General features: G+C 66.8%; 55 protein-coding genes (2 of these 55 running past the window's edge). 28 read left to right on the top strand and 27 right to left on the bottom strand.

Annotated features, from left to right (window positions below):
• The 3 genes from D579_RS0109650 to D579_RS0109640 all read left to right on the top strand — a co-directional run.
• Positions 1-61 carry the end of a pyruvate, water dikinase regulatory protein gene (locus tag D579_RS0109650; RefSeq protein WP_018951869.1) on the top strand. Its footprint begins 770 nt before the window's first position, so the window shows 61 of its 831 coding nt (coding positions 771-831); the start codon falls outside the window, past its left edge; the stop codon is at positions 59-61.
• Between the two features lie 231 nt (positions 62-292).
• Positions 293-853: a YggT family protein gene (locus tag D579_RS0109645; RefSeq protein WP_018951868.1), complete on the top strand. Its 561-nt coding sequence runs from the start codon at positions 293-295 to the stop codon at positions 851-853.
• A 137-nt stretch (positions 854-990) separates the two neighbouring features.
• Entirely contained in the window at positions 991-1443 is a 453-nt protein-coding gene (locus tag D579_RS0109640) for a DUF4426 domain-containing protein (protein ID WP_018951867.1), read from the top strand.
• Positions 1444-1492: 49 nt separating this feature from the next.
• Here D579_RS0109640 and D579_RS0109635 read toward each other — a convergent pair whose 3' ends face one another.
• Positions 1493-2155: a sulfite exporter TauE/SafE family protein gene (locus D579_RS0109635; RefSeq protein ID WP_018951866.1), complete on the bottom strand. Its 663-nt coding sequence runs from the start codon at positions 2153-2155 to the stop codon at positions 1493-1495.
• Positions 2156-2466: 311 nt separating this feature from the next.
• Positions 2467-2928 (bottom strand): TerB family tellurite resistance protein, encoded by a 462-nt coding sequence (locus D579_RS0109630; protein WP_018951865.1) that lies wholly within the window; start codon positions 2926-2928, stop codon positions 2467-2469.
• 43 nt (positions 2929-2971) lie between these two features.
• On the opposite strand from D579_RS0109630, the gene D579_RS0109625 reads away from it, so the two are divergent.
• Complete coding sequence (locus D579_RS0109625; RefSeq protein WP_018176310.1) at positions 2972-3613, top strand: 7-cyano-7-deazaguanine synthase; 642 nt, start codon at positions 2972-2974, stop codon at positions 3611-3613.
• On the top strand, positions 3610-3849 hold the full coding sequence (locus D579_RS0109620) for a hypothetical protein (RefSeq protein WP_018169223.1): 240 nt from the start codon (positions 3610-3612) through the stop codon (positions 3847-3849). The genes D579_RS0109625 and D579_RS0109620 overlap by 4 nt, the downstream gene beginning before the upstream one ends.
• On the opposite strand, the gene D579_RS0109615 is transcribed toward D579_RS0109620, so the two are convergent.
• Positions 3842-4579, bottom strand: coding sequence for an HAD family hydrolase (locus tag D579_RS0109615; RefSeq protein WP_018169222.1), 738 nt, complete (start codon positions 4577-4579; stop codon positions 3842-3844). The two genes, D579_RS0109620 and D579_RS0109615, sit on opposite strands and share 8 nt — an antisense overlap.
• 41 nt (positions 4580-4620) lie before the next feature.
• On the opposite strand from D579_RS0109615, the gene D579_RS0109610 reads away from it, so the two are divergent.
• The 3 genes from D579_RS0109610 (at position 4621) to cysQ (ending at position 6947) form a co-directional block, all read left to right on the top strand.
• Positions 4621-5325 carry a hypothetical protein gene (locus tag D579_RS0109610; RefSeq protein WP_026289496.1) on the top strand — a complete coding sequence of 235 codons (705 nt, stop codon included), beginning with the start codon at positions 4621-4623 and terminating at the stop codon, positions 5323-5325.
• Between the two features lie 191 nt (positions 5326-5516).
• Positions 5517-6062 (top strand): ADP compounds hydrolase NudE, encoded by a 546-nt coding sequence (nudE, locus tag D579_RS0109605; protein WP_018144738.1) that lies wholly within the window; start codon positions 5517-5519, stop codon positions 6060-6062.
• Between the two features lie 51 nt (positions 6063-6113).
• Positions 6114-6947 carry a 3'(2'),5'-bisphosphate nucleotidase CysQ gene (gene cysQ / locus D579_RS0109600; protein WP_026289495.1) on the top strand — a complete coding sequence of 278 codons (834 nt, stop codon included), beginning with the start codon at positions 6114-6116 and terminating at the stop codon, positions 6945-6947.
• A 15-nt stretch (positions 6948-6962) separates the two neighbouring features.
• On the opposite strand, the gene D579_RS0109595 is transcribed toward cysQ, so the two are convergent.
• The 3 genes from D579_RS0109595 to purH all read right to left on the bottom strand — a co-directional run bounded on the left by D579_RS0109595 (position 6963) and on the right by purH (position 12634).
• Positions 6963-9449 (bottom strand): glycogen/starch/alpha-glucan phosphorylase, encoded by a 2487-nt coding sequence (locus D579_RS0109595; RefSeq protein ID WP_018951862.1) that lies wholly within the window; start codon positions 9447-9449, stop codon positions 6963-6965.
• A 43-nt stretch (positions 9450-9492) separates the two neighbouring features.
• Complete coding sequence (gene purD / locus D579_RS0109590; protein WP_018951861.1) at positions 9493-10782, bottom strand: phosphoribosylamine--glycine ligase; 1290 nt, start codon at positions 10780-10782, stop codon at positions 9493-9495.
• A 286-nt stretch (positions 10783-11068) separates the two neighbouring features.
• Positions 11069-12634, bottom strand: coding sequence for a bifunctional phosphoribosylaminoimidazolecarboxamide formyltransferase/IMP cyclohydrolase (gene purH / locus D579_RS0109585; RefSeq protein ID WP_018951860.1), 1566 nt, complete (start codon positions 12632-12634; stop codon positions 11069-11071).
• Between the two features lie 492 nt (positions 12635-13126).
• Between purH and D579_RS0109580 the strand changes: the two genes are divergently transcribed.
• Together D579_RS0109580 and D579_RS0109575 are read left to right on the top strand one after the other, a co-directional pair.
• Positions 13127-13945 carry a class I SAM-dependent methyltransferase gene (locus D579_RS0109580; RefSeq protein ID WP_018144733.1) on the top strand — a complete coding sequence of 273 codons (819 nt, stop codon included), beginning with the start codon at positions 13127-13129 and terminating at the stop codon, positions 13943-13945.
• Positions 13942-14790: a methyltransferase domain-containing protein gene (locus D579_RS0109575; protein WP_018938307.1), complete on the top strand. Its 849-nt coding sequence runs from the start codon at positions 13942-13944 to the stop codon at positions 14788-14790. The genes D579_RS0109580 and D579_RS0109575 overlap by 4 nt, the downstream gene beginning before the upstream one ends.
• A 28-nt stretch (positions 14791-14818) precedes the next feature.
• Here D579_RS0109575 and D579_RS0109570 read toward each other — a convergent pair whose 3' ends face one another.
• Positions 14819-15553: an arginyltransferase gene (locus tag D579_RS0109570; RefSeq protein WP_018938306.1), complete on the bottom strand. Its 735-nt coding sequence runs from the start codon at positions 15551-15553 to the stop codon at positions 14819-14821.
• Positions 15554-15708: 155 nt separating this feature from the next.
• Between D579_RS0109570 and metH the strand changes: the two genes are divergently transcribed.
• From metH to D579_RS0109545, 5 genes are all read left to right on the top strand, one after another.
• Positions 15709-19500, top strand: a complete 3792-nt coding sequence (metH, locus tag D579_RS0109565; protein WP_018951859.1) for a methionine synthase — start codon at positions 15709-15711, stop codon at positions 19498-19500.
• 138 nt (positions 19501-19638) lie between these two features.
• On the top strand, positions 19639-20031 hold the full coding sequence (locus D579_RS0109560; RefSeq protein ID WP_018938304.1) for a PH domain-containing protein: 393 nt from the start codon (positions 19639-19641) through the stop codon (positions 20029-20031).
• The gene (locus D579_RS0109555; RefSeq protein ID WP_018938303.1) at positions 20028-20351 is read left to right on the top strand and encodes a hypothetical protein; all 324 of its coding nucleotides are present in this window, start codon (positions 20028-20030) and stop codon (positions 20349-20351) included. Before D579_RS0109560 ends, D579_RS0109555 begins: the two co-directional genes overlap by 4 nt.
• A gap of 57 nt (positions 20352-20408) precedes the next feature.
• Positions 20409-21962 carry a bifunctional GNAT family N-acetyltransferase/carbon-nitrogen hydrolase family protein gene (locus D579_RS0109550; RefSeq protein ID WP_018938302.1) on the top strand — a complete coding sequence of 518 codons (1554 nt, stop codon included), beginning with the start codon at positions 20409-20411 and terminating at the stop codon, positions 21960-21962.
• Between the two features lie 213 nt (positions 21963-22175).
• A complete protein-coding gene (locus tag D579_RS0109545; RefSeq protein WP_018951858.1) occupies positions 22176-23549 on the top strand; it encodes a response regulator in 1374 nt (457 codons plus the stop codon).
• Positions 23550-23600: 51 nt separating this feature from the next.
• Here the strand turns inward: D579_RS0109545 and D579_RS0109540 are convergent, their stop codons facing one another.
• The gene (locus tag D579_RS0109540) at positions 23601-24395 is read right to left on the bottom strand and encodes a dienelactone hydrolase family protein (RefSeq protein WP_018951857.1); all 795 of its coding nucleotides are present in this window, start codon (positions 24393-24395) and stop codon (positions 23601-23603) included.
• A 194-nt stretch (positions 24396-24589) separates the two neighbouring features.
• On the opposite strand from D579_RS0109540, the gene D579_RS0109535 reads away from it, so the two are divergent.
• Genes D579_RS0109535 through D579_RS0109520 form a run of 4 tightly spaced genes read left to right on the top strand, consistent with a single transcriptional unit; the run spans position 24590 to position 27666 of the window.
• Positions 24590-25486, top strand: a complete 897-nt coding sequence (locus D579_RS0109535; protein WP_018938299.1) for an HDOD domain-containing protein — start codon at positions 24590-24592, stop codon at positions 25484-25486.
• Positions 25487-25530: 44 nt separating this feature from the next.
• A complete protein-coding gene (locus D579_RS0109530) occupies positions 25531-26115 on the top strand; it encodes a Slp family lipoprotein (RefSeq protein ID WP_018951856.1) in 585 nt (194 codons plus the stop codon).
• 2 nt (positions 26116-26117) lie between these two features.
• Positions 26118-26609 (top strand): Slp family lipoprotein, encoded by a 492-nt coding sequence (locus tag D579_RS0109525; protein ID WP_018144722.1) that lies wholly within the window; start codon positions 26118-26120, stop codon positions 26607-26609.
• 58 nt (positions 26610-26667) lie between these two features.
• Positions 26668-27666, top strand: coding sequence for a zinc-binding dehydrogenase (locus D579_RS0109520; protein ID WP_018951855.1), 999 nt, complete (start codon positions 26668-26670; stop codon positions 27664-27666).
• A gap of 340 nt (positions 27667-28006) precedes the next feature.
• Here D579_RS0109520 and D579_RS0109515 read toward each other — a convergent pair whose 3' ends face one another.
• From D579_RS0109515 to D579_RS0109500, 4 genes are all read right to left on the bottom strand, one after another.
• Positions 28007-29221: a TraB/GumN family protein gene (locus D579_RS0109515; RefSeq protein ID WP_018951854.1), complete on the bottom strand. Its 1215-nt coding sequence runs from the start codon at positions 29219-29221 to the stop codon at positions 28007-28009.
• A gap of 84 nt (positions 29222-29305) precedes the next feature.
• The gene (locus tag D579_RS0109510) at positions 29306-30427 is read right to left on the bottom strand and encodes a tetratricopeptide repeat protein (protein ID WP_018951853.1); all 1122 of its coding nucleotides are present in this window, start codon (positions 30425-30427) and stop codon (positions 29306-29308) included.
• Positions 30424-31827: an adenylate/guanylate cyclase domain-containing protein gene (locus D579_RS0109505; RefSeq protein ID WP_018951852.1), complete on the bottom strand. Its 1404-nt coding sequence runs from the start codon at positions 31825-31827 to the stop codon at positions 30424-30426. The genes D579_RS0109510 and D579_RS0109505 overlap by 4 nt, the downstream gene beginning before the upstream one ends.
• Positions 31824-32654, bottom strand: a complete 831-nt coding sequence (locus D579_RS0109500) for an inositol monophosphatase family protein (protein ID WP_018951851.1) — start codon at positions 32652-32654, stop codon at positions 31824-31826. The genes D579_RS0109505 and D579_RS0109500 overlap by 4 nt, the downstream gene beginning before the upstream one ends.
• A 96-nt stretch (positions 32655-32750) precedes the next feature.
• Here D579_RS0109500 and D579_RS0109495 point away from each other — a divergent pair, with 96 nt between their 5' ends.
• Together D579_RS0109495 and D579_RS0109490 are read left to right on the top strand one after the other, a co-directional pair.
• Positions 32751-33107: a DUF3301 domain-containing protein gene (locus tag D579_RS0109495; RefSeq protein WP_026289493.1), complete on the top strand. Its 357-nt coding sequence runs from the start codon at positions 32751-32753 to the stop codon at positions 33105-33107.
• The gene (locus tag D579_RS0109490) at positions 33104-34042 is read left to right on the top strand and encodes a hydrogen peroxide-inducible genes activator (protein ID WP_018169200.1); all 939 of its coding nucleotides are present in this window, start codon (positions 33104-33106) and stop codon (positions 34040-34042) included. Before D579_RS0109495 ends, D579_RS0109490 begins: the two co-directional genes overlap by 4 nt.
• A 46-nt stretch (positions 34043-34088) precedes the next feature.
• Here D579_RS0109490 and D579_RS0109485 read toward each other — a convergent pair whose 3' ends face one another.
• Positions 34089-35012 carry a GGDEF domain-containing protein gene (locus D579_RS0109485; RefSeq protein ID WP_018951850.1) on the bottom strand — a complete coding sequence of 308 codons (924 nt, stop codon included), beginning with the start codon at positions 35010-35012 and terminating at the stop codon, positions 34089-34091.
• A gap of 265 nt (positions 35013-35277) precedes the next feature.
• On the opposite strand from D579_RS0109485, the gene D579_RS0109480 reads away from it, so the two are divergent.
• Together D579_RS0109480 and D579_RS0109475 are read left to right on the top strand one after the other, a co-directional pair.
• Positions 35278-37191 (top strand): ABC-F family ATP-binding cassette domain-containing protein, encoded by a 1914-nt coding sequence (locus tag D579_RS0109480; protein WP_018938290.1) that lies wholly within the window; start codon positions 35278-35280, stop codon positions 37189-37191.
• 86 nt (positions 37192-37277) lie between these two features.
• A complete protein-coding gene (locus D579_RS0109475) occupies positions 37278-37574 on the top strand; it encodes a hypothetical protein (protein WP_018144712.1) in 297 nt (98 codons plus the stop codon).
• Positions 37575-37722: 148 nt separating this feature from the next.
• On the opposite strand, the gene fliL is transcribed toward D579_RS0109475, so the two are convergent.
• Together fliL and D579_RS0109465 are read right to left on the bottom strand one after the other, a co-directional pair.
• Positions 37723-38130 carry a flagellar basal body-associated protein FliL gene (gene fliL / locus D579_RS0109470; protein WP_018938289.1) on the bottom strand — a complete coding sequence of 136 codons (408 nt, stop codon included), beginning with the start codon at positions 38128-38130 and terminating at the stop codon, positions 37723-37725.
• Entirely contained in the window at positions 38127-38963 is an 837-nt protein-coding gene (locus D579_RS0109465) for a zinc-dependent peptidase (RefSeq protein WP_018951849.1), read from the bottom strand. Before D579_RS0109465 ends, fliL begins: the two co-directional genes overlap by 4 nt.
• Positions 38964-39087: 124 nt before the next feature.
• Between D579_RS0109465 and D579_RS0109460 the strand changes: the two genes are divergently transcribed.
• From D579_RS0109460 to D579_RS0109450, 3 genes are all read left to right on the top strand, one after another.
• Positions 39088-40143 carry a hypothetical protein gene (locus D579_RS0109460; RefSeq protein ID WP_018938287.1) on the top strand — a complete coding sequence of 352 codons (1056 nt, stop codon included), beginning with the start codon at positions 39088-39090 and terminating at the stop codon, positions 40141-40143.
• Positions 40144-40303: 160 nt separating this feature from the next.
• Positions 40304-41359 carry an efflux RND transporter periplasmic adaptor subunit gene (locus D579_RS0109455; protein WP_018951848.1) on the top strand — a complete coding sequence of 352 codons (1056 nt, stop codon included), beginning with the start codon at positions 40304-40306 and terminating at the stop codon, positions 41357-41359.
• A gap of 3 nt (positions 41360-41362) precedes the next feature.
• Positions 41363-44542, top strand: a complete 3180-nt coding sequence (locus tag D579_RS0109450; RefSeq protein WP_018951847.1) for an efflux RND transporter permease subunit — start codon at positions 41363-41365, stop codon at positions 44540-44542.
• A gap of 43 nt (positions 44543-44585) precedes the next feature.
• On the opposite strand, the gene D579_RS0109445 is transcribed toward D579_RS0109450, so the two are convergent.
• Positions 44586-45233 (bottom strand): outer membrane protein, encoded by a 648-nt coding sequence (locus D579_RS0109445; protein ID WP_018951846.1) that lies wholly within the window; start codon positions 45231-45233, stop codon positions 44586-44588.
• A 250-nt stretch (positions 45234-45483) separates the two neighbouring features.
• On the opposite strand from D579_RS0109445, the gene D579_RS0109440 reads away from it, so the two are divergent.
• Both D579_RS0109440 and D579_RS0109435 read left to right on the top strand, forming a co-directional pair.
• A complete protein-coding gene (locus D579_RS0109440; protein WP_018951845.1) occupies positions 45484-45846 on the top strand; it encodes a hypothetical protein in 363 nt (120 codons plus the stop codon).
• 94 nt (positions 45847-45940) lie between these two features.
• Positions 45941-46357, top strand: coding sequence for an ABZJ_00895 family protein (locus tag D579_RS0109435; protein ID WP_018951844.1), 417 nt, complete (start codon positions 45941-45943; stop codon positions 46355-46357).
• Positions 46358-46369: 12 nt separating this feature from the next.
• Here D579_RS0109435 and D579_RS0109430 read toward each other — a convergent pair whose 3' ends face one another.
• The 11 genes from D579_RS0109430 to D579_RS0109380 all read right to left on the bottom strand — a co-directional run.
• Positions 46370-48055, bottom strand: a complete 1686-nt coding sequence (locus D579_RS0109430; RefSeq protein WP_018951843.1) for an alpha/beta-hydrolase family protein — start codon at positions 48053-48055, stop codon at positions 46370-46372.
• A gap of 217 nt (positions 48056-48272) precedes the next feature.
• Positions 48273-48674 carry a hypothetical protein gene (locus D579_RS0109425; protein WP_018938280.1) on the bottom strand — a complete coding sequence of 134 codons (402 nt, stop codon included), beginning with the start codon at positions 48672-48674 and terminating at the stop codon, positions 48273-48275.
• A gap of 49 nt (positions 48675-48723) precedes the next feature.
• Positions 48724-49542 carry a UDP-2,3-diacylglucosamine diphosphatase gene (locus tag D579_RS0109420; protein WP_018951842.1) on the bottom strand — a complete coding sequence of 273 codons (819 nt, stop codon included), beginning with the start codon at positions 49540-49542 and terminating at the stop codon, positions 48724-48726.
• A gap of 94 nt (positions 49543-49636) precedes the next feature.
• On the bottom strand, positions 49637-49999 hold the full coding sequence (locus D579_RS0109415; protein WP_018951841.1) for a diacylglycerol kinase: 363 nt from the start codon (positions 49997-49999) through the stop codon (positions 49637-49639).
• A gap of 33 nt (positions 50000-50032) precedes the next feature.
• Positions 50033-51235: a glycosyltransferase gene (locus D579_RS0109410; RefSeq protein WP_018951840.1), complete on the bottom strand. Its 1203-nt coding sequence runs from the start codon at positions 51233-51235 to the stop codon at positions 50033-50035.
• 355 nt (positions 51236-51590) lie between these two features.
• Positions 51591-51989 (bottom strand): hypothetical protein, encoded by a 399-nt coding sequence (locus D579_RS0109405; protein ID WP_026289492.1) that lies wholly within the window; start codon positions 51987-51989, stop codon positions 51591-51593.
• 126 nt (positions 51990-52115) lie between these two features.
• Positions 52116-52637 (bottom strand): TlpA disulfide reductase family protein, encoded by a 522-nt coding sequence (locus D579_RS0109400; protein WP_018951838.1) that lies wholly within the window; start codon positions 52635-52637, stop codon positions 52116-52118.
• Positions 52637-53251, bottom strand: coding sequence for a hypothetical protein (locus tag D579_RS0109395; RefSeq protein WP_018951837.1), 615 nt, complete (start codon positions 53249-53251; stop codon positions 52637-52639). The genes D579_RS0109400 and D579_RS0109395 overlap by 1 nt, the downstream gene beginning before the upstream one ends.
• Before the next feature lie 45 nt (positions 53252-53296).
• Complete coding sequence (locus D579_RS0109390; RefSeq protein WP_018144698.1) at positions 53297-53749, bottom strand: DUF302 domain-containing protein; 453 nt, start codon at positions 53747-53749, stop codon at positions 53297-53299.
• A 34-nt stretch (positions 53750-53783) separates the two neighbouring features.
• Positions 53784-53924 (bottom strand): hypothetical protein, encoded by a 141-nt coding sequence (locus D579_RS15235; protein WP_018951836.1) that lies wholly within the window; start codon positions 53922-53924, stop codon positions 53784-53786.
• 152 nt (positions 53925-54076) lie between these two features.
• Positions 54077-55024 carry the 3' portion of a class I SAM-dependent methyltransferase gene (locus D579_RS0109380; protein ID WP_018951835.1) on the bottom strand. Its footprint extends 141 nt past the window's final position, so the window shows 948 of its 1089 coding nt (coding positions 142-1089); its start codon lies beyond the right edge, outside the window; it ends in the stop codon at positions 54077-54079.

The raw sequence follows: 55024 nt of genomic DNA, 5'->3' as shown, positions 1-55024 counted from the left end.
GTCGATCGAGGAAATCGCGACTCGCGTACGCGACTGCATGGATACCCGCCGCGGCGTTTGAGCAGTGTCTCCCTGGGAGACACTGCTCAAACGCTCGTCCGCGTTGGCGCCCACGGAGCGCGTTGCGGCTCGTTTATGTAGCTTGCCTACACTTCACTTGCCGCGCCTTGTCACCGAACAAAATCGAGTCGAGCGCGTACGGGCGACTGGATCCGCGTCTCCCTCGCTTGGCATCCCGCCGGGCTTGCCGGAGAATGGGCGCGGTTAACTCGCTGCATCGCAAGGAGTCTGCATGCCCGCCACCGGAACCGGACAAGAGATCGCCATCTTCCTCGTTGGCGTTGTCTTCGGGATTTATATCATCCTGTTGATTTTGAGGACGATCTTCGGCCTGGTGCGGGCCGATTACTACAACCCGATCTCGCAGACCATCGTGATGCTGACCGACCCGCCGCTGCGGGTGTTGCGTCCTGTGATCCCCTCGATCGGGCGGGTGGATCTGGCCGCGATCGTGCTGATGATCGTGCTCAAGTTCATCGAAATCTGGCTACGCGTGCTGATTGTGGGTGTGGATGCCGGGGTCGGGATTATCCTGGCCGTGGCAATCCGGGAATTGCTGACCACGGTGATCTGGGTCTTCATCATCGCGCTTATTGCCGAGGTGGTGATGAGCTGGCTTCAGGCGGGGGGTGGTTCCGCCAATAACCCCATCATGCGGCTGGCGGGAGCGGTGAACCGCCCCATCCTCGGCCCTCTGCGCCGGGCCTTGCCGAATACCGGCGCGATCGATTTTTCGCCAATGATCGCCCTGGTCGGGCTTTATATCTTGCTGATTATCGTGCGCTCTTTTTGAGGTGGATCGACGCCCGGGCGAAATGCGCGGGGCGGCCTTGCCAGTTCGGGTGCAAAACGGGCTAGACTCGGGACGAGGGGCCCCTGCGGCAATGCCGCCGCCAGGTCCCCGTTTCTCAAACGGAACAGGAGTCAGTCATGGCAAGAGTGCATCGGGTCATCACCGGCTTTCTCGTCGCATTGGCGGCGGTTGCTCTCGGAAGCTCGATCGCATCCGCCAACGAGGCGGAATTCGACAATTACGTCGTCTACTACAACGTGATCAACACCACCTTCCTGTCCCCGGAGGTCGCGCGGGCCTATGACGTGCGGCGCAGTTCCAACCGGGCCATGGTCAACATCAGCGTGATGGAGCGGGGCGACAACGGCTTGCAGGCGGTCTCCGCGGAAGTCAGTGGTTCGGCCACCAACATGAATGACCAGATGCGCAGTCTGCGCTTCCGCGAGATTCAGGACGGTGATGCCATCTATCACCTCTCCGAGGTGACGGTGCGTGGCGGGGAAACGCTCGAGTTCCAGATCGACATTGCCCCGGCGGACGGCGACCGCACGCTGCCGATCCGTTTCACCCGCGACTTTTACGCCGACTGAGCCCCGCCGCGGGGCCTGCGAACGATGCCCCGCTCGTTCGGGCGGGGCATCACAGCACCAGGCCTAGCAGCATCCATGCGCCGTACAGTGCGACCCCGCCGCCGGCGATCCGGCGGACCCAGGGGCGGCGCACGAAGGCCGCCAGGCGCGCGGCGAACACCCCCATCAGCAGCAGATTCGGCAGCGTCCCCAGGGCGAAGGCCCCCATCAGGGCGGCCCCTTCCAGCGCGCCGCCGGCACTGAGCGACCAGGCCAGCACGCTGTACACCAGGCCGCAGGGCAGCCAGCCCCACAGCCCGCCAACCATCAGCGCCTGACCGGCATGGCGCACTGGCAGGAAACGCCGGCCCAGCGGCTCGATGCGGCGCCACAGTACGCCACCGGCCTGTTCCAGGCGGGCCAGGACCGGCCACCAGCCCCCGAGATAGAGCCCGAGCAGGATCAGGAAGACGGCGGCGATGCCCTGGAGGATTGCCTGCCCGGCGGGCATGCCGCCGAGCAGGCTGGCCCCCAGCCATCCCGCCAGCGCGCCGGCGACCACGTAACTCGCCATGCGCCCGAGATTGTAGGCCAGCAGGAGGTCGAGCCCGGGTCCGCGGCGGCCGTGGCCCATGGAGATCGCGCCTACGATGCCGCCGCACATCCCCAGGCAGTGCACGCCACCGAGGATGCCCACGGCCAGGGCCGCCAGCAGGGTACCCGGATCACTCATCAGAAAGCGCCTCGGTCAGCGAGGGTCGGCCGCATCGCCCAGGGAAACACTGCTTCATGTATACGCTCGCGCTCGAGTCGCTTTTGCGTGCGAACAAGGCGCGGTGACCGCCGTGCAGTCATTCTGCACAAGGGAACCGCAACGCTGTGCGCGCGCAAAAGCGGCCGAGCCCCTGCATTGAATGGTTTGTGGGGTTGGCACCCCAGGTTCCCCGATACGGCGTTGCGCCGCTTGCGGGTAGAACGACTACCCGCCGCACGACGCGCCTTGTCTCGAAGAACCTGGGGTGCCAACGCGAGCGTGTACATGAATCAGTGTTTCCCTAGGACCTCGTGCTTGGTACGGATGAAGGTCGCGTGCGGGATGTAGAGCAGGTCTGCCAGGTGCCGGATTACCGCTTCCTGGCGCTTGTTGAGGTCGCGGTTGGCCCAGGCGGCACGCCACAGGGCGCGCATGATGTCGGTCTTTTGCTCGGCATCAAAGGATGCGTTCACTTCGCGCACCATGGGGTGGATGGAGATCAGTTCGTCGCTGTCCTCCTGGGCGATCTCCAGCATCGCATCGGCGGTATCACTGTCCAGCCGGAACAGTTCGATCAGGCTGGCGCGCACGGATTCCAGTTCCTCGGCGTGCAGATCAAAGTCGGCCCGGCAGACCTCCATGATCAGCGCCGCCGCGGCGCGTTGCAGGCGCTCCTCGGGGGCGCCCTCGGGGCGGTCGCTGCGTTCGGCGCCCAGCAGGCGCTGCCAGTGGCTGCGTAGTTGTTCGATCAAGTCAGGATCTCCGTGGTCTTGCGCTGTGCGGTATGGTGCCCGAATGGAATCCGCCCGGCCCGAATCCCCCGATCTTCTCCTGCTCTCCGGCGGCATCGAGAGCAGCGCCTTGTTGGCGCAGGAGCATGCCGCCGGCCGCTTGTTGCGTGCCGTGTGGGTCGACTACGGCCAGCGCAATGCCGCGCGCGAATGGACCGCGGTGGAGCATCTGTCGGCGGTCTACGGTTGTGCCCCCATCGCGCTGGATCTCCAGTCCCTGCGCACGGCCTTCACCCGCCGCAACGACTGGGTCGGGCATGTGCCGCTGCCCCAGCGTAATCTGCTGGTGTTGGCCCTGGCGGTGAACCTTGCCGAGCATCACGGCGCGGCACGCATCCTGCTGGCGCTGAACCGCGAGGATCAGGGGCATGGTCCGGGTTCGCAACCGGGGTTTGTGCAGCAGGTCTCGGAGCTGGCCGCAGGTCTGGTGCCCGGCCTGCAGGTCGAGGCCCCGCTGATCGACCGGAGCAAAGCCGAGATCATTGCCGCCACCGACCCGCTGGGGATCGATTGGCGCCACACCTGGAGCTGCCTTCTGGCACAATCGCGCCAGTGCGGGCGTTGCCCGCAGTGTCAGGCCCGGCGTGCCGCGTTCGCCGCGGCCGGCATCCCCGACCCGACCGACTACCGCGAAGCCCCCCGATGACCGATCCCGCCATTCCCCGTCATGTCTCCGAGCGTCTGGAGATCGCCATCCTTACCGGCGAGACCCTGCAACTGAACTGGGTCGAGCCCAATTCCAGCCAGGCCTGGTGGGGCAAGGTGACCCCGCGCGAGGTGCGCGAGGTGGACGGGTGCCACTGGCTCGACGGGGAGTGCGAGGGACGTACGGTGCAGATCCGACTGGACTTGATCCGCAACCTGCCGACACCGGTCAAGTAGCAGCCGCCACGCCTCCCGGGTCGCTCAGGCCGGGCAACAGGTCCGCGAGCGATTCCAGCAGCTCGAAGTCCTCCGAGTGCATGGGTTCGCCGCGCTCGTCCGGGTAGCGCATCCCCCGCAGTTGGGCGATCCCTGCTCCGGCGGCGCTGGCCAGCGCCAGCAGGTTGTCGTCCACCAGCAGCGTACGTTCCGGAGCGTACGGTGCGACCCGCTGCAGGCGTTCCCAGAAGCTGCCGTCTTCCTTGGCGCAATCGAGGTCGTGGGCGGAGACAATGGTATCCAGGCGGTCGCCAATGCGGGTGAGGCGGTGCTTGAAGGCGTAGACCTGCGGGTGGGCGTTGGTGACCAGCACCCGCCGCCGCCCGGCCCTTTGCAGGGCACCCAGGACTTGATCGGCATGCGGTTTCAGGGCGATGTGGTGGGCCAGCTCGCGTTTCAGGCCGAGGATGTCCAGACCGGTAAAGCGGGTCCAGTGATCCACGCAGTACCACTCCAGCTTGCCGCGCACCCGCTGCATCTCGTCCTCCAGGCGGCGGCGCGCGCATTCCGGGTCGTCCGGTTGGCAGCGGATGTATTCCTGCGGGATCAGTTCACGCCAGAAGCGATTGTCGAAGTGCAGATCCAGCAGCGTCCCGTCCATGTCGAACAGCACAGTGTCGATGCGATCCCAGGCGATCGCGGCGCGGGCCGCGGGCGGGCGCGGATTTTTTTCGGGGTTTTGCAGGTCCACAGCTAACGGCTACACGAAAGAGGGTGACGACGATGGCCCCCATGGTACCCCAATCGCGGTTCCTTCCCGCGCCCCTGCTCCTTGCGCTGATGGCGCTGCCGCTGGCCGTGCAGGGAATGGACCCCGGCGACCCGGACTACGACCCGCTGGAGGACGACAGCCTGTGGGGCGAGACGGTCTCCCCGGACCAGACCCAGACCACCAGTCCGGAGCTGACCTTCCTGCTGGAGGAGCCGGACCGGACTCCGCATCACCACCAGAACCAGATCCGCATCACGCAGTCCTCGCTGGAGGATGGCTGGGCCGATCTGCGCCAGTGTCACAATGATGTGGCGGCCATTCGGCGCATGGTCATTGTGTACAATGAAGCCAGAATCGACGAGCTCCAGGTCGAGTCCACCCGCAACATCGAATCCGCGCGTGCCGAGGGCGATCGCGTGGACCTGCGCGGGGTGCAGCGGGATGCTGAGGTCTGCGTGACCGCGCGCATGAAGATCGTCGAGGACGAGGGGGACGGCGTCTATCGCCTGGAGAACGGCCCGTTCGTGCGCCGCTTCCTGGATGGCTACTTCCCGATGCGCGTCACCATGGCCGTGAGCTGGGGCGATCTTGACCTGCGTCTGGCGGAGACCGATCCGGCCGACCAGGAGGGGTTCGAGGTGGTCACCTCCGATCATGGCTTCATGTTCGACACCCTGTTCGAGGGCGAACTGCGTACTCTGGTGCGGCTACGCAACAGCCATTAGGGAAACGCTGACGCATTTACCCGCTCGCGCTGGACGTGTTTGCGTGCAACCAAGGTGCGGCGCTGCCGTGCAGTCCCTGTGCGGCAGGGGAGCCGCGGCGCCGTGCGCGCGAAAAGGCGGCGGACCCCTTAAGGTGCCAACGCGAGCGTGTACATTAAGCAGCGTTTTTCTACATGTCCCCCGGAGGGCGCATGAGCCGAGACAAGCCGGATGTCCAGGGGCGCCGTACGGTCGCCAGCAGCCGCCTGTTCGAGGTGGAGGAGCTGGATCTCGAATTCAGCAATGGTGCGCGCACCTGCTTCGAGCGTCTGGTCAGTCGCGGCCACGGGGCGGTGATCATCGCCCCGGTGCAGACCGACCGGACCGTCCTGTTGATCCGCGAGTATGCCGCCGGCACCCACCGCTACGAGCTGGGTCTGCCCAAGGGGCGGATGGAGGCGGGCGAGGACATCCTGACTGCCGCCAATCGCGAGATCATGGAGGAGGTCGGCCACGCCGGGCATCGCCTGACCCACCTGGGCGCGCTGACCGTGGCACCCGGCTACATGGCCCACCAGACCCATCTGGTGCTGGCCGAGGACCTGTATCCGCAGGCCGCGGAAGGCGACGAGCCGGAGGCGCTCGAGGTGGTCCCCTGGTCGCTGGACCGGCTGACCGAGCTGGTCGCCCGGGAAGATCTGACCGAGGCGCGCTCTATCGCCGCGCTGTACATGGTGCGCGATTACCTCGACGCCTGAGCGCAACCCTGCCAAGCTAGGCGGAACGTTCCGGGAAAACGGGAGTTACCCATGCATGCTCCGCCGAAGGATTCGGCTCTTACTGCCCTGATGCACGAGGTGGCTGCGCTGGCCGACCTGGCCGGCCATGCGATCCTCGAGCTCTACGAGACGCGCTTTGCGGTCACCGAAAAGGCCGATCACTCGCCGCTCACCGAGGCCGATCTGGCTGCCCACCGAATCCTTGCCAATGGGCTGGCCGACATCGACCCCGACTGGCCCGTGTTGTCGGAGGAGGGGCAGGACGTGCCTTTCGAGCGCCGTCGCCAGTGGCAGACCTACTGGTTGATCGATCCCCTCGACGGCACCCGCGAGTTCGTCAAGCGCAGCGGCGAATTTACCGTGAACGTTGCCCTGATCCACGACCACGAGCCGGTGCTGGGCGTCGTCTGGTGCCCGGTGCTCAAGCGCCTGTACGCCGGTCATCGCGATGGCGTGGCCATTCGCCGTGACGAGGATCAGCCCCCGCGGGAAATCGCAGTGGCGCGCGACCGTATTGGCACCGATCACCCATTGGTGGCGGGCAGCCGTTCGCACGGGGCGGAGCGACTCAAGGTCGCGCTGGACCGTCTGGGGCCCCACGACCTGGTCAGCATGGGCAGCTCGATGAAGCTGTGCCTGGTGGCCGAGGGAGCTGCCGACATCTATCCGCGTCTGGGGCCCACCAGCGAGTGGGATACCGGCGCGGCGCACGCCGTGGTCCGGGCCGCAGGCGGACGGGTGACGGATCTCCACGGGCAGGAGCTGCGTTACAACACGCGCGAAAGCCTGCTGAACCCCGAATTCCTGGTGTGCGCGGGCAACCCCGACGGCTGGTTGCGCCGCCTGGGGCTTCCCGACGCCTGAGTCCCCCGCTCCGTGTCAGGCGGCGCCGTTGGTCCGCGACGGGGCCACCGGCTCCGGCGTGATATCCCAGATCTGGTCGGCGTAGTCGCGCACCGTGCGGTCGATGGAGAAGTACCCCATGCGCGCGACATTCAGGATGGCTGCCTCGGCCCATGCGGTACGGTCGGCGTACAGGGCATCCGCCCGGTCGCAGGCCGCGGCGTAGGCTGGATAGTCGGCGATCACGAAGAACGGGTCCTCGTGGCGCAGGTAGCGCCCAAGGTCGCCATGGGTCCCCGGGTCGTCGCAGGTAAAGAACCCCGATTCGATCATCTCCACCGCGGCGGCCAGGTTGGGCTGCTGCGCCAGGATGGCCTCGGGGCTCGGGCCGTTGCGGCGATGCTCGACCACCTCGTCGGCAGTCATGCCGAAGATGAAGATGGACTCCTCGCCCACCGCGTCGCGGATCTCGATGTTGGCGCCGTCCAGCGTGCCGATGGTCAGGGCGCCGTTCAGTGCCAGTTTCATGTTGCCGGTGCCGGAGGCCTCGAAGCCGGCGGTGGAAATCTGTTCGGAGACATCGGCCGCCGGGATGATGATGCTGGCGGAACTGACCTCGTAGTTGGGGAAGAACACGCACTTCAGGCGGTCACCCACGGCCGGATCGTGGTTCACGATGTCGGCCACCTCGTTGATCACCTGGATGATGCCCTTGGCGCGGGCATAGCCGGGCGCCGCCTTGCCGCCGAACAGGACCACGCGCGGCGGGACGTCCTCGCCGGCGCGAATGCGCTGGTAGAGATCCACCACGTGCAGGAGCTTCAGCAATTGGCGCTTGTATTCGTGGATGCGCTTGATCTGCACGTCGAACATCACGTCCGGGTTCAACTCCACGCCGGTGCGCTCACGGACCAGGTCGGTCAGGCGCTGCTTGTTGGCGCGCTTCACGTCCATGAACGCCTTTTGCAGTTCGGGATCCTGGGCGTAGGGCTCCAGCGCGCGCAGACGGTCCAGGTTGTACTGCCAGTCGTTGCCGATGCGCTGGCCCAGCAGTTCGGTGAGCGCGGGGTTGGACTGGATCATCCACAGGCGCGGGGTCACGCCGTTGGTGACATTGACGAAGCGTTCCGGCCACAGGGCGTAGAAGTCCTCGAACAGGGTCTCCTGCAACAGCTGGGTATGCAGCGCGGCCACGCCGTTGACGTGGTGCGAGCCGACCACGGCCAGGTGGGCCATGCGCACGCGGCGGCCATGGTCCTCGTCGATGATGGACAGCCGGGTCAGGCGGTCGTTGTCCCCGGGATAGCGGTGACGGACCTCTTCCAGGAAATCCTGGTTGATACGGTAGATGATCCCCATGTGCCGTGGCAGAACGCGCTCCATCAACTCCACCTGCCAGGTCTCGAGGGCCTCGGGCATCAGGGTGTGGTTGGTGTAGGCGAAGGTGCGCCGGCTCAGGTCCCAGGCGTGGTCCCAGGGCTGTTCATGGTGATCCACCAGCAGGCGCATCAGTTCCGCCACGGCGATCGCCGGGTGGGTGTCGTTGAGCTGGATCGCAATCTTGTCGGGCACTTCATCGAGGCTGTAGCCGAGTGCCAGATGGCGCTCCAGGATGTCCTGCAGCGAAGCGGAGACGAAGAAATACTCCTGTTTCAGCCGCAGTTCCTTGCCGACCGCAGTGGTGTCGTTGGGGTACAGAACCATCGAGATGGTCTCCGACTCGGCCTTGTCCGAGACGGCGCGGATGTAATCGCCCTCGTTGAAGTAGCGCAGGTCGAAGTCGCGGGTGGCCTTGGCCGCCCACAGCCGCAGATTGTTCACGTTGCGCCGGCCGTAGCCCGCCGTCGGGTAGTCGTAGGCCATGGCCAGGACTTCCTCGCCGTCCTCCCAGGTGTAACGGGTGGAGCCGTCGGGGTCATGATGCTCGACCACGTAGCCGTAGAAGTGGATCGGGAATTTGCGATCCGAGCGCGGGAATTCCCAGGGGTTGCCGTAGCGCAGCCAGTTGTCCGGGTGCTCGACCTGTTGGTAGGGCTCGAACTCCTGCCGGAACATCCCGAATTCATAGCGGATGCCGTAGCCGTAGCCGGGGTAGCCCTGGGTCGCCAGCGACTCGAGGATGCAGGCGGCCAGGCGCCCGAGGCCGCCATTGCCGAGGGCGGCGTCGTCTTCCAGGTCGAGGATGGTATCCAGGTCCACGCCGAGGTCCGCCATCGCCTGGCGTGCCGGCTCGAGGATGCCCATGTTGCGCAGGTTGGCCTCGAGCATGCGCCCGATCAGGTATTCCAGCGACAGGTAGTAGACGCGCTTGACGTCCTCGTCGGCGAATTGCCGGCGGGTCAACAGGCGCCGCTCCACCATGCGTTCACGGATGGCGAAGGCGAGTGCTTCCATCCAGTCGCGTTCGGTGGCTTCGCGCGGGTCTTCCCCCACCACGCGGACCACGGCATCGCGGATCGATTGCCGCAGGCCCTCCGCGTCGTTGGGGAGGTTGGGCAGGTGCGTGACTTCGGGGGCGGCCATCGGGTGGTTCTCCAGGAGGGGGTAGACGCGCCGTTGCCCGGGGTTATCCCTCCCGGGCGACGGCGCGATAGCCGATATCTGTTCGGCAGTATATATCGTCGAAATGAATCTGTTGTACGGCTGCGTAGGCCTTTTTCTGCGCGGCCTTCACGTCCTCGCCGAGGCCGACCACGCACAGCACACGGCCCCCGGCGGTGACGATCGTTCCGTCTTCGCCCTGTGCGGTCCCGGCGTGGAACACGTGGGCATCGGGATCGCGTTCCACGGCCTCCAGGCCGGTGATGGCGTCGCCCTTGCGGTAGGTTCCGGGGTAACCGCCAGCGGCTAGGACCACGCCCAGCGCCACGCGCGCATCCCACTCGGCCCGGACCTGGTCCAGGCGGCCTTCCAGCGCGGCCTCGACCAGTTCGCCGAGGTCGGAGTCCAGGCGGCTCAGGATCGGCTGGGTCTCGGGGTCGCCGAAGCGGCAGTTGAACTCCAGCACCTTCGGGTTGCCTGTGGCGTCGACCATCACGCCGGCATAGAGAAAGCCGGTGTAGCGTTCGCCATCGGCGGCCATGCCCTGCACGGTCGGCTCGATAACCTCGCGCAGGATGCGCTCGTGCAGGGCATTTGTCACCACCGGGGCGGGCGAGTAGGCCCCCATCCCGCCGGTGTTGGGGCCCCGGTCGCCGTTGTCGCGCGCCTTGTGGTCCTGCGAGGAGGCCAGCGGCAGGACATGCTCGCCATCCACCATGCAGATAAAGCTGGCCTCCTCGCCGCGCAGGAATTCCTCGATGACCACCCGGTTCCCGGCCTCGCCAAAGGCATTGCCGGCCAGCATGTCGTGTACTGCGGCGCGCGCCTCGTCTTCGGTCTGCGCCAGGATGACGCCCTTGCCAGCGGCCAGGCCGTCGGCCTTGACCACGATGGGTGCGCCGTGGGTAGCGATGAACTCAAGCGCCGCGGTCTCGTCCTCGAAGCTGCCGTAGGCGGCGGTCGGGATGCCGTGGCGTTGCATGAAGTCCTTGGCGAAGCTCTTCGAGCCCTCTAACTGCGCCGCCTTCGCGGTGGGGCCGAAGCAGCGTCGTCCGGCGGCGCGGAAGGCATCCACTACACCGGCGACCAGCGGGGCCTCCGGGCCGACGACCGTAAAGGCCACTGCCTCGCGCTCGGCCAGGGCCAGCAGCGCGTCGATGTCGGTGACGCCGATGTCGACGTTCTCGCACTTTGCCTCGCGCGCGGTCCCGGCGTTCCCGGGGGCCACCAGGACGCGCTCGATGCGCGGGGACTGCGCCAGCTTCCACGCCAGGGCGTGTTCGCGTCCGCCGTTGCCGATTACCAGTACGTTCATGAGAGGCCCCGGGTCAGGGAGACACTGGTCAATGCACGCGTTCGCGCTCGAGTCGCTTTTGCGTGCGAACAAGGCGCGGTGACCGCGGTGCAGTCATTCTGCACAAGGGAGCCGCAACGCCGTGCGCGCACAAAAGCGGCCGAGCCCCTCCGGGGTTGGCACCCCAGGTTCCCCGATCCTGCGTTGCGTCGTTTGTGGGTAGACCCGCTACCCACTGCACGAGGCGCCTGGTCCCCCCAAACCTGGGGTGTCAACGCGAACGTGTGCATTGATCAGTGTCTCCCTGTTAGTGACGGAAGTGGCGCATGCCGGTGAACAGCATGGCGATGTCGTGCTCGTTGGCCGCGTCGATCACCTCCTGGTCGCGCATCGAGCCGCCCGGCTGGATCACCGCAGTGATGCCGGCCTCGGCGGCGGCATCGATGCCGTCGCGGAACGGGAAGAAGGCGTCCGAGGCCATCACCGAGCCGGCCACCTGCAGGCCCTCGTCGGCGGCCTTGATGCCGGCGATACGGGCGGAGTACACGCGGCTCATCTGCCCGGCACCGACCCCGATGGTCTGTTCGTCGCGGGCATAGACGATCGCGTTGGACTTCACGTACTTGCCCACCTGCCAGGCGAAGCAGAGGTCCTTCATTTCCTGTTCCGAGGGCGCGCGCGCGGTCACGGTCTTCAGCTCCACATCGGCCAGGCTGCCGCGATCGGCATCCTGTACCAGCAGCCCGCCGCCGATGCGCTTGTAGTCGAGGCCGGGACCGACACCCGCCGGCGGGATCTCCAGCACGCGAACATTCTTTTTGGTGGCCAGGGCGCGCAGTGCGCCCGGGGTGATCTCGGGGGCGATGACCACCTCGACGAACTGGCGGCTGACGATCGCGTGGGCGGTGTCGCCGTCCAGCGGCCGGTTGAAGGCGATGATGCCGCCGAAGGCCGAGGTCGGGTCGGTCTGGAAGGCGCGTTCGTAGCCCATCAGCTGGGTCGGGGCGACGGCCACGCCGCAGGGGTTGGCGTGCTTGACGATCACGCAGGCCCCGGCCTCGAACTGGCGCACGCATTCCCAGGCGGCATCGGCGTCGGCCAGGTTGTTGTAAGAGAGTGCCTTGCCCTGGTGCTGGCGGTAGCTGGCCAGGGTGCCGGGTGCAGGCTGTGGATCACGATAGAACGCGGCGCGCTGGTGCGGATTCTCGCCGTAGCGCAGGGTCTCGACGCGTTCGAAGGTGGCGTTCAGCTGTCCCGGGAACGGAGCCGCTTCGCCATCCTCGTCGAGGGCCGAGAGGTAGTTGCTGATTGCGGCATCGTAGCGCGCTACGTGATCGAAGGCCGCGACCGCCAGGCGGAAGCGCAGCGATTGCGGCACCTCGCCATGGTCGCCGATGGCCGCGGCGATCTCGCTGTACTGGTCGGGGCTGGTGGCCACGGCCACGTCGCGGTAGTTCTTGGCCGCGGCGCGCAGCATCGCCGGGCCGCCAATGTCGATGTTCTCGATGGCGTCTTCCAGGCTGCAGCCGGGACGGGCCACCGTCGCCTCGAAGGGATAGAGGTTCACCACCAGCACGTCGATCGGCGGGATGTCCTGCTCGGCCATCACCGCGGAGTCGATGTCGCGCCGGCCGAGCAGCCCGCCGTGGATGCGCGGGTGCAAGGTCTTGACTCGGCCATCCATGATCTCGGGGAAGCCCGTGTGCGCGGAAACCTCGATGACCGGAAGGTTGTTTTCGGCCAGCAGGCGGGCGGTCCCGCCGGTGGACAGAAGCTCGACGCCGCGTTCATGCAGGGCGCGGGCGAGCTCCACGACGCCGGTCTTCTCGGAGACCGACAAAAGGGCGCGCTGGATAGGGCGGCTGGGGGTCATGCGGGACCTCGGGATCGCTGCAAAACGACCATTATATCGAACGCGCGGCCCGGATGGATCGGCATTCGGCGTCGCGAAGCCGAGGTCGCCAGACGGGCCCTCAGCTTGTAATTTTTGCGCAAAACCTTCAGGGTAAAAAAACGATTTCGGACACAACGCCCGCGTTCAGACGCATCGCGCGGCGCCGTAAACGATCCCCGAGCCAGGCGGGATGGGCCCGCCAGACCACGGCTCGGCATCCGGGTACCGATTGCCCTCCGGATGTGCAGGAAGAACCGGCCAGGCCGGTGTCGGGTGCTGCGAACAACGCACCCGGCGCATTGATACCCGAACACCGGGCGGCACCCGCCTGGCTCGATCGGGCTGCTGGCGAGACCGCCGTGTGATGCGGAGGTCGCGGTTTACTGCGTTTGCGGGGTGTTGTGCCGACGGATCGGCCCAGAGGCCGGTCCGGTCACGCTTACAACAGCAGCAAAGCCAAGAGGAACCAGCATGGCAGCGAATATCAAGAATGATCAGGACTTCGGCGAAAAGCCGACCGAACGTCGCGATACCGAGAATTATCTCAACGAGTACACCACCGGCTTCGTCGATAAGTGGGATGACCTGATCGACTGGGACAACCGCGCCAAGAGCGAAGGCACCTTCTTCATCGAAGAACTGAAGAAGCGCGGTGCCAAGCGCGTGCTCGACGTCGCCGCCGGCACCGGCTTCCATTCCGTACAGTTGCGCGAAGCGGGCTTTGACGTGGTGACCGCCGACGGCGCCCCCGAGATGCTCGTCAAGGCCTTCGAGAACGGTCGCAAGCGGGGTCACATCCTGCGCACCGTGCAGGCCGACTGGCGCATGCTGAATCGCGATATCTACGGCCGCTACGACGCCGTCGTCTGCCTGGGCAACTCGTTTACCCACCTGTTCAATGAACACGACCGCCGCAAGGCCCTGGCCGAGTTCTACTCCGCCCTGAACCACGATGGCGTGCTGATCCTCGACCAGCGCAACTACGACACCATCATGGACCACGGTTACTCGTCCAAGCACACCTACTACTACTGCGGCGACAACGTCCAGGTGCAGCCGGCCCACGTTGACGAAGGCCTGGCGCGCTTCCAGTACAAGTTCCCGGATGGCTCCGAGTACTTCCTGAACATGTTCCCACTGCGCAAGGCCTATGTCCGCCGCTTGATGCGCGAGGTCGGTTTCCAGCATATCGAGACCTACGGGGACTTCCAGGAGACCTATCGCGAGAGTGATCCGGACTTCTTCATCCACGTGGCCGACAAGCGTTATATCGAGGGCGAGGAACGATGAGCGAGAACTACTCCGACGTAGTCGAAACCGCTCGCGACTACTACAACAGCGAGGACGCCGACACCTTCTACAAGATGGTGTGGGGCGGTGAAGACCTCCATATCGGGCTGTACGAGTACAAGGACGAGCCGATCGGCGACGCCAGCCGTCGCACGGTCGCGCACATGTCCGACCTCCTGGGCGAGCCGCAGCCGGAATGGCGCGTGCTCGACATGGGCGCCGGCTACGGCGGTGTCGCCCGCTACCTGGTGGAAAACTACGGTTGCGACGTCACCGCGCTGAACCTGTCCGAGAAGGAAAACGAGCGCGATCGCGAGATCAACAAGGCGCGCCACCTCGACGACAAGATCACCGTGGTCGATGGCTCCTTCGAGAAGGTCGACGAGCCGGACGCGTCCTATGACGTTGTCTGGTCCGAGGACTCCTTCCTGCACAGCCAGAACGAGGCAAAGAAAAAGGTGATCCAGGAGGCCGCGCGCGTCCTGAAGCCGGGTGGCTGGCTGATCTTCACCGATCCGATGCAGACCGACGATTGCCCGGATGGCGTGCTGGACCCGATTCTGGCCCGTATCCACCTGGATTCGCTGGCGAGCCCGGCGCTGTACCGCGAGGCGGCCAAGGCGGCCGGCCTGGAAGAGGTCAGCTTCGAGGAACACTCCAGCCAGATCTCGACCCATTACGGTCGCGTGAAGCAGGAGCTCGAGTCCCGCGAGGACGAGTTGAAGAACTACATCTCGCAGGACTACATCGACCGCATGAAGCAGGGCCTGCAGCACTGGGTCGATGGCGGCAACTCGGGCTACCTGACCTGGGGCATCTTCCGCTTCCGCAAGCCGGCCCGCTAGGCCGCGCGCGAGGGGTGGCTGGCCGCCGTCAGGCGGGCAGCCGCCTCCAGACCCCGTCCATGCGGCCTTCGAGCGGCTGGAACCGGGTCTTGTATTCCATCTTCGGCGCCTGGTCGATCCAGTAGCCGAGGTAGACATGGGGCAGACCCAGGCGGTGCGCATGCGCCACTTGGGTCAGGATTGCGAGGGTGCCCAGGCCGCGGCGCGGCTGATCCGGATCGAAGAAGCTGTACATCGCCGACAACCCCTGGGGGGTGCGATCGGTGACGGCTACCGCGAGCAGCGTGTCGGCCTGGCGGAATTCGATCAGATCCACTGGGCCGTTGCGGTGGGCGAGCATTCCCGCGTATTCCTCGCGTCCCATCTGTTCCATGCCACCGCCCGTGTGACGGGCGGTCTGGTAGCGCGAGAACAGCGGCATGTGCTCGTCGAGATCGGCGGCGGGCGATGTCCCGGGCTGTTCCGGCGGCCGGCGGATCGTCACCGCGAGATCGCGGTTGCGATCCAGGCAGCGGCGCTGGCTCCGGTTCGGGCGGAAGGCTGCAACCGGGATGCGTACGGGCACGCAGGCCGCGCACTCGGGGCAGTGATGCCGATAAACAAACTGACCGCTGCGGCGAAAGCCCTCGGCAAGTAGCTGGCCGAAGCGCGCGCCGCCCAGGCTGACCGCGGGGTCGACCAGCAAACTCTGCATCTCGCGGTCGTCCAGATAGGGGCAGGCCTGCGGGGCAGTAATGAACCAGCGGATCGGATGTTCCTGCATGGCGCTATCGTGACAGCTCTGTTCACGGGCGCAACCAGGCCGCATCCGGGGCTGCGACGCAATTTGAAAGAGCCTGCCACCAGGGTGGGCTCCACGCACGGGATGGAACCCCGGCGTGTACACTTATCCCATTCGAAACCAATGGTGTACGGCACATGACGGCAACACGCAAAGACATCGAGAACGCGCTGAAAGAGCGCATCCTGATCCTGGACGGCGGTATGGGTACCACCATCCAGCTGTACAAGCTGGACGAGGCCGATTACCGCGGCGAGCGGTTCAAGGACTGGGAATCCGACCTGAAGGGCAACAACGACCTGCTGTCGCTGACCCGCCCGGATATCATCGAGCAGATCCACAACGACTATCTCGAGGCCGGTGCCGATATCATCGAGGCCAACACCTTCAACGGTACCCGCATCGCGATGGCGGACTACCACATGGAGGACCTGGTCCCCGAGCTGAACCGCGAATCCGCGAAGCTCGCGCGCAAGGCGGCCGACGCCTGGACCGAAAAGACCCCGGACAAGCCGCGCTACGTCGCCGGCATCCTTGGCCCGACCAACCGCACCGCGTCGATCTCCCCGGACGTGAATGACCCCGGCGCGCGTAACGTCGATTTCGACACCCTGGTCGAGTCCTACAAGGAAGCGGCCGAGGCCCTGGTCGAGGGTGGCGTCGATCTGCTGCTGATCGAGACGGTGTTCGACACCCTGAACGCCAAGGCCGCGATCTTCGCGGTGAAGACGCTGGAAGACGAGCTCGGGAAGGACCTCCCGATCATGATCTCCGGCACGATCACCGACGCCTCCGGCCGTACCCTGTCCGGCCAGACCACCGAGGCCTTCTGGAACTCCGTGCGTCACGCCAATCCGGTCTCGATCGGCCTGAACTGCGCGCTGGGTGCCAAGGAAATGCGCCAGTACGTGGAAGAGCTTTCGCGCATCGCCGATACCTTTGTGTCCGCGCACCCGAACGCCGGCCTGCCGAACGAATTCGGCGACTATGACGAGAGCCCGGAGCAGATGGCCGCGGATGTCGGCCCGTGGGCCGAGCAGGGCCTGCTGAACATCATCGGCGGTTGCTGTGGCACGCTGCCGGAGCACATCCGGGCCATGCGCGAGGCGGTCGAGAAGCACGCGCCGCGCAAGCTGCCGGAGATCGCCCCGGCCTGCCGCCTGTCGGGTCTCGAGCCGTGCAACATCACCGATGATTCGCTGTTCGTGAACGTCGGCGAGCGCACCAACGTGACCGGGTCGCGCAAGTTCCTGCGCCTGATCCAGAACGAGGAATTCGACGTCGCGCTGGAAGTCGCGCTGAATCAGGTCGAGGGCGGCGCCCAGATCATCGACATCAACATGGACGAGGGCATGCTGGAGTCGCAGGAGGCGATGGTCCGCTTCCTGAATCTGCTGGCCGGCGAGCCCGATATCGCCCGCGTCCCGGTGATGATCGACTCCTCCAAGTTCGAGATCATCGAGGCGGGCCTGAAGTGCGTGCAGGGCAAGCCGGTGGTCAACTCGATCTCCATGAAGGAGGGCGAGGAAAACTTCATCAAGCAGGCCCAGCTGTGCCGCCGCTATGGCGCCGCGATCGTGGTCATGGCCTTCGACGAGGACGGCCAGGCGGATAACGAGCAGCGTCGCGTCGAGATCTGCACCCGGGCCTACAAGCTGCTGACCGAGAAGGTTGGTTTCCCGGCCGAGGACATCATCTTCGACCCGAACATCTTCGCGGTCGCGACCGGTATCGAAGAGCACAACAACTACGGCGTGGACTTCATCGAGGCCACCCGCCGCATCAAGAACGACCTGCCGCACGCGCTGATCTCCGGTGGCGTGTCCAACGTATCGTTCTCCTTCCGCGGCAACGAGCCGGTGCGCGAGGCGATCCACGCCGTGTTCCTGTACCACGCCATCAAGGCGGGCATGGACATGGGTATCGTCAACGCCGGCCAGCTGGCGGTCTACGACGATATCGACGCGAAGCTGAAGGAAGCGGTCGAGGACGTGGTCCTGAACCGCCGCGACGACGCCACTGACCGTTTGCTCGAACTGTCCGAGGAGTACAAGGGCCAGGGCGGCGGCAAGAAGGAAGAGAACCTCGAGTGGCGCGAATGGGAAGTCTCCAAGCGTCTCGAGCATTCCCTGGTCAAGGGTATCGACACCTACGTGGTCGACGACACCGAAGAGGCACGCCAGGCGTATGACCGCCCGATCCAGGTGATCGAAGGCCCCCTGATGGACGGCATGAACGTGGTCGGCGACCTGTTCGGCGAGGGCAAGATGTTCCTGCCGCAGGTGGTCAAGTCCGCCCGCGTGATGAAGAAGGCCGTGGCTCACTTGATCCCGTACATCGAGGCCGAGAAGACCGGCACCGAGAACAACGGCCGGATCCTGATGGCCACGGTGAAGGGCGACGTCCACGACATCGGCAAGAACATCGTGGGCGTGGTGCTGCAGTGCAACAACTTCGAGGTCATCGACATCGGTGTGATGCAGCCGGGGGCCTCGATCCTGAAGGCCGCCAAGGAACACGACGTCGACGTCATCGGCCTGTCCGGCCTGATTACCCCCTCGCTGGAGGAGATGGCCAACTTCGCCGCCGACCTCGAACGTGAAGGCATGAAGACCCCGCTGATGATCGGCGGCGCGACGACCTCGCGCGCCCACACCGCGGTGAAGATCGAGCCGAACTACTCCGGTCCGGTGGTCTGGGTGAAGGACGCCTCGCGTGCCGTGGGCGTGGCCCAGAGTCTGATCAGCCCCGAGCTGCGCGAGAAGTACGCCGCCGACGTCCGCGAGGAGTACGAGAAGCTGCGCGTGCAGAACGCCGGGCGCAAGAAGAAGACCCAATGGGTCACGCTCGACAAGGCGCGCGCCAACAAGCCGACAATCGACTGGTCCGACTACACGCCGCCGAAACCGAAGGCGCTGGAAACCGACGAACTGCCGGGGCAGCCGAAGGTGCTGCACCCGCATGGCGACGGCACCGTACTGCTGCGCTTCGATGATTACGATCTCAACGAGGTCGCCAAGTACATCGACTGGACGCCGTTCTTCCACTCCTGGCAGCTGCACGCCGCCTACCCGCGCATCCTGGATGACGAGAAGGTCGGCGAAGAGGCGCGCAAGCTGTTCAAGGATGGCAAGGACATGCTGAAGCGGATGATCGACGAAAAGTGGGTCACCTGCCGTGGCGTGGTCGGCTTCTTCCCGGCGAACACCGTTGATGACGACGACATCGAGGTGTACACCGACGATAGCCGCTCCAAGGTCCTGAAGAAGCTGCACCACCTGCGTCAGCAGACCGAGAAGCGTCGCGGGCAGCCGAGCCATTCATTGGCCGATTTCGTGATGCCCAAGGAAGCCGGTGGTCCGGACTACATCGGGGCCTTCGCGGTCAGCGCCGGTGGTGATGTCGACGCCAAGGCCAAGGAATACGAAAAGGCCAACGACGACTATCACGCCATCCTCGTGAAGAGCCTGGCGGACCGTCTGGCCGAGGCCTTTGCCGAGTGCATGCACTACCATGTGCGCCGCGAATACTGGGGCTATGTCCCCGACGAGTCGCTGGAGAACGAGGACCTGATCGAGGAGAAGTACCAGGGTATTCGTCCGGCGCCCGGCTACCCGGCCTGCCCGGAGCACACCGAGAAGGCGACCCTGTGGGAGATGCTGCAGCCGGAAGAGCATGCTGACATGACGCTCACCGAGAGCTTCGCCATGCTGCCGGTCTCGGCCGTCTCCGGCTGGTACTTCGCGCATCCGGAATCGCGCTACTTCGGTCTCGGCAAGGTCAACCGCGACCAGGTCGAGGACTACGCCAAGCGCAAGGGCATGTCGTTCGAGGAGGCCGAGCGGTGGCTCGCGCCGAACCTCGGATACGACGACAGCGACGAGGCCAAGGCGGAAGCCAAGGCCGAGCGCGACGCCCGGACCGCGTAACTTCGCGATCCTGCCCCGGGTGGGCTGGCCGACAGGCCCTTGTGCCCGGAAAACTGCGAGCCCCGCCCCGTGCGGGGCTCGCTTTGTTTGGGGTGCCGCGCCAAACTGGACGGGCTTGTCCCCAACTGGAGTCCGCGCATGTCCGCTCGTGAACCCGCGATCGACGCTCGACCGGCGATGTTCCGCAATCATCCGTTCGGCTTCATCCTTAGCGTGTTACTGATCCCGGCCTTCGGCCTCGGCTTGCTGATCCTGTTGTGGTGGTACCTCCAGACGCGCTCGGTACGCCTGCGCATCGACGCCGATCAGGTGCATCTGGAACGGGGCCTGCTGTCGAAGTCGCATGTGGACCTCGACATCGGTCAGATCCGCACGGTGAAGGTGGATCAGAGTTTCTTCGACCGCATCTTCCGCGTGGGTCGCATCGCGGTGTACACCACCGGGGACAATCCGGAATTCCGGGTTAACGGCATCCCGGACCCCAACCGGGTGCGCGAATATGTGCGAGGCCGTCGCGAGGGCGTGGCATGAGCCGTGCGGACCGGCGGGACAGCCGTCTGGCGCTGCGCATCCTGCTCGGCACCTCGGCGCTGGCCGCGTTGCTGGTGGCTTTGCTGGTGCTGGCGGCAGCGGTGTCCCTGCCGGGGCTGTCGGACTGGGTCGCGCTCACCTTCGATGATGGTATGGGCCTGAAGAACGCGGCCCTGGTCGCGGCCATCGTCTCGGTGCTGGTGTCGATCGTGTTCGCCCTGGCCGCCGGCGAGGGCCTGATCGGGGAACTGCAGTTCATGATCCCCGGTTTTTTCCTGTTCTTTGTGTTTTTCTGGTTGATGCTGGCCTGGATCTTTTGATCCACGCCCGCTCCCCGTGCATCCTGCCACTCTGTCTCAACCCCGGAGCCCCCAAGCGTGACCACTGACGCGGACAACGAGTCGAACCCCCAGCACCATCTGACCCTGCGTCCGACGCGGGTCGAGGACTACGAGGACATCCGCGAGATCATGGAGCGGGTCTATCACGACCTCGACGGTGCCTGGAGCGAGGCGCAGTTCCGCTCCCAGGTGATGCGCTTCCCCGAGGGGCAGATCTGTATCGAGGACAACGGCAAGGTGGTTGCCGCGGCGATCAGCCTGATCGTCGAATACAAGCGCTTCGGCGATCAGCACAATTACTGGCAGATCACCGGGAATGGCTTCCTGACTACCCACGACCCGGACGGCGACACGCTCTACGGCGTGGACATCTTCGTGCATCCGGACTATCGCGGGCTGCGTCTGGGCCGGCGCCTGTACGACGCGCGCAAGGAGTTGTGCGAGAAGCTGAACCTGCGGGCGATCGTCGCCGGTGGGCGTATCCCCGGCTACGAACAGTACCGCGACGAGCTGACGCCTCAGCAGTACGTACGCCGGGTGAAGAACCACGAGATCATCGACCCGATCCTGACATTCCAGCTGGCGAACGACTTTCACGTCCGCAAGATCATCACCAACTACCTGCCGGACGACGAGAAGTCCGGGGCCTACGCGACGCTGATCGAGTGGCTGAACATCTACTACGAGGAGAAGGAAAAGCTGATCGGCGGCAGCCGCTCGGACGTGCGCATCGGCGTCGTCCAGTGGCAGATGCGCCCGACGGTGGACCTGGACTCCCTGTTCCAGCAGGTTGAATACTTCGTCGATGCGGTTTCCGGCTATCGCTCGGACTGCGTGCTGTTCCCGGAATTCTTCAACGGCCCGTTGATGGGGGCCTTCAACCAGGACTACCCGGCCGAGGCCGTGCGCCGGCTGGCCGAGTACACCGAGGCGGTCCGCGAGGAGATGGTGCGTCTGGCGCTCGCCTACAACATCAACATCGTGGCCGGCTCGATGCCCGAGTACACGGATGATGTCCTGCGCAATGTCTCCTATCTGTGCCGTCGCGATGGCACCTGGGACCGCCAGTACAAGATCCATGTGACCCCGGACGAGGTGTCCTACTGGGGACTGCAGGGCGGCGACGAGGTGCATGTCTTCGACACCGACTTCGGCAAGATCGGGATCCTGATCTGCTACGACGTGGAGTTCCCCGAACTGCCGCGGGTGATGGCCGATCACGGCCTGCAGATCCTGTTCGTGCCCTACTGGACCGACACCAAGAATGCCTATCTCCGGGTACGGCGCTGCGCCCAGGCCCGCGCGATCGAGAACGAGTGCTACGTGGTCATGTCCGGCTCGGTGGGCAACCTGCCCAAGGTCGAGAACATGGACATGCAGTACTCCCAGGCTGCGGTGTTCACCCCGTCCGACTTTGCCTTCCCGCACGACGCGGTGGCCGCGGAGGCGACCCCCAACACCGAGATGACCCTGATCGTGGATCTCGACCTCGACAACCTGAAGGAGCTGCGCAATCACGGCTCGGTGCGCAACCTGCGTGATCGTCGGCGCGACCTCTATTCGGTCAAGTGGAAGTCGAAGCCCGTGTAGCAAACACGGAGCGGTGATCGCGCATGACGCTCCGCGGGCCGATCGCCCGGAGCGAGAAAGTGTGAACCGCGTCCGGTTGCCCCGGCGACCCCACTGGCATCCGGGCGCGGGGGCCCGTAGTCTTGCGAGTCTAGGGATGTTCGGCCACTGGGGGTACAGCGTGGTCGGCGGCCGTGCCGCTGTCAGGCGGGCGGATGTCAGTCAGGGGGAAGCATGAGCGATCAGATACCGGACCCAAAACGCGCCGCGATCCTCGTGGTGGATGACTCCAAGGTCATCCGGGTTGCGTTGCAACGTATCCTGCAGGGTCAGAACACCGTCTACGAGGCGGCCGACGGCGAACAGGCCCTGGAACTGCTTCAGCAGTATCCCGATATCGGGCTGGTGCTGACCGATCTCTCGATGCCGGGCATCGACGGGCAGGATCTCCTGCTGCGTATTCGTGATGGCGTCGATGACCTCCCCACGGACCTCCCGGTGGTGATCGTGACCGGTCAGGAGAGCGACGAGGCGGCCAGCGAAGAATGGCGTTCACTGGGGGCCAATGCCGTCCTGATGAAGCCGTTTGTTCCCACCCGCGTGCGTGAGGTCGTGGCCGAACTCCTGCCACCGCCGCCGGTCCCCGAGCCGGCGGCCCCCGGAGGGGCCCCCGACTCTGCCGAGAACCAGGCGCTGCGCGACGAGGTCGAGCGTCTGCGCCGCGAGTTGATGCTGCGGCAGCAATCCTCCAATGAGCGCGAGGCGCAGAAAGAGCTGGAGCGTCTGCGCAACGCCCTGGGCGAGGCCCGCGACGAGTCCACGGCGGCATTCCAGCGCGCGGAAGAGCGGGATCGCGAGATCGAGACTCTGCAGGGGCGTCTGGAGGAGGCCGAGACGGCGCTGGCCGAGGCGCGGGCGCGGGACGACGAGGTCGTGGCCGCAGCGGAACAGGCCGCGGCCCGCGAGGAGGAGCTTGCGGCCTTGCGTGTGCGCGTGGAAGAACTCGAGGCTGAGAGTCCCCCGGAGTCGACCGAGCCCGACCGCGAGACCGAACAACTGCGTAGCCGGGTGCGCGAGCTCGAGAGCGAGAATGTCCGTCTGGACCACGAGCTCGTCGACCTGGAGCGTCAGCGCGAGGAGCAGCAGACGGAGCTGAAGGTGGCGCGGGGCGAGGCCGAACGCCTGCGCCGCGAGCGCAACCAGCAGTGCGAGCGCGCCGCGGCGGCCGAGAAGGCCCAGGCCGAGGCCGAGCAGCGCTGTTCGGATAGCCAGGATTCGGCTTCGGATCTGGGTGACCGCCTGGTGGCCCGCGAGCGGGAGCTGGCGGAGGCCCAGCAACGCAACCAGGACCTGCGTGGCCGGATCCGTGATCTGGAACATGCCCTGACCGGCCACAGCACCACCGCTGCGGCGGAGCCGGCGAGCGAGCCGAGTCGGGGCGAAACGGTCAAGGCGGAGCCGGAGGACAGCCTGCGGGCGCCCCTGTTCGATGCGAAACATGCGCGACCCGCACGTCTGGCGGGGCGTCGCTGGTTCCGGCTGGCGTTTGTCGGGGTGCTGGCGGTGATCGTGGTCCTGGGGGTGGCGATCTACCTGCGCGGGACCTGAGGCGCCGCGTGAAAGGGGCGGGCACCTGGCAGTGCCCGCCGTACATCGGGTTTAATGCCGATCGCGGAGGACACCCAGCAGGTGGTTCCAGGAATCGTGGTCGGCGCGCGCGTCATAGCCGACCGGCATGTCGAACTCCTCGGCAATGGCATCGGCCCCCGGATTGGTGAAGCTGTGCTTCACACCGGAGAATTCCACCACGGTGTAGCGTACTTCGGCCTCCTGCATCTCCTTCTGGAAACCGGCGACCTGCTCCGGCGGGATCATCGGGTCTGCGGTACCGGTGAAGGACAGCAGTTCGGCCGACACCTTGCCGACCTCGGCCGGGTGCTCGGTTGCCAGGCCGCCGTGGAAGCTCGCCGCCACGTTCAGGTCCATCCCTGCGCGCGCGGCCTCGAGGGCCACGGTGCCGCCGAAGCAGTAGCCGACTGCGGAGGGCGCCGCATCCGCGCTGGCATCATGCGCGCGCAGCCAGTCGTAGGCGGCCTGGAAGCGGCCCAGCATCAGGTCGCGATTCTCGCGGATTTCCCCGGCGAACTCGCCGGCGGTAGACGGGTGATCGGCCAGCTTGCCGCTGCCGTACATATCCAGGGCGAAGGCGGTGTAGCCCTCGCGGGCCAGCTGCTCGGCACGGTCGCGGGCGTAGTCGTTGTGGCCCCACCATTCGTGAATGACCAGGACCGCCGGGTGTGGCCCGTCGCCTTCGGGATGGGCCAGATAGCCGGTCATCTCGTCGTCGTCATGGTCGTAGGCGATCTCTTCGGTCTGGATGCCGGCCAGGGCCATGCCGGGGAGCAGGCCGGCGAGCAAAACGGCCAGCGGCGCAAATGCGGACTTGCTAAACATATGGGCACCTCCTTGGTGGACGAAGCGTCGTATTTTCGACCCGGGCCTGCGAGTATGGTTCGGGCCCGGCCGGGTTACAACGAAGGGGACAGCGGCTACAGTAGAGAGGTCGGGGCCACGTGCGCGAGGTGGCCTCGAAACAGGACGAGTGAGGCGCAGCGATCCCCGTTCCGCCTCGGCAAGAGGATCCATCCATGTCCGACCGATCCGCCAACGATTCCCTTGAGGCCCGCGTCCAGTCGGCTGACAAGCTTCTGGCCATGCCACAGGTGGTGTTCGAGGTTGCGCGCCTGCTGGAGGACGACGATGCCACGGCTGCCAGGATCGCCAGCAGCCTGGGACGCGATCCCGGCCTGGTGGCCCTGGTCCTGCGCATCGCCAACAGCCCTGCCTATGCCCCGGCGCGTCCGGTTGACTCGGTGGACCGCGCGATTGCCATGCTGGGTCGCGATGCCCTGCAGCGTCTGGTCGTGGCGAGCGCGATCACCCGCGCCACGGCCAGCATCCCCGATCAGGAACGCCTGCCGCTGGAGGTGTTCTGGCGCCATTCGGCCTACTGCGCGGTGATCGCGCGGCAACTGGCGATGCGCGTGTCGCCGCGCCAGGCCAGCGGGATCTTCCTGGCTGGCCTGCTGCATGATCTTGGCAAGCTGTTGTTGTTCTCGCAGTCGCCGGAATCGGCCCACCGGGCCTTCCTCTCCAGTCTGGATGTTGGCGACGGCCTGAGCCCGCAGGGCGCGGAGCGCGCGCAACTGGGCTTCGATCATGCGGAGCTGGGTGGGGCCCTGGCCGCGCACTGGGGTCTGCCGGAACTCCTGGTCGACTGCCTCGCCGGTCACCATCAGCCGCTGCAGGCGCCGGAGCGCAATCGCACCGCCGTGATGCTGGTGCATCTGGCCAACACCGGTGCCCATCTCGCCGAGATCGATTCGCGCGACTGGGCGGATGCACCCCCGGTAGATCCGGCGGTGTGGGACGCCCTGCACCTGGCCCCCGAGGTCTTGCTCTCCGCAGTGGAGGAGGCCCAGCACGAGGTGCTGGCGGTGCAGGACCTTTGCGATCCGGCGCACGAGGGGGAGCCGCGGCCATGACTGCTCGCCGTGAACTTGAGGCTGGCGCTCGAGTCCCATCGGCTATGCAGAGTCGGGCATTGCCACTGGTACGATTGCGCGCGCTGGTCCTGGCGGGGCTGCTGCTCCTGCTGACAGGGTGTGCCGGGGTTCCGGCGGCGCTTTCCCCGTTGCCTGTTACCGCCCCCGATCGTGATCAGGTGCTGGCGGATCCCGAGGCCGTGAAGGGCGAGACCGTGGTCTGGGGCGGGGTGATTGCGGACATCGAGAACACCTCGGGCGGTACCCGGCTGGAGGTGGTGGCCCGCGAACTCGATCGCCAGGGGCGACCGCAGGAGGCGGATCGCTCACCCGGGCGCTTCCGCGTGGTCAGCAGCGGTTTCCTCGACCCGCAGATTTACAAGGAAGGCCGCGAGGTGACCGTGCGGGGTGTCATCCACGGGATCGAGGAGGGCCGCATCGGTGACTACGCCTATACCTTCGTTACGCTGCAGGCGGATGCGGTCTACCTGTGGTCGCGGCGCCCGCCACCGACGGAGCGCGGCTATCGCGATCCGTTCTACGACCCGTTTTATGACCCGTTCTATAGCCCCTGGGGCCCGCGTTACGGCCTCTATGGGCGCTATCACCCGCATCCCTGGTACTGGTGAGCATGACCCGATTCCTGCGTCCTTTTCTGGCATTGCTGCTGCCCGTGTTCCTGGCCGCCTGCGCGTCCGGCCCGCTGGAGGCCCCGGATGACCCGGCCGTGCAGGTCGAGCCGCGTGCAGTCACCGCCGACAGCCTGCCGCCCGACGAGCAGGTATGGGGCGGGGTGATCGCGCGCGTGGACAATCGCGCCGAGGCGACCTTCATCGAGGTGGTCGGGTACCCCCTCAGTCGTCAGGAGCCACAGACGCGGCAGTCCACCACCGGGCGTTTCCGCCTGCGTGTGGAGGGCTTCGCCGACCCGGTGGACTATCGTGCCGGGCGCCGGGTTACCGGTGTCGGCACGGTGACCGGGGTCGAGGACGGCCGGATCGGCGAGCTGGACTACGTCTTCCCGGTGCTGGAGGCCCACTCGGTGCACCTGTGGCCGGAGCCCGAGCCGGCACGATCTTCCGGTGGTGTGCGCTTTGGCATAGGCATCGGGATCGGCCTGTAAGCCGTCCCGGCGCGGCCGGCGCGCGTTTCCACGAATCCCCATGCAACGAGGAGTAGTCATGCGAGCAGTCGTGTTCGACGAACCCGGAGCCGCCGAGGCCCTGCGTCTGGACGAAGTAGCGGAGCCGGCGCTCACGGCCCCCGACCAGGTCCGCATCCGGATGCTGGCGGCCGGTGTCAATCCGGTGGATACGAAGGTGCGCGCCGGGGGCATGATCGTCCCCGGTGCGCCGCGCAACACGCCGGGCTGCGATGGGGTGGGCATCATCGAGGAATGTGGCAGCGCCGTGCATCACGCGCGGCCGGGGCAGCGGGTTGCCTTCTGTTTTGGTGGGGTCGGGGCCGATCCGGGGACCTACGCTGAACAGGTCGTGGTGCCCGAGGCCGCGGTGGTCCCGGTGCCGGCGGCGGTATCCGATGCCCAGGCCGCCGCCCTGCCGCTTACCTGGCTGACCGCCTGGGAGGCCCTGTTCGAGCGGGCCGACCTGCAGCGCGGCCAGAGCGTGCTGGTTCACGCGGCGGCCGGCGGGGTCGGGCAGATGGCCGTACAGATCGCACGCGCTGCCGGCGGCCGGGTACTGGGGCTGGTGCGGCGCGACGAGGCGGGCACGATTGTCAGCGCACTTGGGGGCGATGTCGTCGACCTGCGCAAGCCGGATGCCGCGGACGCGATCATGCAGTACACCGATGGGCGTGGCTTCGACATCGTGCTGGACACCGTTGGTGGCGAGGTCTTCCGCGAGGGACTGACGCAGGTGGCCTATGGCGGGGATCTGGTGACCCTTCTGGCCCCCCCGGCGGATACCGACTGGAACCCGGCGCGGCTGCGCAACCCGAGCATCAGCCTGGAGCTGATGCTGACCCCGATGCTGGAGAATGATCGCCGCCGTCTGAAGCACCAGGCCACCCTGGTGGCCGAGGGTCTGGCCCGGCTGGCCAGCGGTCGCTTGCAGGTCAACGTCGAGGATACCCTCCCGCTGGCCGAGGCCGCCGAGGCCCACCGGCGCATCGAAGCCGGCGGCCGCCGCGGCAAGCTCGTGCTGCGCATCCCCGAATAAGCGGGTCTTGCAACTACGAAGCGCACGAAGACACGCAGAAGGGCAAGGTCCAGGGCGAGTCACCACGGAGGGCACGGAGAAAGGCGAGGCGGCGGTTCCGTCGGGGCGTTGTTTAGCGATCGAGGTACTACCCAAACGCCGCGCCAGTTCGTGCAGATCGCCACGCCGCTTCGCGGCTCGAGATGACGACGGGCACTGCGGCCTCGGAAATTGTAGGATTGCGAGGGCCACGGCTTCGACCACGTCGTGCTGCCAAAACGCACCCCTCTCCGTGCCCTCTGTGGTGAAATCGCCCTTCGCGCGCTTCGGGGTGGACTCCTGAAGCGCGCGGGGGAGGAGATTAGCTGCCGAAGAGGTGGCTGAAGATGCGGGCGCCGCCGATGTAGGTGCCGGCGGCCGAGCCCAGGGTGGTCAGCAGGAACACGAGCAGTACCCGCGAGACGCGGTTGCGCCACCAGCCGCGCGGCGTGGTGGTGTCCTGACGCAGACTGGCGAAGTCGGAGACCCGCGGTTTGCGCAGGAACAGCTCGGCCGCGGCCGCGACAAAGCCGACCCCGATGGTGGGGTTCAGCGAGGTCAGCGGGGCCGCCAGGGCCGCGGTGAGCACGGTCAGTGGATGGGCCAGGGCGATGATCGCGCCGAGGGCCGCCAGGCCGCCATTGATCAGCACCCAGTCGGTCACCATCTGCAGGCCGATATCCGGGTTGCGCGAGAAGCCGATGGCAAAGCCGGCGAGGATGATCCCGATCACCACCCACGGGACGACCTTGGGCCAGCGCGCCTTGGGCGGGGCCTGGTCCAGGGCGTCGAGGATCGCGTCCGGCGGGGTCAGGTGATCCTCGGCCTGTTCGGCAATCCCCGGCAGGTGCCCGGCCCCCACCACCGCGAGGATGCAGCGGGTCTCCGGGCTCGCCGCGAGGCGGCGCAGGTGGGCGGCCATGTAGTGGTCGCGTTCTTCGATCAGGGTGCGGTAGAGGTCCTCGGACTGCTCGGCGAACTCGCTGAAGGTGGACTCCAGCATGTCGCCTTCCTTCAGGCGCTCGATCTCGGATTCGTCGATCTTCTCGCGCGAGAGTACCGAGCTGAACAGTCCGCCGATCAGCCCCATGCGTTCCCACCAGCGCACTGCGCGGTAGGTGCGGCGCAGGGTCAGGCCGATATCCCGGTCGATCAGGGCCAGGGGGAGGCCATTGTCCAGGGCGCCGTCCATGGCCGCGCGCATCTCTGCGCCGGGTTCGATGCCGTACTGGTCGGCCAGGCGTTGCTGGTAGGCCCCGAGCGCCAGGCTGGCGGCGATCATCGGGGCCTGGCCCTTGCGCATCACGCTGAACAGGTCCATGCGCCCGACTGCGTCGGGGTCCAGCATCGCGCGCTGACGGCTTTCGCATAGCTCGACCGCCACGCTGTCAAAGGCCCCCGTGTTGATCAGGGCTCGGACCTTGTCGGCGCTGGCGCGCGACACGTGCGCGGTGCCCAGCACCACGACTTCAGTGTCGCCCAGTTGCAGGACGCGGTGGGGTTCGTCGGCGATCAGTTCCTGGACGGCGGGATTCATGCGTGGCGGGCTCTTGCTCCGGTGGGCGGGCCGTATTCTACGGCGAATACGCGCGGCCCGCAGCGCCGGCCGCCGGATCGCGCGCTACGGGGCATCGGGCTCGGCCTGTGGGACGTCGTCGGGCGGGCTTTCTGCCTCCGCTTCGGGGAGCGGTTCCGGCACGCGAAGGCTCTCCAGGCGTTCGACCACGCGCAGCGCACGCTCGTGGGCCGAGAGGAGTCCGGCATGGTCGGGCGCCAGTTCGAGCCCCTCTTCCCAGTGTCTCAGGGCCTCTTCGATGTCACCGGCGGAGTAATGGCTGCGGCCCTCCTCCAGCAGCGTCTCGGCGCGCGCGTCTCGGCGCTCGCGCCATTCCTCGCACAGCGCGCGATGGGCTCGCTGGGCGGCCTGGTCCGGGCCGGAGGCGTCGGTGTCGGGGGTGATCTCGTTGCGGCACCAGCGCGCCGCCGTGGACAATTCGCCCGCCTCCAGGGCCTGACGCAGGCGTGCATTGATGGTGGAACGCGGGACCTCTTCCTCGATCTCGGGGGCTTCGGCCTGGCGCAGTTCCCGCTCCAGGCGCGCGATGCGTTCTGCGCGTTCGGAGTCGGAGGCCAGGCCCTGGGCCAGGTGCAGTAGCTCCAGGCGTTCCTCGCCATCGGTGTCGGCGGCGTAGCCATCCAGCGCCCGCGCCAGGGGCTCGCGACGATTGGCAAGGCGGTCGGGATCGTCCGGCAGTCGTTCGCTGTGGCGCACCAACGGACGCATCACCTCGAGCAGGCGCAGCCGCTGGACCAGGGCGCGCGCCTCGAGGATGTCGTGGCGCTGCTGCAGAGTCTGCAATCCAACCTGTCGCTGGCGCTCCAGTTGGCTGATGAATTCCCGACGTTCGCTGTCCGGCGGCAGTTGTGCCTCGGCCGTCTCGAGGATCTCCAGGGCCTGAGCGACCGCGCCTTCGGCCGAGGCGGCGCGCGCCTCGTGCATCGCCTCGGCCGCGGCGGTCGCGGCCTCGTCCTCGATGGCTGCCCGGCGCTCGGCCCATCGGGCTCGCGGTTCCGGGTCGTGCTCGTCGATCAGCTCGAGGGCATGCTGGTAGTTACCCGTCTCCAGGGCGCGTTCGATGCGCTGCTCGGGCGGGGCGAAGGGGTCCAGAGCGGCGCAGCCCTGGACCAGCAGAAGGGCCAGCAGGATGCTCGCGAGCGGGAACAGGCCGCGGGCTGCAGTCATGTGCGATCCGTAGCGTTCAGTACCCGGGTGGTGGGCACGGCTTCGCTGACCCCGTGCAGCTCGTGGGTGCCCCAGTCTTCGGTGCGGAACTGTCCCTTCACCTGCTCGTGCTCCATGAATGCGGCAGTCGTGACCAGCCCGCCGGGGGGCGCGACTGTGACCAGGCGGGCTGCGAGGTTGACGGTGTCGCCGACCACGGTGAACTGCATGCGGTCTTCGGCCCCCATGTTGCCGGCCAGCATCTCGCCGGCATTCAGGCCGATACGGAACTCCACCCGGGTATCGCCGCGGCGTTCACGCTCGGCGTTGATCGAGGCGACGGTGTCCAGCAGGGCCAGGCCGGTCTGCACGGCGGTCAGGCGATGGTTTCCGGCGTCCGCCCCGAGGCCGAAGACCGCCATGGTACAGTCGCCCATGTACTTGTCCACCGTGCCGCCGTGACGGGCAATGCATTCCGACATCGGGCCGAAGAATTCGTTGAGCATGCGGCCCAGGGCCTCCGGGCTGCAGCGCTCCGAAAGCGCGGTGTAGCCCTGGATGTCGGCAAACAGTACCGATCCCTCCAGCGCGCGTCCGCCCAGCTCCACCCGGTCCAGATTCTCCAGGATGTCCTGGGCGATGGCGTCCGACACGTAGCGGCGCAGGGCGGCCTCGACCTGGTCCTTGCGCAGCAGGTCGCGCGCCATATCGTTGAAGGCGTCGGTCAGCTGGGCGATCTCGTCCTGGCGCACCATCGGCAGCGTGTTGCCCTGGTCATCCATGGGGCGGGCGCGCGAACGCATGCTCTCGGCCAGGCGTTCCAGTGGGCGCACCAGGCGCTTGCTGATGTCGATTGCCAGGATCAGGCTCAGCAGAAACACCCCGACGGCCGTGGCGATCCCGGCGTTCAGGGTGTTGCGGATTAGCTCCTGCATTGGCGAGGTGTCGATGTAGGCCTCGATGTAGCCCACCTGTACGTCCTGAAAGCGCACGTTGCGTCGGTAGGGTTCCATCGTCGGTGCCAGCGGCCACACCCCGTCGGTGAGGGATTGCTCCGGGGGTGTCCCGGCGCGGGCAACCTGACCGCGGTCGATCGCGTAGGCGGCGATGGACTCGACGCGACCCTCCTCCACCAGTGAGTTCAGCAGGGTCTCCAGGGTCAGGTAGTCCTCGGCCAGCATCAGTTCCGCCGAGGTCCGCGCGACCGGCGCCACGGTGCTCTCGGCCTGGGCGCGAATCTGGTTGTCCAGCACGTTGCTGACCTGGTTCAGCACCACAGCCGACAGGGTCACGATCCCGGCCAGTGTCAGCCCGGCGATCGCCGCGACGATCTTCCATGCGATCGGCAGGTAGCGTGGGGTGAAGTCGGTGCTGCCGACGCCCAGGCGGGCGCCACCGCCGGACTTGCGGCGGCGGATCACGAGGGGGTCTCCGGGGCGGCAAGCCAAGGGGCCAGCCACGCCCGCCAGTCGGCGAGCAGGGTGTCGGAGCGCGCCGCCACCGCGGAGCGCTTGGTCAGCGATCGTTCGAATACGGGCTCGCCCGCGAGGTTGCACATGGCACCGCCGGCGCGGGCGAGCATCAGCCCGCCAGCCGCGCTGTCCCATGGGGCCTGGCCACCGTGCAGGTACAGATCGGCGCGCCCGGCGGCCAGCCAGGCCCACTCCAGGGCGCAGGCGCCGAGGTTGCGTTGCGAGCGAAACGGCGCGTTGCAGGCCAGCTCACCCGCCAGGGGGGCGTCCAGGCGCTTGTAGTCCACCAGGGCGATGGCGCGGCCCAGCTCCGTGACGGGAGGGCGAGTGGTCGCCGGCGGGGTAACCCCGTTGAGCTCCAGCGCGCTGTCTTCGGTGGCGGTAAAGAGTTCTTCGCGTACCGGATCGTAGGTCGCGCCATGGGTGACCCGGTCACCCTCGATGCGGGCGATGGAGATGGCGAAGAAGGGCATGCCACCGGCGAAATTGGAGGTGCCGTCCAGCGGGTCCACCAGCCAGAAGGCGGGGGCGGTCTCCAGTACGCGTGCCTGTTCGCCGCGTGCCTGTTCCTCGCTCAGTACCGGCGTGTCCTGTCCGTATGCGCCCAGCAGGGTGCGTACACGCGCATCCACCGCGTGGTCGGCCTCGGTGATTACGCTGCCGTCTGCCTTGTAATCAACGGCGATATCGGCCTCGAAGCGGGGCAGCAGTTCTTGCTGCCCGATCTCGCGCAGGCCCTGCGCGAGATCGGAGAAGGGGATGGCAGTGGTAGTCATGCAGACCCGGAAACGCTGGTGGCAAGGTAAACGAACCGGAGACGGCCGGGCATGCCCGGAAAAACTCGGGTTCGTTTGCGCTTATCATACCGGTCCATGACAGGCTTGATCATAATCATATCCATTGCCTTGATAGGGTTTTACGTTAATGACACCTGGCGTGCCAACGAACGTGCCCGTCGGGTGGGGCGGCAGGCCTGCGAGCGGGCAGGGGTGCAGTTGCTCGATGCCACCGTCGTGCGTACCGGTCAGCGCCTGGTCTGGGGCGACCGCGGCCTGGCCCTGCAACGCCGCTACCGCTTCGAGTTTTCCGCCGATGGGGCGGGGCGACATCCCGGCGAGATCTCGCTGGAAGGCCGACAGTTGAAGCGCGTGACCCTGGACTGGCCGGACGGCGGCCGCGAGTTTCAGGGGCTGGACAGCGATGACAACAGCGGAGGGGCGCCCCGGTGACCCTGAGCGAGCTGCGGTATGTGGTCGCCGTCGCCGATGCCCGCCACTTTGGGCGGGCGGCCGCGGCCAGCCATGTCAGTCAGCCATCGCTGTCGGTGGCGGTGCGCAAGTTCGAGGAAGAACTGGGCGTGACCCTGTTCGAGCGCGGCCGCGGCGAGGTCAACGTGACGCCGGCAGGTGAGCAGATTATCGCGCAGGCGCGGCGCGTGCTGGCCGAGGTCGAACAGCTGCGCTCGGTTGCCGTACAGAGTCAGGATCAACTCTCCGGCCCGCTGCGCCTGGGTGCGATCTACACCATTGGTCCGTACCTGCTGCCGGAGCTGATCCCCGCGCTGCACGAGCGCGCGCCGAACATGCCGCTGGTGATCGATGAGAACTACACCGGGCGGTTGCGCGAGCGGCTCAAGCAGGGTGAGCTCGACGCGATCCTCATTTCGTTGCCGTTCGAGGAGCCGGGCGTGGTCACGCTTCCCTTGTACGACGAACCGTTCATGGCCGTGCTGCCGGCGGCGCACCCGCTGAAGGACAAGGAACCCCTGCGCCTGGAGGACATGGCCGATGCGACCCTGCTGATGCTGGGCGCCGGACACTGTTTTCGCGACCAGGTGCTGGAGCGCTGCCCGGACTGTCAGCGTACGGTGACTGCGGATGGCAGTACGCCGCGCAATCTGGAGGGGTCGTCGCTGGAGACAATCCGCCACATGGTGGCCTCGGGGATGGGGGTAACGATCCTCCCGTGCACGGCGGTGGGGGCGGATCGTTATGCCCAGCGACTGCTGGCCGTGCGGCGGTTTCAGGATCCGGCGCCCAGCCGCCGTGTGGCCCTGGCATGGCGCACCAGCTTCCCGCGTCCGGAGGCCATCGAGGCGCTGCGGCGCGCGGTGCTCTCGACCCCGCTGACCTGCGTCGATTTTATCCAGCCCGGCGCGGGGTAGGCGGCACCAAGGTAATGCGGATTCGCGCGGGATGGGCTGCCGCGGCTCAGTTGCCGGCAAGGACGCGGTTGCGCCCGGCCTGCTTGGCCGCATACAGGGCCTCGTCCGCCGCCTGGTAGGCGGACTGCAGGGTGGCGCCGCGCCCGACGCCGGCCACACCAACGCTCGCGGTCACCTTGACCGCGCCGTCGCTCTCCAGCGCGGACTTGTCGGTGGCCTTGGCGCAGGCGCGCAGGGCGGCAATAGCCAGGCGGATGCGCTCGCCGCATTCCATGGCACGGCTGAGATCCGCGCCGGGCAGCACCGCCAGGAACTCCTCGCCGCCCATGCGCACACACAGGTCGGATTCGCGGGTGGTGCTGCGCAGGGTCTGCGCCACCAGGCGCAGGATGTCGTCGCCCACGCTGTGGCCGTATTCATCGTTGATCTGCTTGAAGTGATCGAGATCGATCGCCAGCACCGACATCGGGCGATCCTGGCGGCGGCAGTCGGCCAGCCACTGGGCGCCCTGTTTCTCGAAGGCGCGGCGGTTGCCGAGACCGGTCAGTTCATCGGTCTCCAGGCTTTCGTTCAGGCGCTGGAAACGCAGGGCGTTGGCCAGTGCCGGGGCGGCCAGCCCCAGCAAAGCCTCGATCAACTGCTGTTCGTCGTCGCTGAAGCGGCGTCCGCGCATCAGGATCAGCGAGCCCATGGTCTCGTTGTGGAAGCTCATGCCGTACTCGATGCGATGGCGATCCTCGTCGCCGCCGGACCAGGTCTCGTCACTCTCCTGCAGGATGAAGAACCAGCCGCTGTGGTGGACCTGGGCGTGCAGGTGTTCCTGCAGGCGGGCGAGGACGGTCCCGAGCTCGAGGCTGGAGGACAGGGCCTGCACGAAGGCAAGGGCATCAAAGGGCGTCCCGGCATCGCCAGTCGTCTTGCCCTTGGCGGATACCAGTCGCAGGTTGTGGGCGTTCCCGTCGCGGTTCATGGCCGTCTCGCTTGCATCGATCGTTGGATCGAGAGTAAAGCCAGATCCATGCCACTTATCGTATGTTTAGTGAAAACAGAGACTTGTGTCACGGATAACGGAGGCATTGACGGAAAATCGGCGATTTTTCGCCGCCCCCGGCAGGTCTTCACCGCTGCAGGCGGCAAGGGGTGGCAGGATTCTGACACCCTGCGCCGGGGCGGCGTTTCCCGAGGAACGGCCGGTCTACATGAGCCGGACGCGCGCTTGCCCTACACTGCGCCGCATGATTCGAATACAAGATATCGAGCTGCGTCGCGGCCGCCAGATCCTGCTGCAGCACGCCAGCCTCACCGTGCATGCGGGCTGGCGCGTCGGCCTGACCGGCGCCAACGGGTCCGGAAAATCCAGCCTGCTGGCGGCGTTGCAGGGCGAATTGAGCCTGGATGCCGGCGAAATCGACCAGCCCGCGGAATGGGTGGTGGCGCACCTTCCACAGGAGGTCCCGGGGAGCGAGCGCTCGGCCGTGGACTACGTGCTGGATGGGGATACCGAACTGCGCGACCTGCAGCAGCGCCTGGAGCAGGTGTCCGATGGCGCCGAGCAGGCCCGCCTGTTTGGGGCGCTGGAGGCGATTGACGGCTGGACGGCCGATGCCCGTGCGCGCCGACTGCTGGCAGGCCTCGGATTCGCTGCGGCGGATGCGGATCGGCCCATGAGCGATTTCTCCGGCGGCTGGCGCATGCGCCTGGGCCTGGCGCGCACGCTGATGACGCGCTCGGATCTCTTGTTGCTGGACGAGCCCACCAACCACCTGGATGTCGAGACCATCCTGTGGCTGGAGGACTGGCTGGCGCGTTATCCGGGGACGGTGATCGTGATTGCGCATGACCGTCGGTTTCTTGATTCGGTCTGCACCCATATCGCGCACATCGAGCGCGGTGGTATCGCGCTGTACGCCGGCAGTTACACCCACGCCGAGGCCAAGCGCGCCGAGGCCATGGCCCAGAGCGAGGCGTCGGCCGCAAAGGTGGCGGCCGAGCGCGCCCACCTGGAGGACTTTGTGCGCCGCTTCCGTGCGAAGGCGAGCAAGGCCCGCCAGGCCCAGAGCCGACTGAAGCGTCTGGAGAAGCTCGACGAGGTTGCGGTGATCCGCGCGGCCCGGCCGATTCACCTGGAGATTCCGACCCCGGAGCGTCTGCCCGACCCGCTGCTGGCGCTGGATCATGCCGAAGTCCGATCCGGGGATCGCGTCCGCCTGCATCCGACGACTTTACGTCTGCGCCCCGAGGACCGGATCGGCGTGCTGGGCCCGAACGGTGCCGGGAAATCGACACTCTTGACGCTGCTGGCCGGCGAGCTGGCCCCGACCGCGGGCGAGCGCCGCGTGGAGCCGAACCTGAAGGTCGGCTATTTTGCCCAGCACCAGAGCGAGCAGCTGGACCTGAAGGCCTCGCCCCTGGTGCACCTGCAACGTCAGGACCCGCGCGCCGAGGAGCAGCGCCTGCGCAACTTTCTCGGTGGCATGGGTTTTCCCGGCGAGAAAGCGGACGCTCCGGTGGGGCAGTGTTCCGGCGGGGAGCGGGTGCGCCTGGTACTGGCGCTGCTGATCTGGCAGGCGCCCTCGTTACTGCTGCTGGATGAACCCACCAACCACCTGGATCTGGACATGCGCGAGGCGCTGGCCGAGGCGCTGGAGAACTATGCCGGTGGCCTGGTGGTGGTGGCGCATGACCGTGAACTGCTGGCTCGCGTCTGCGACCGTTTCTGGAAGGTGGAAGGCGGCCACCTGAGCGACTTTGAGGGGGACCTGGATGACTACGCCCGCGAGCTCAAGGCCCGCGAGCGGGAAAGTGTCGCCGCGAAAGACCCTGGAACGCCCGCCACGACGTCCCCGAGTGGTCCGGCACTGTCACAGAAGGAACGGCGGCAGCAGGCGGCGCAGGCGCGTGCCGCGCTCAAGCCACTGAAAAAGAGTGCGGACCGAGCCGAGCAGGAATGTGTCCGTGTTCAGGAACGACTGGATGCGCTGGAGACCGAGTTGGCCGATCCGGCGCTGTACGCCGATGAGGCGGCGGATCGTCTGGCCCAATTGACCCGCGAACAGGGCGATTTGCGCAGTCGGCTGGAGACGGCGGAGGCCGAGTGGATGGAGGCGCTGGAGGCGCTGGAATCCGCCCGGGGTGAGACTGCGGAGTGAGGCCCTCTTCAAAGACCAACCCTTGAACTCGGGTATTGCGGGGTCTATACATAAGGGTGAATGCATTGGAGCGAGGAGTGATCCCCATGAATGCACAGGAACTGAATCGTCGCTGTGTCGAGCTCTTTCACAACCCGGATGCGAAGCTGCATTGCTGGCACCCGCGCATGTTCTGGAAAACCAACATGCTGGAGAACCCGAAGCCGGAAGACCTGCAGGAACCCAAGGTCGACCTGCGCGAGCTGGAGGTCATGCTATCGGAGGCCGCGCACGAGCCTTCGCAGTGCGCCGACGAGCTGGAGCAGGAAGAGCCCGGTCGGGCTGCATTGATCCGGCACATGATGGAGCGTGGCGAGATGCCGCTGCTGCATCGGCCGCACTGATCGTTCCATCTAGGAGCGATGATCGATTAGGGAGTGAGCCCCCAGCGGGGCTCGATCCCGTCATGTACTGGCGGGAGCATCGGCCCCCGGTAGCCTGTGCTGCCGGGGGCTTTTCCTTGCCGGTGAGCGGTTCGCTGGAGAGCGAGCGTTACTGGCGGATGAAATCCGAGAAGTAGAGGGCTGCGATCCGGGGTGCCCCGGTAATCTCCTCGAGCAACTCGTTCAGCTCCTCCGTGGCCTCGTTGCGCAGATCCTCGCGCGCGCCACCGCCGGTCAGGCTGTCCGGACTGCGCCCGCCAAGGATGCGGATCAGTCGGTCGCGCACTGCGGGAATGTGCTCGCGGATCGCGCGGGCGTCTTCCAGATCGTTGCCTTCCAGCTGGATGGAGGCCTGCAGGTAGCGTCCGCGGTCGGAGGACGCCATGTTCACCACCACCGGCTCCAGGGTCACGTAATGGCTGTCCAGGTCGTCCACGGCGAGCGCGAGGGGCGCGGTCAGCATCAGGACAATCCCCAGAAGAGCAAGGTGCAGGGAACGAAAGGGGCTGCGGATCATGGTGTGTGCTCCGGGGCGGGTTGCGTGCTGGAGGCGATCAGGTCGCCGCGTCGATGAGGCTCCTGATCAAAGTATGCCACCAGATGCTCATAGATTTCGGGCATGGCCTCGCGCAGGCGCGCCGGCTCGAAGAAAAAGGACTCTGTCGCGACGGCCAGGAACTCCTCCGGGGCGGTGGCCGCATAGGGGTCCAGCGGCAGCTCCGCTTCGTCGATCTCGCCGGACTCCACGGCCTCCACGAAAGCCTCGAAGGCCCGCGAGAAATCCTCCGTCCAGGCACCGGCCGACTGCCCGCGGCGTAGTGGCGGAAACCCGTTCACCTCGCCGTTGCCGGCGTCCAGTACGTGGGTCATCTCGTGCACGACCACAGCGCCGTCGCGCTCGACATCGTTCCACGACAGGATGACCGGGCCGCGTTCCCAGGCCTCGCCGGACTGGGGTATCGCCCCCTGATGGACGATGCCGGCCTCGTCCACCCACTCGTGTTCGGGCACGAAGGTGTCGGGATACAGGATCAGCGTGCGCCAGTCGCGGTACGGTTCGAGGCCCAGTTCCAGCACCGGCAGCGCGGCGTAGGCGGCGATCACCTGGCACTGCCAGGGTTCCGGTTCCGCGGCGATGCCGATGAATTCCTTTTGCGCCAGGATCTGGCCGACCAGTTCGCGCAGCCGGGAGCGCTCTTCCGGCGTGAGGCGGGCGATGAACGGGGCCCGTCGACGCAGGGCCTCCCACTCGTCGTTGTCCAGTTGCACGGCCTCGGGCTCCAGGCCGGCAAAGGGCCCGAGGATGCGCCGGAACAGGCCGCGCAAGGGAAAATTCGGCGTCGAATCCATCCGTCAATCGTCGCACGTTTGGCTGGCATGCGTCCGCCTGCGGCAGGCGATTGCCGTGGGGCGGCTAATGATTGCCGCTCCGCGGCCGTTATGCCCTGCAACCGGGAAAATTGACGGGGGCATCATGCAGATTGCCGATTATTCCATGCAGTTATCGAGCCAGCGTTTTGCGTTGGAGGCGACGCGGCGCGAGGCTCGCATGACCGTGGTCGAGGGAAGTGCGGTGCGTCCCCGACAGGGGCCGGAGCCGCCCGCGAATCCGGCCCCGGTAGCGCGTGCCTTGCAGAATTCCGCCCCCGGCGTGGCCGCACGCGCCCCGTTCGTGGGGGTAGCCCCGGCGGACAGCGAGTTGACCTCGGTGGACCAGCTGCGTACCGAGCTCCTGCGACTGATCCTGGAGCGCTTTACCGGGCGCGAGATCCGGGTGATCGATCCCGCCGACCTCAAGCCGGCCGACACCCCGCCGGAACCCCTCGAGCGACCCGTTGCGCGCCCCCCTCGTCCGGCGGCAGGGCTCAGTGTCGCCTGGTCCGTGGAGCAGACCCGGGTCGAGGTCGAGAGGACATCGTTCCAGGCTCAGGGGCGCGTGCACACGGCCGACGGCAAGACCATCGACCTGGATATTGCGCTGACCATGAGCCGCGAGTTCATCGAGCATAGCCGTCTGCAGGGTGGCATGGATGCAGAGCTGCACGATCCGCTGGTGATCAATTTCGACGCCCCGGCGGCAGCTCTTACGGACACCCGCTTCGAATTCGACCTGGACGCCGACGGTTCGCCGCAACAGGTGGCCTTTCTGCAACCCGGCAGTGGTTTTCTCGCGATCGACCGGTCTGGCAGCGGGCAGGTCGATGACGGCTCCGAGCTCTTTGGCCCGCTGACCGGTGATGGCTTCGCCGAACTGCGACGGTTCGATCATGACGGCAACGGCTGGATTGATGCGGCGGATCCGGTTTACGACCGCCTGCGCGTGTGGACCCGCGACGCCCAGGGCCGCGATCAGTTGCTGGCGCTGGGCGAGGTGGGCGTCGGGGCGATCTACCTCGGGCATGTCAGCACGCCTTTTGATCTCCGTCGCGGCGGCGACAACAGCCTTCTGGGGCAGGTGCAGTCGACCGGCGTCTGGGTGGGCGAGGATGGCCGCAGCGGCAGTGTGCAGCAGATCGACCTGAGCGCCTGACGGAACCCGCAGGGCCATTCCTGCGTCGAGGGGTACATAGCGGCTACCCTGTGCTTTCGTCCACTCCCCACGAGCGATCCGGCGCATGCGACTCGATACCCTGTTCCTTCGGCGGCGGTCGGCCCGGCCTTTTCTGCCGCGCTCCCCGCGAGCTGCGCCATTGCCGCGCTGGCTGGTTGGTCTGTTGCTGGTGGTGCTTGCCCTGGGGCTGGGAGGCTGCGGGGGCGAGCCCTCGCAGGCGGGTGATGAGCCGGCCGCCGAGGCCGCGACGCCGATCGCGGCGGTGGAGCTTCAGCCGCGGGATCTGTCGCGCGAGCTGATGGTGTCCGCGCGGGTCGAGCCGCGGGCGTGGGTGCGCCTGGCGGCGCGCACCGATGGTGTGGTCGAGGCGGTGCATGTCGAGGAAGGCGATTGCGTGGAGCAGGGCGAGACCCTGGTCGAGCTGGACGTGGCCGAGGAGCGCGCGGAGCTGGCGCGGGCCGAGGCGCATGTCGAGGAGGCCCGGCTGGAATACGCGCGCAGTGCCGAGTTGCGTGACGAGGGGATTGCCAGCCGAGCCAGCTACGAACGGGCACGTGCCGCGTTGCGCTCGGCCGAGAGCGAACAGGCGTTGTGGCAGGCACGGGTAGACTACGGCACGCTCGCCGCCAGCCGTGACGGCGTGATCACCGAGCGCATGGTCGAGCCCGGCGAGGCGGTCGCCGCGCGCGATACATTGCTGGAACTGGTCGATACGACCACGCTGGTCCTGCGTCCCGGGGTGTCCGAGCTGGACGTGCGCGATCTGGTGGTGGGCCAGGATGTGCCCATTCGGCTGGATGCGTTTCCGGATGCCGATTACGTCGCGAAGATCCGCCGCATCTTTCCGGCGGCCTCGCCGGACTCCCTGCAGGTGACGGTGGAGATTGCCCTGCCGGCCGAGGCGGCCGACAACGGCGTGCGTCCCGGCAATCTCGGGCGCATCCGCATGACGGTCGACGAACGCCCGGATGTGCTGGCGGTCCCGGCCGCCGCCATCGGCGAGGACGGCGACCAACGCTATGTCTATGTGGTGGTGGACGAACAGCTGGAGCGCCGCAGCGTCGAGACCGGCGTGACCCGAGGCCCATGGACCGAGATCACGGACGGCCTGGAGGACGGCGACATCGTGCTGGCCACCAACCCGATCGACATGCGCGAGGGCCAGCGCGTGCGCATCGTCGGCTGGCGGGGCTAGAAGATGACCGCCGAGCCGGAGGACCGTCCGCGTGGGCGGGTGACCAGCTTCTCCATCCGCCGACCGGTGGCGATCATGGCGCTGGCCTCGGTGGTGATCGTGCTCGGCATGTTCTTTGTTGATCGCCTGCCGGTGGACCTGCTGCCGCACGTCGAGTATCCGCATATCCGCGTGACCGTGAACCATCCCGGCACCTCGCCGGAGGTGATGGAGGAACAGGTGACCCGCGTGCTGGAACGCAACCTCGCGGCCACCGAGAACCTGACCCGCATCTACAGCCGTGCCTCCGAGGGCCGCACCAACGTCAATCTGTTGTTCGAGTACGGCACCAACCTGGATCTGGCGTTGCAGGACGCAGCGCGCCACCTGGAGCTCGCGCGCACCCAGCTGCCGGACGATTTCGAATCCCTGCGCCTGTACAAGTACGACCCCTCGCAGGACCCGATCTGGGAGGCGGGGTTTTCCTCTACCGTGCGCTCGGAGACCGCGGTGCGCGACTGGGTGGAACACCAGCTGGCGCCGCAGTTGATCGCGATCCACGGCATCTCCTCGGTGGAGGCCTCCGGCGGGCAGGAGCGCGAGCTGGAGGTGATCCTCGACCAGGAGCGGGTGCGCGGCTATGGCCTTTCGCTGGCGGCGATCAGCGCGACGCTGGAGGACGAGAACCGCGAGGTGGCCGGGGGCTGGGTGACCTCCGATACCTTTGACGTGATGGCCAAGACCGAGGGGTTGTTTGCCTCCGAGGCGGACGTGCGCAATGTGCTGATCCCGTTGCCGGGGCCGCAGTCCGCGCATGTGCGCCTCGGCGAGCTGGCCGAGGTGCGCGATGGCCACCGCGAGCAGCGCCTGTTCATCCGCCTGGACGGCACGCCGGCCGCGCGCGTGTCCGTGTTCAAGCTGCCGGACGCCAACACCGTCGAGTCGGTGGACTCGGTGCGCGCCACGCTCGAACGACTCGAGCGCTCGGGGTTCATCCCCGAGGACATCCAGTGGGAGGTCGTCAGCGACTCCGCGCCGTTCATTCGTGGCGCGGTCAGTTCGGTGGGTACCGCTGCGATCCTGGGCGGCGTGCTGGCGATGCTGGCGGTGTTCCTGTTTCTCGGCAGCCTGCGCAAGAGCTTCATTATCGGGTTGTCGATCCCGATCGCGTTGATGGCGACCTTCGCCATGATGGGCCTGGGCGGGCTCACCCTGAACATCATCAGCCTCGGCGGGCTCGCGCTGGGGGTGGGGCTGTTGCTCGACAACGCCATCGTGATGCTGGAGAACATCGTCCGCCATCGCGACAAGCTCGGAAAGTCGCCGGAGCAGGCGGCCCATGACGGGGCCGGCGAGGTGGTCTCGGCGGTCATCGCGGGTACCCTGACCAATCTGGCCGCGGTGCTCCCGTTCCTGCTGATCACCGGGATCGGGGCGCTGATCTTCCGCGAGCTGATCCTGACGCTTTCGTTTGCGATCATCGCGACCCTGGCCGCGGCCATCACCCTGGTGCCGATGCTCGCGGCCCTTCTTTCGCGCATCCGCTGGGAGAGTGGGCTGGACCGCACCTGGCTGCTGCGTGGGTTTGATCGCGGGGTGCAGGGACTACGCCGACGTTACCGGCGTCTGTTGCCGAAGGTCTTGCGCCTGCGCTGGGCGGTGCTGGGGGCGGCCGTCGTGTTGCTGGCCGGTGCGGTGCAGGTCGGCGGGGAGCTTGGTAACGAGTTCCTGCCGCAGGTGGACGATGGTCAGGTCAGCGTGCGCATGGTCCTGCCGCCGGGAACCCCGCCGCACGAGACCGATGCCGCCGCACGCGATATCGAGGCCGCGCTGGAAGATCTGCCGCATGTGGAGAGCGTGTTCGCGATGGTCGGCGGGCACCTAGGTGGCGGCGTGGTCAACGAGCGCCCGGGCACCTCCAATATCACCGTCCAGTTGACCCCGGCCGGACAGCGCGAGATGAGCGCGGGACAGTGGGTGGCCGAGGCGCAGGAGGCAATGGATGCGCTGGAACTCCCCGGGGCACGGATTACCGTGCGACCGCCGAGTATCCAGGGGCTGCAGTTCAGTATCACCGGGGATGACCTCTCGATTGCGGTGGTCGGGGCGGATCTGACCGAGATGCGCGGCATTGCCCGCGAGATCGCCGGGCGCCTCGAAGGCATCCGGGGCCTGGAGGGCGTCGAGGTTGGACGCGAGGACCAGAGTCCGATTCTGCGCGTGCATGTGGATCGCGAGCGGGCGGCTGCGCTGGGTTTGCAGGTGGGCCAGGTGGGGCAGGCGATCCGCGACGCGGTGGAGGGATCAGTGCCGACGCAGTACGTCCGCGACGATCGCGAGTACGACCTGCGCGTGCGCCTGCCGCGCGAGGATGTGCAGGATACGGCCACCCTAGGGCGGATGATCCTGTTCCGCGACAACGGGGATCCCGTGCGCCTGGCGGACGTGGCCGAGTTCGAGATCGGCGAGGGGCCCGCGCATATCGAGCGCGAGAACCAGAGCCGGGTGGTGCGCGTGAACGGCGACATCAACACCGAGGTGAACGATGTCGGTTCGGTGATGACCGAGGTCGAGCAGCGCCTGGCCGAGGTGGATGTGCCCGAGCACTACAGCCTGCTGATCGGTGGCGAGTGGGAGACCATCCAGGAGACCCAGCGCGAGATGGCCACAGTGGTGGCGCTCGCGATCTTCCTGGTGCTGGTGGTGCTGGCGGTGCAGTACGAGCGCCTGGCGAATCCGCTGGTGATCGTGGCGGCCGCGCCGTTGTCGCTGATCGGGGTGGTCGCGATCCTGTGGGCGACCGGCACGCCAGTCTCCGCCCCGGTGATGATCGGGGCGATCCTGTTGATCGGGGTGGTGGTGAACAACGCGATCCTGCTGGTGGAGTACATCGAGCAGGGCCGTCGACTCCGTGGCCTGAGCCCGGCGCGGGCGGTCGTGGAGGCCGGGGCATTGCGCCTGCGCCCGATCCTGATGACCACGCTGACGACGGTGCTGGGCATGTTGCCGCTGGCCATCGGCCTCGGCGAGGGGGCGGAGATCATGCGCCCGTTGGCGCTGACGGTGGTGGGTGGTCTGATCGCCGGGATGATTCTGACGCTACTGGTGGTGCCCTGCCTGTACCTGGTGGTGAACCGGGCCGCGGAGAGGGTGAAGCGGCGCCTGACCGGAGGCATGCGGGACACCGCTGCCCGCACAGCCTGAAAAAAGGCCCGCTACCGAGAGGCTCGCGGGCCTTGTCTGGATGCTAGAAGCGGTAGCCGAGACCGACCATGAAGCGCGAGGCATCGGGGTCGAAGCGCAGCACAACCTCGTCCTCGATCCTGTAGCGCTCGCTACTGTAGAAGGTGTAGGAGTACTCGGCGCGCATGAACAGGCGATTGTCCATCTGATATTCGACCCCCAGGCCGAGGCGGGCGCCATTGAGGTTGTCCTTGAAACGGATGGACATGTCCTCGTCCGTTTCCGTCAGCCGGTAGTCCAGCCGCGAACGCTGGTAGCCGGCCAGGCCGTAGAACAGAACGTTGTCGTTTACCGTGGTGCCGAGCCGGCCGGTGATGCCATAGCTGTATTTGCTGTCGATGCCAAGTTCCGCGTCGTCAATCCGAACTGTCAGATCGGCATCCTCGGTCTGTGCATCGAACTCGACGCCCAGGTAAAGCCCGTTGTCCAGGACAGTGCCCCAGCCGGTCATTACGCCGCCGGTAAGGCCAGAGGCGCTAAGGCCGGAGATACCTCCGTCGCCGCCTTCGCGGTAGTCGATGTCATAACCGACCCAGCCGAGCTGGCCGCCGATGTAGGAACCGTGAAAGGGGCTCGCCTGAACCGCTCCGGCCGAGGCCAAGAGGATGCAGGTGCCGGTCACGGCGGTGGCAAGGCGATAATAGCTGGACATGGTGGCTCTCCTTTGTGGTGTGGTGGCGGAAGTGAACGGGTGCCCCGTCCGGGCGCATAGTGGCATAGGCGGCTAGACGGGGCGCCCGCCCTTGTGTGCCAGAATGGGACGATCGAGCGCCGGGCGTGTGGGTGCCCCTGCATGAATCTAGGGCATGCGTTGCGCCGCTCCCGGTACGATTCGCCCAAGGAGGCGCTGATCAGCGCCTCCCGTACGCACACAAGAAAGTAAAAAGAACAGGAGTCGAGCGATGCGCGGACAAGCGGGAATTCTGGCGGGACTATTGGTGGGGTTGCTCGGGTGGGGCGTGGCGAGCGCCGAACCGATGCATACGGTGGAGGAACTGAATCAGGCCCCGGCCGAGCTGGATGGGGAAGAGGTCCGGCTCGAAGGCATTGTGGGCCGGGTGAACGAGGACATCATGGGGCGCAATTTCATCTACTTCGTCGACGGTACCGGCAGCGAGGGTGACTACATCACCGTCACTTCCACCGAGTTGCCCGAGGTGGGCGACCGCGTCTCGGTGACCGGAACGCTGATCCTGGATCGCGACTTCGGGGCAGGCTACAGCTACCCGGTGATCCTCGAAGGCGCCAAGTTCACCGAGCAGTAGCCGCATGTCATGATCGTGCATGTCGGGGCACTCCGACATGCATCCAGGCCGCACAGGGTGGTGCGGCTTTCAGATATCCCAGGGAGGGGAGACGATGTCCATCAAGGATCTGCTGTTTCGGTTTGTACTGCTTTATTTCTCGCTGTCGATCGCTGCCATGGTAGCGGGCGCCTATGTCGATCTGGATCAAGCCGGTACGGCGATCGGGATGGGCATTCTGGCGCTGGCGGTGGTGTGGCCCTGCGAGTCCTTCGGGCGCAGGAACGGGCGCTATCTGTCGCGCGCCGAGAAGTGGCGCGTGATCGCCGCCATGATCGCGGTGCTCCTCGGTACACAGATTCCGCTCACCCTGCTGGTGATGTGGGCCGAGGGGATTGCACTGGACGCCGTGATGCTCGGGATCGTGGGGGGCGTCGCGTTGTTGTATGCCGGGACCGTGGTGGCAATGGTTAACTTCACGGGCCGCAACCTGCGCAAGCGAGGCCTGGTCGCCGGGGAAAGCGCGGGGTAGGCACCCTGTTGGTCAGTCGGCCAGGTGGCGTTTGAGCCACTCGATCTCGTCCGCGGACCGGTCTGCGTTGGTCACTGCCTGCCAGGCATCGATGTAGTGCTCGGTGGCGTAGACGTGGCCGTAGCCGCGCGGGGCGGCGTCGCCGATCGCGACGTCGACCGCCAGTTGCAACATGGTGATCACCGGGTACCAGGTCAGGTCCGGGGAGACATCCGGGCCGCGCGGGGCCTGCATCCATTCTGGCTGGCGGTACAGCGCCTGGGGCTCGAAGAAGGTGACCGGGTCGCTCGCGTACTGCAGGTAGACGATGCGCATCGGGCCCCATTCGGCGCCGGGGATGTCCAGGTGGTTTCCCTGATTGGTGAAGCGCACCACCGAACTGTCGCGAAAGCGCGGCAGCCAGGCCGGCGAGTCGGGTTGGCGCTGGCGTTTGATGTCGCGCCAGGTCTCGCTACGAAACGGAGGGCCGGCCCACAGCGCGCCGGAGAACGGGTCGCCGATCACGTCGTACAGGTCCGCGGCCCGCTCGGAGTTCAGCGCGCCCAGACTAAGGCCGTAGAGGTACAGGTCCGGGCGGGCGTCCGGCGGTAACTGTTTCCAGTAGCCGTAGATCTCCGCGAACACCGCCTGGGCGGTCTCATGACCGTACTGCGATTCCGCCATCAGCGACAACCAGCTCGGCAGGTAGGAGTACTGCACGGCCACGGTGGCCACATCGCCACCGTGCAGGTACTCGACCGGCTGGATCGCACGGTTGTCTACCCAGCCGCGTCCGGTGGGCGTGGCCAGCACCAGCACCGAACGGTCGAAGGCATTGACCCGCAGCATCTCCTGCAGGGCCAGTCGTGCGCGTTCCTCGATGGTCTCGGCGGCGTTCAGCCCCACATACACGCGGATGGGATCCAGCGCGGTCTCGCCGGAAAACTCGCTAATCGCGGCGGCGTCCGGGGCTTGGTCGATGAAGCGCTGGCCCTGGCGGCCCAGGCCCTCGTCCCAGCTGATCAGCGAGGCCGGGCTGCCGGTGCGGAAGGTCGCGCCCGGTTGCTCCGCCCCGGGGTGTTCGCGTACGTCGAACTGCTGGAAGCTGCGATCGGCGGCGCGCAGGCTGTATTCCAGGATGACCCCATCGATCACCGCCCAGAACACCCCGGCCGCCACCAGCACGCCAATTACGTTGGACAGCCGGCGCGGGATGAAGCGGCGCAGGTGCCGCGCGAGGAAGCGCACCAGCAACTGGAACAGCCGCGCCACCGCAAGCGTGGCGATGAACACCGCCGCTGCGATCAGCCCCAGGCGGATGGGGAATCCACCGTCCACCGGCTCCTGTTCCATGAGCGCGCGGATGCTGTTCTGCCACTCGGTGGCTTGCCACAGGAAGATCAGCACGATCAGCACGGCCCCGCCGCCGGCGATCACGACCAGGGTGTTGTGGGTGCGCTCGCCGAGCTCCGGCAGTTCCAGGTACGACCACAGCCAGTGGAAGAACACGCCCAGGCCGTAGCCGGCCGCCAGCGACACCCCGGACAGGATGCCCTGGACGTCGTCGGTACGCGGGATCAGGCTGGGGGTCAGCGAGGCGGCAAAGAACAGCGTGGCCAGGATCAGCCCCGGGATCGACAGCGTCCCGAGGATGCGGGTGGCCCAGGCCGGCCAGATGAAGGCTCGCAGGCGGGTTTGCAGGCGGCCGACGACGGACATCGCGTTCGCGCTTCCTTGGCGGGGTATGGAGGCGCTCATCCTGTCCGCCCCGCCGGCTGGGTTCAAGTTTCCGCGCCCGCGGGCGGCCCGCCGATATCGCGTTTTGTTGTGTCCCCGTCATTGCGAGGAACGCAGCGACGAAGCAATCGCTGTCCGGCGCCACCAATGCCTCTTAACGTGCTTCGACCCCTCGTGCTTCGCTGCCTCGTAATAAGGCCTATTGGGTTGTGACGGACTTGCGAAAGCGAAAGCTGCCCTCGACCATGCGCAGGGCCACGCCGAATAGTGCGACTTGCAGCAGGAGTCCACCGGTTGCCGCGCCCACCGCGAGGCCGGTGGCGAGCCCCAGTGCCATCAGCAGCATCAGCAGTGTGGCGGCGACCCGGCTGCGCAGCCAGCCGCCCACCAGTGCCAGCAGGGCGACCAGCGTGCCTTCGAGCATGGTGGGCGTGTGCTGCACCAGGACACCCAGCATCACCACCACAACCCCGGCAAACACCAGCACCCAGCCGGCCACGCGCGCCAGGCGCTGGGCCTGTTCGCTGTTCTCGATGGATTGCAGCAGCAGAAGCAGGTCGGCGCCGGCCCCTGCCCAGTGGCGTGATCGCGATTCGTTCATTGTGTCCACGGTACTACAGGGCCATGACAGCCCGGTGACAGGCGCCTACCTATCGTTTGGCCAGGAGCGAATCAAGATCGAGTGTATTGACCGCGGGGGTGTCCGTCTTCGCGTGTTGCACAGTGCCATGATCGGACCAGTGCAGCAGGCTGAGGTTGCCGGCGCGGTCCTCCACCAATGCGGTGCAGTGTTCGACCCAGTCGCCGTCGTTGCAGTAGAGGACATCGCCGAAGGACTCGACGTTGGGTTTGTGGATGTGGCCGCAGATACAGCCGTCGAAGCCACCCTTGCGTGCGGCGGTGACGGCCGCATGCTCGAAGCGGCGGATGTATTCTCGGGCGGCGTGGCTGACCCGGGTCTTCAGCCACGCGGATAGCGACCAGTACGGGTGGCCAAGGCGGCTGCGGATGGTATTCAGGTAGCGGCTGCCACGCAGCAGCATGTTGTAGCCCACATCGCCGAGCCAGTGCACTAGCCGGCTGTGGCGCACGACTCCGTCGAATTCGTCGCCATGGGTCACGCGAAAGCGGCGGCCGTCGGCCGTCCAGTGCACCAGTTCGCGTTCGATGCGTACGCCGCGGATCTCGGAACCGACGAAGTCCCGCACCACTTCATCGTGATTGCCGGGGATGTAGATGACCTCGACTCCGTGCAGCGCGAGGGACAGGACCTGCTCGACGACGGCCGCCTGGGTTGCGTTCCAGATGATGCGCCGACGCATGGCCCAGAGGTCGAACACGTCGCCGACCAGCACCAGGCGGTCGCAGTTGACCTGGCGCAGCAGGTCCAGCAGGTAGTCCGCGCGGCACTCGCGGGTGCCCAGGTGCAGGTCGGACAAGAACAGGGTGCGGCAATCCAGGGTGGCCATCGGATACTCCCGCTGAGGCGTGCCGCCAGCATCGCGTTGTGCAGTGACCGGCTGGTGGCGAGCGGATGACAATTGGGTGATGGAGCGGGTCCCGTCAGGGCCAGACAATCAGCAGCCAGATCACGGCGGCATGCAGGAAACCGAGAAGGACCGCGGCAGAGCCCATGTCCTTGGCGCGCGCCGCAAGCTTGTGCTGTTCCGGCCCGAAGCGGTCCACGGTGGCCTCGATGCCGGAGTTCAGTACCTCGATGATCAGGATCAGGAACAGGCTCCCGAGCAGGAGGGCCCGCTCGGTGGGAGTGTCGCCAACGACCAGCGACAGCGGCGCGAGCAGCACCACGAGGATCAGTTCCTGGCGAAAGGCCTCCTCATGACGAAAGGTTGCCCGCAGGCCACGCCACGAGTACACGAAGGCGCGCAGGATGCGGTCAATACCGGTTGCGCCGCTGTTGGCCATGGTCGTGTTCCCGAGAATCGGTTGAGAAAGGGGTCAGTGCGATCGGCCGGGCGCTGGGTGCGGGCCACTGATTGTATGGGGGGTGCCTGCCAGGTCCTGATACAGGGCGAGCAGTTGTTCGGCCATGCGGCGTTCGCTCCATTGCTGCACCCACCGTCCATGTGCGTCGCGCATCGCCCGCTGGCGGTCGGGGTCGTCCAGAACCGCTGCGACCCGTTCGGCAAAGGCGGCGGGGTCTTGTGGGGTGACCTCGGCGCCGGATTCTGCGGTCAGGATGTCGACGGTCCCCAGGTGCGCGGTGGACACGACCGGCAGTCCACTGGCCATGGCCTCCAGCAGCACCAGCCCCTGGGTTTCGGTCGCCGAGGCAAACACGAAGGCGTGCCCGGCGCGGTAGCAGTCGACAAGCGATGAGGCACGATCCAGGTATCCGCACCAGTGAAGGTTGTCCTCCAGTCCCATGTGCTCGGCCTGGCGCTGCAGGGCGTCCTTGGCCGGCCCCTCGCCCGCGATTAGTAGCAGGATGTCGGGGCGCTGCTCGCGCAGATGCAGCAGCATCTTCAGCAGGAAGCCGATGTTCTTCTCGAAGGCGATGCGCGAGACATGCACGAGCATTTCGCGACCGTAGGGGATGTCCCGTTCGGTTCGGAACAGGTGTCCGTCGCCCCCGGTCCAGGCCTCCGGATCGATGCCGGTAGGCAGGCGGACAATCGGTGTCTTGATCCCGTAGTCCAGCAGGGCCTCGCGCAACGCGGTGGAGGGGGCGATCACCCGGTCCACCGCATTGCACTGGCTGCGCGATATGCGGCGCGCGAAGGCCCTCAGCCAGGCGGCGGGCAGCCATGGCAGGTAGTGCTGCAGGTACCCCTCGAAGAAGGTGTGATAGGTCTCCACCACCGGGACCTGCCAGCGTCGGGCGAGATTCAGTCCGGCGTAATGCGCCACGAAGGGCGTGTGGATGTGTATCAGGTCGGTGTGTTCGATGCCTGCTTCCTGGAGGTACCTCCGGATGAGGCCGCCCTTCAGGATGCGATCCTCCGGGTCCACAATCAGGTAGCGCGATGGGATGCGGATCAGGTCCGGGTCGTTGGGTGCGGGGCCAGGGTGGGCGCTCAGTCCAGGGTAGGCCGGGGCCACCAGCGTGACGCGATGACCGAGTTGTTGCAGCTGCGAGCGGAAACTGTACAGCGAGGTGGAGACCCCATTGATCCGGGGAAAGTACACATCGCTCAGCATCAGAATGTGCACGGCGGCACCTGTCACGGGACTCGAGTCCCGAAGTCTGGTCCATGTGCATGACCGTGTGATGGCGCAGATCTTGCGGAAATGTTGCAAGGAAAGCCGTAATGATCGGTGCGATGGTCGGGGATGTCATCGGGTGACGATCCGCGCCAGGGATTCGGTTCCCCGACGACTCGGTGCTGACGGTCGCGGTGGCGCGGGTGATCCTGGAGGACGGGGATTGCCGCCACTATGGCCATGCGCCGGGGTGGTGCTGCCCGGATGCGGGTTGAGGAGCGCGTCTTGTAGGCTGGCTGCCGGAGACCGATCCGCAGCCCTGCAGGAGTGGGGGCAACGGGGCGGCGTCTCCCTAGCGGTAGACCCGGACTTCCTGTTCCCAGCCTTCCACGCTGCGGTTGGCGCAAAACTCCTGTACCTGCCCGTCGGCGTAGCGGATTTCCATGTTGAAGCCGGCTGCGGGGACATGGTTCAGTGCCACCCGCCGGTGTTCCCCGGGGCGGAGCTGGCCCTCGCGGATGCTCGATTCCGACAGGTCGTGGCCGAAGTCGAAGTGGATCGCCTGGATCAGCACGTCGCTGTCATTGTGCACCGTGACCATCAACGCCCCCTCGGCCGGTGGGCGCTCGACGCCCCAGTGCACGGCGGCGGCACCGAGCACGAGCCCCAGCACGAACAGCCAGGTCGCGGGCGCGCGTAGCGCATCCACGCCCCGGTCCTCCCAGCTATGGTGTTCTCCGGACGACTCCACGTCTCATCCCTTGATTATTAGGGATTGCTAATCTACAAGATCGGCCGGCATCGGGATACCGGGCGGCCGCGATATCCGGGAAGGCTGCCGCCCCGCAGAAAGCGCCATGGGCGCTGCAGCGGGCTGTCAGTCGAGCCCGAGGACGCGCAGGCGCTCGAGCAGGCGTGGATGATCGAAGTCGCGGGCGCCGATGGCGCGGTAGGCGATGCGGCCCTCGGGATCGATGATGAACGTGGTGGGGATGCCGCGAACCGGCCAGCGGTCGATGGTGGCGGAATCCTGGTCCAGCAGCAGAGGGAAATCGACCGGGTAGTCGGCGGTAAAGAAGAAGATGCGATCGGCGTCTTCGCCCACGTTCACGCCCAGCACCACCAGGCCCGCATCGCGCAACTGCTCCCAGAGCCGTTGCAACGACGGCAGCTCGTCGCGACAGGGTGGGCACCAGGTGGCCCAGAAGTTCACCACCACCACACGTCTGCGATAGTCCTCCAGTCGGTGGTGCTGCCCATCGATGTCCTCCAGTGCCAGGGGCGGACCCTTGGGGCGTGGATCCAGCGCGGTCAGGTGCGTGGCTTCCGCCCACACGGGCCGCAGCGAAAGGCCGAGCAGGCCACCGGGGACTGCAGTCAGGAAGCGGCGCCGGTTCATCATGGTTCGGCCTCGTCCCGTTCCGGTTCCCCGGCGCAGCGCAGATCGGGCAGGGTGGACTGCCGCGGGGTCGTCTGCTGCCGCCAGTGCACGGTCAGATCAAATGTCGTGCTGGGCGGATGCTTGAAGACGATCATGCCCATCAGCCAGTCGCCGGGCTGGAACCGGTGTTCGCCAGGGAACAAGGCCCAGCGAAAGGCGATGCGGGCTACTTCCGGAACCTCCCGGCTCGCCCACTCGTCCTGCCAGTCGCGGTTGGGGAGCGGTCGCGCGGCCCCGTTGGGCGTTTGGCTGCGCCATTGGCGCAGGTCCACGGTGGCCGATGCGCTGCGGTCGGTATTGCGCAGGACGCCCTGAAACACGCAGTGGCCGGCGATGAACGTCGCATCCTCGGTGTCGAACCCGCGGCCCAGGAAGAACGCGCGGGTCTGGTCCGGGAGCCGCTGTGCGAGTTCCAGCGAAAGCCCCCCGCCCTGCCAGTGCCAGGTCATCAGCCCACTGTCGGGGTCGGTATGCACCTGCATCTCCTCCGCCGTCCCGGTGCCGCCCGGAAGGGCCAGCCCTGCCAGAGTCAGAAGCGTCCATGCGACGACCGTCAACCCTGGGCCGGGCATTGGGCGCCTCGTGGCAAACCGACGGGGTGGCCTGGCGCGGCGTCCCTACGACCCACCAAGGACATGATCCAGCAGCGCCTCGAAGGCGGGCTCGGCGTTTTCCACGGCACGTTCAAGGCTCGGGTGCGGCTGCAGCGTCGTCATGAACTTCGGGTGCAGCATGGACAGTTTCGTGCCCCCGTCCTCCTCGTACAGGCCGATGTGGCCGCAGGGCATCATCGCCCCGACATGCAGCCCGGCATCCAGGATGTCCGGTCCCAGCGGCAGGTAGCAGACCTTGAGCGCGGTGATGTCACCGCCCGCCAGGTCGAACTCGGCCAGAAAGATCCAGTCCTCCTCGTTTTCGGCGTATTCGCGAATCGCCCCCGCCAGGTCCGCGCGCGACTGTTCGCAGTCGCGGATGATGAAGTGGTCGTCTGGCTCGGTGGCTGCCAGCGGGGCGGACAGCGCCAGTGCAGTGGCCAGCGTGAAGGCGGCGATGGGTGTGAGTGTTTTCATGATCGTGTCCTCCAGGTGGGTGGGTGCAGGCGCGTCAGACGCGAACGATCTCCGGTTTCAGTGACCCGGAGATCATCGGCAGCGCTTCCTTTTCGCGCTGCCCAATCCCGAGTCCGTCCAGGGTCTCGGCGAGGTCGTCGACCACGGCGGCGAACGCCTCCTCGCGGATGTTCATGCCGCGATGGATGGTCAGCCTGTCGCGGTCCCTGCAGGCCGCCGGTGCCGTTGCAGATGCATCCGTGTTGCCCTCGTCGAAGATGCTGCCTTGCTGCCCAGGCGTTCGTAGGGATTGGCTCCGGTCATGGATGAGTCCTCCTCGCGCCGTCGTTAACGGGTGGCCACGTACCAGTTGTTCTGAGGGTCGTGGACCAGCTGGTGGACCCGGATGTCGTGAAAGCCGGCGCGCTCCAGGTAGTCACGTGCCCTGGGCTCGCCCCACATCGCGCCCAAACCGGGTCCGCCCCGGGCGAGCGATACCGGCATGCAGTGCATGCAGGAGATGGTGTAGAGAAAGGGTCCGAGCGGATGCTCGAGATCGCCATGAATCTGTCCGGAGCCGCGGATGTCCTGCATCAGGTAGATGCCTTCGGACTCGAGCGCGCGGTGAATGCCCGTCAGTACGCCCAGCGGGTCGGCCTGGTCGTGGATGGCATCGAAGGTGGTGATCAGCGCGAACTGTTGCGCGGCCACATGCCGATCCAGTTCGGCCGCGTCGGCCTGGATGAATTCGACGTTCCCCAGCCCGGTGGCGCGTGTCTCGGCACGGGCGCGCTCGATAGCCTCTGTGGACAGGTCCAGGCCGGTGAACCGGCTGTGCGGGTAAAGCGTGGCCAACTGGTTGAGGATGCGCCCGCTGCCGCAGCCGATATCCAGGACCTGAATGCCGCGCTCGAGGTGGTCGGTCAGGCCCGGAACCAGGGGCAGGATGTCGCTTTCCAGTGACGACAGTACGGACTGGCCGCTGTCCTCGGCCATCACCTCGTGGAAGCGCGTGTAGTGCTCGTACCCCACGCCACCGCCGGTGCGGAATTTCGCAACGATCGTGTCCTCCACCCCACCCAGCAGGCCGATGTACTGCGCAAACACGGCCAGGTTGTCGGCCGCTGCCGCGCGCGTCAGGCAGGCGGCGTGTTCCGCGGGCAGGGCAAACCGTGGGCCATCCGCATCCACCGTGACGATGCCGCCGGTCGCCATGGCCCCGAGCCATTCCCGTACGTAGCGCTCGTTCAGGCCCACGGCGGCGGCGATCTCGCCGGAGGTGGCGGGTGGCCGGTC

This window comes from Thioalkalivibrio sp. AKL12, from assembly GCF_000377925.1.
GTDB lineage: Bacteria > Pseudomonadota > Gammaproteobacteria > Ectothiorhodospirales > Ectothiorhodospiraceae > Thioalkalivibrio > Thioalkalivibrio versutus.
This window is presented reverse-complemented; position numbering and strand designations above follow the sequence as displayed.

What these genes read in the sequence shown, in the direction of transcription:
- purH (WP_018951860.1), bottom strand. Translation starts at nt 12,634, where the DNA reads ATGACCCCCAGCCGCCCTATCCAGCGCGCCCTTTTGTCGGTCTCCGAG.
- D579_RS0109400 (WP_018951838.1), bottom strand. Translation starts at nt 52,637, where the DNA reads ATGAACCGGCGCCGCTTCCTGACTGCAGTCCCCGGTGGCCTGCTCGGC.
- D579_RS0109535 (WP_018938299.1), top strand. Translation starts at nt 24,590, where the DNA reads ATGTCCGACCGATCCGCCAACGATTCCCTTGAGGCCCGCGTCCAGTCG.
- D579_RS0109460 (WP_018938287.1), top strand. Translation starts at nt 39,088, where the DNA reads ATGCAGATTGCCGATTATTCCATGCAGTTATCGAGCCAGCGTTTTGCG.
- D579_RS0109415 (WP_018951841.1), bottom strand. Translation starts at nt 49,999, where the DNA reads ATGGCCAACAGCGGCGCAACCGGTATTGACCGCATCCTGCGCGCCTTC.
- D579_RS0109430 (WP_018951843.1), bottom strand. Translation starts at nt 48,055, where the DNA reads ATGTCCGTCGTCGGCCGCCTGCAAACCCGCCTGCGAGCCTTCATCTGG.
- D579_RS0109485 (WP_018951850.1), bottom strand. Translation starts at nt 35,012, where the DNA reads ATGAACCGCGACGGGAACGCCCACAACCTGCGACTGGTATCCGCCAAG.
- D579_RS0109500 (WP_018951851.1), bottom strand. Translation starts at nt 32,654, where the DNA reads ATGACTACCACTGCCATCCCCTTCTCCGATCTCGCGCAGGGCCTGCGC.
- D579_RS0109445 (WP_018951846.1), bottom strand. Translation starts at nt 45,233, where the DNA reads ATGTCCAGCTATTATCGCCTTGCCACCGCCGTGACCGGCACCTGCATC.
- D579_RS0109640 (WP_018951867.1), top strand. Translation starts at nt 991, where the DNA reads ATGGCAAGAGTGCATCGGGTCATCACCGGCTTTCTCGTCGCATTGGCG.
- D579_RS0109475 (WP_018144712.1), top strand. Translation starts at nt 37,278, where the DNA reads ATGAATGCACAGGAACTGAATCGTCGCTGTGTCGAGCTCTTTCACAAC.
- D579_RS0109540 (WP_018951857.1), bottom strand. Translation starts at nt 24,395, where the DNA reads ATGTTTAGCAAGTCCGCATTTGCGCCGCTGGCCGTTTTGCTCGCCGGC.
- D579_RS0109635 (WP_018951866.1), bottom strand. Translation starts at nt 2,155, where the DNA reads ATGAGTGATCCGGGTACCCTGCTGGCGGCCCTGGCCGTGGGCATCCTC.
- D579_RS0109560 (WP_018938304.1), top strand. Translation starts at nt 19,639, where the DNA reads ATGTCCGCTCGTGAACCCGCGATCGACGCTCGACCGGCGATGTTCCGC.
- D579_RS0109420 (WP_018951842.1), bottom strand. Translation starts at nt 49,542, where the DNA reads ATGGCCACCCTGGATTGCCGCACCCTGTTCTTGTCCGACCTGCACCTG.
- D579_RS0109595 (WP_018951862.1), bottom strand. Translation starts at nt 9,449, where the DNA reads ATGGCCGCCCCCGAAGTCACGCACCTGCCCAACCTCCCCAACGACGCG.
- D579_RS0109395 (WP_018951837.1), bottom strand. Translation starts at nt 53,251, where the DNA reads ATGCCCGGCCCAGGGTTGACGGTCGTCGCATGGACGCTTCTGACTCTG.
- D579_RS0109465 (WP_018951849.1), bottom strand. Translation starts at nt 38,963, where the DNA reads ATGGATTCGACGCCGAATTTTCCCTTGCGCGGCCTGTTCCGGCGCATC.
- D579_RS0109555 (WP_018938303.1), top strand. Translation starts at nt 20,028, where the DNA reads ATGAGCCGTGCGGACCGGCGGGACAGCCGTCTGGCGCTGCGCATCCTG.
- D579_RS0109435 (WP_018951844.1), top strand. Translation starts at nt 45,941, where the DNA reads ATGTCCATCAAGGATCTGCTGTTTCGGTTTGTACTGCTTTATTTCTCG.
- D579_RS0109450 (WP_018951847.1), top strand. Translation starts at nt 41,363, where the DNA reads ATGACCGCCGAGCCGGAGGACCGTCCGCGTGGGCGGGTGACCAGCTTC.
- D579_RS0109620 (WP_018169223.1), top strand. Translation starts at nt 3,610, where the DNA reads ATGACCGATCCCGCCATTCCCCGTCATGTCTCCGAGCGTCTGGAGATC.
- D579_RS0109510 (WP_018951853.1), bottom strand. Translation starts at nt 30,427, where the DNA reads ATGACTGCAGCCCGCGGCCTGTTCCCGCTCGCGAGCATCCTGCTGGCC.
- D579_RS0109390 (WP_018144698.1), bottom strand. Translation starts at nt 53,749, where the DNA reads ATGAAAACACTCACACCCATCGCCGCCTTCACGCTGGCCACTGCACTG.
- D579_RS0109525 (WP_018144722.1), top strand. Translation starts at nt 26,118, where the DNA reads ATGACCCGATTCCTGCGTCCTTTTCTGGCATTGCTGCTGCCCGTGTTC.
- D579_RS0109530 (WP_018951856.1), top strand. Translation starts at nt 25,531, where the DNA reads ATGCAGAGTCGGGCATTGCCACTGGTACGATTGCGCGCGCTGGTCCTG.
- purD (WP_018951861.1), bottom strand. Translation starts at nt 10,782, where the DNA reads ATGAACGTACTGGTAATCGGCAACGGCGGACGCGAACACGCCCTGGCG.
- D579_RS0109495 (WP_026289493.1), top strand. Translation starts at nt 32,751, where the DNA reads ATGACAGGCTTGATCATAATCATATCCATTGCCTTGATAGGGTTTTAC.
- D579_RS0109570 (WP_018938306.1), bottom strand. Translation starts at nt 15,553, where the DNA reads ATGCAGGAACATCCGATCCGCTGGTTCATTACTGCCCCGCAGGCCTGC.
- D579_RS0109645 (WP_018951868.1), top strand. Translation starts at nt 293, where the DNA reads ATGCCCGCCACCGGAACCGGACAAGAGATCGCCATCTTCCTCGTTGGC.
- cysQ (WP_026289495.1), top strand. Translation starts at nt 6,114, where the DNA reads ATGCATGCTCCGCCGAAGGATTCGGCTCTTACTGCCCTGATGCACGAG.
- D579_RS0109480 (WP_018938290.1), top strand. Translation starts at nt 35,278, where the DNA reads ATGATTCGAATACAAGATATCGAGCTGCGTCGCGGCCGCCAGATCCTG.
- D579_RS0109425 (WP_018938280.1), bottom strand. Translation starts at nt 48,674, where the DNA reads ATGAACGAATCGCGATCACGCCACTGGGCAGGGGCCGGCGCCGACCTG.
- D579_RS0109610 (WP_026289496.1), top strand. Translation starts at nt 4,621, where the DNA reads ATGGTACCCCAATCGCGGTTCCTTCCCGCGCCCCTGCTCCTTGCGCTG.
- D579_RS0109410 (WP_018951840.1), bottom strand. Translation starts at nt 51,235, where the DNA reads ATGCTGAGCGATGTGTACTTTCCCCGGATCAATGGGGTCTCCACCTCG.
- nudE (WP_018144738.1), top strand. Translation starts at nt 5,517, where the DNA reads ATGAGCCGAGACAAGCCGGATGTCCAGGGGCGCCGTACGGTCGCCAGC.
- fliL (WP_018938289.1), bottom strand. Translation starts at nt 38,130, where the DNA reads ATGATCCGCAGCCCCTTTCGTTCCCTGCACCTTGCTCTTCTGGGGATT.
- D579_RS0109575 (WP_018938307.1), top strand. Translation starts at nt 13,942, where the DNA reads ATGAGCGAGAACTACTCCGACGTAGTCGAAACCGCTCGCGACTACTAC.
- D579_RS0109545 (WP_018951858.1), top strand. Translation starts at nt 22,176, where the DNA reads ATGAGCGATCAGATACCGGACCCAAAACGCGCCGCGATCCTCGTGGTG.
- D579_RS0109440 (WP_018951845.1), top strand. Translation starts at nt 45,484, where the DNA reads ATGCGCGGACAAGCGGGAATTCTGGCGGGACTATTGGTGGGGTTGCTC.
- D579_RS0109520 (WP_018951855.1), top strand. Translation starts at nt 26,668, where the DNA reads ATGCGAGCAGTCGTGTTCGACGAACCCGGAGCCGCCGAGGCCCTGCGT.
- metH (WP_018951859.1), top strand. Translation starts at nt 15,709, where the DNA reads ATGACGGCAACACGCAAAGACATCGAGAACGCGCTGAAAGAGCGCATC.
- D579_RS0109625 (WP_018176310.1), top strand. Translation starts at nt 2,972, where the DNA reads ATGGAATCCGCCCGGCCCGAATCCCCCGATCTTCTCCTGCTCTCCGGC.
- D579_RS15235 (WP_018951836.1), bottom strand. Translation starts at nt 53,924, where the DNA reads ATGAACATCCGCGAGGAGGCGTTCGCCGCCGTGGTCGACGACCTCGCC.
- D579_RS0109580 (WP_018144733.1), top strand. Translation starts at nt 13,127, where the DNA reads ATGGCAGCGAATATCAAGAATGATCAGGACTTCGGCGAAAAGCCGACC.
- D579_RS0109515 (WP_018951854.1), bottom strand. Translation starts at nt 29,221, where the DNA reads ATGAATCCCGCCGTCCAGGAACTGATCGCCGACGAACCCCACCGCGTC.